Genomic DNA, 57,671 nt, shown 5'->3' with positions numbered 1-57,671 from the left:
TATATGTTGGTCTTGTGTTGCTAGTTATCGCTCGCCCTGCACAGGTTGAACACTGGCTGAATCTTCATATCAACTCGTGGCCCACTATGGTTCTATTCCTAGGCGTACTGCTGACATTGGTAACGATCCTGCTGAATTACAATTATTTGTTTTCCCGCAAAACGGTTTTTAAAATTGGTGAATCCCTTTACTGGCAGGACCAGCAGGGGACCCAGTGGACTGTTCCACTAAAGGATGTAGAAGTGTTGGCTATTCAACACAGCAAGAAAAGCAAGGAGGTAGTACTTGACATGCGCAGCCCGCAAATCAGTACGCGAGTTTTACTCTGTGAGCATTGGCCACTTTATACCTTCACGAAACGAGGATACCAGGCCACGATGCGAAAAGTACAAGAGGCGTTTCAGCACTATCCCGTATTGCAAGAAAAAGCTACTACTCACGAGGTTCTTTACATCAGTCATTCCTCTCGCATGCTATAAGTGACGCTTCACAGCATATGAATTGGCCTATAACATTAATTAAACGGTCCTCGGCAAACGTTACGAGCGGGTTAATACTGCAAAGCTTAAGTATAGTCCGTAACCAGTTGCTTAATAGATTTGTCGTGTAATGTACGCAAGCTGTGCGATAAGTAGCAGCGGCCGATTTGCTCTACCTTCTGCCTTAATATAGCGCTGCTGATGACCATTCGGTATCCTTTCCTGCCCAAATCGAATCGTTCGCTCCAGCCGGGTCAGTATTGGGCTATCCCCCTCGCCTCCGGGACCTATGCCTGTGGCCGGGTCCTGGACGTGCCCCCACCCAGCGCCCATGACCGGCTGGGCTTCTATGCGGGCTTGATGCAGTGGACGGATACCGTTCCGCCCACCCATGAGCGCCTGGCGGGTACTTCCCTGTTGGAGCAGGGCCGAATATCGATACGCACTCTCACAAGGCTGGGGTATCCCATTCTTGGCCATCGCCCCTTGGCCCTGGATGGGCTCGTGCTTCCCATCACGGTAGAACAAGCGTGTTGGCAGCCCAAGGCGGTTCTGCTACAAGGCTATACCATTGTCGGCGCGAGTCAGCGACACGATCACCCCCTGCGGATGCAGCCACTCCCAGCGCAGAGCGGCTACGCTGGCGAGGACAACCCCACGACTCTTCCTGTACAGGCTACATGGGGCTATCAGATGCTCCAGTTGCTGGCGGAAAAGCATTTTGGCTAATGAAGGCCTCTTACAGTCGTAAGGGGCGATGTATTATGCTGACTTAGAGGCTTGTCACACCGCTTAAACGAAGGATTGGAATACGTGACAGCCACTCAAGAGGTAGGAGAATGTAGGTTATCCGTTTCGCGATATACCTGTTTCGCGCAAAGGGTTACTAGTAAGCCAACACGCCTACCCAAACTTAGGTGCTCGGCAGCCGGCCGACCCAGACCCACCCAATTTGTACCACGACCACCGCGCGACCATCCGCCGTCTTCCCCAGTCAGTGTGGTTTCTTCGACGCCCACGCGTCCAACTCCAGCAGGTCTTCCGGCCAGCATGTGGTGGTTTCCGCATAAGCCGTCCAGTGTAAGTCAGCAACTCCCGGTAGCCGCTGGTACTCCGCCGGGAAAGGCGGCGCATCCGTTTCGGCTACTTCCGCAAAGAGCTGCTCGTATCCCGCCTGCTTTTCAGCAATACCGGCCACGACTTGCGAGCGCCCAAAATCCGGCTCATAGAGCCACACGGCCAGGTAAAAAGCAGCATAGTGGGCGGCGAGTGCCGCCTGCCAGTGATGGCAATCGTCGACCAAGCGCGTTACCCACAGCTGCCGGATGGGCACGGGGGGCTTGGAGTCGACCGACCAGGGGAATAACCCAAGCTTGACATACTCCCGATGGGTCTGCTGCAAATACGGTACATCCAGTGTATGCGCAAGCGCGGCGCGGTGTTGATGCGCCCGTAAAAACCGGCGAAAGCCCCTGATTTTCTTTCGGCGCTTTTTCCGGTACATCACCCTGTTGGCAATTCCACTCATGCTCAAAGCTACCAGAAAGGGGGGCAAGCGCCATTGTTTGCTAGAAAGCTCTATTTGTTGCCGCAGTCTTCGGGTGTTACCGTGAATCCGTGCCGCCTTCGTGAACGAACCCGGTAAAGGTTTGGGTGTCACTGCCGGTGTTCGGACAAAACTAAATATAAGTTATGATAAACTTGACTTATCATAACTTATATTTACAGAGCAAAAAAGAGCGTTTTTTCGGTTTTCACTCCTATATAATATAGGCACTGAAACGTGCGGTCTGATTCGCCTCTACTTCATCTTGCCTGATCCGTCCCTAACACCTAGTCCATGCCCGAAAATCTGTCCCTCGTTCCGTCGTCCAATACCAATCAAACGATCAATGCACAGTTGGCCCGGGCCTCGGCCAAGGTGGCGGGCTTTCTGGAAGCCGGCCTGCAGGGCGCGGCCAACACGGAGCGGGCCTACACCTCGGACCTGAAAAGCTACGTGGGCTTTTGTGAGCGGCACGGCTTGCTCGCGGTGCCGGCTGACGTGGACACGCTGACCGAGTACGTGGCCTACCTGGCCACCGAGAAGCCCGCCCCGGAACCCGGCATTGGGGGCGGTGGGGAGAAAAAGAAGCAGAGGGGCCAGCAGCCGCTCACTCGGCCGCACTCGCTGGCCACCATCCAGCGCCATCTGGCCGCCATCCGCAAAGCCCATCAGCTCGCCGGCTACCGGCTGCCGGCCACCCTGGATGCCCTGAACGTGGTGATGGACGGCATTGCCCGCACCCTGGGCAAGCGCCAGGACCAGGCTCCGGCTTTCACGGTCGAGGAGCTCAAGCACGCGATTCGTCGCATCGACCTGGACACGTCCTCGGGCATCCGGGACCGGGCCCTGCTGCTGCTGGGCTTCGCCGGGGCCTTCCGCCGCTCCGAGCTGGTAGGCCTCAACATCGAGCAGCTGGAGTTTACGGAGCGGGCCTTGCTCGTGCACCTGGCTAAAAGCAAAACCAACCAGTACGGGGCGGTCGAGGACAAGGCCATTTTCTACGCGCCCACCCTGGATTTCTGCCCCGTGCGCTGCCTGCGGGCCTGGCTACATCTGCTGGGTCGTACTACCGGGCCGCTGTTCGTGAAGATTCCGCGCGCGGCTCCTGGGCAACTGGCTGTGCCCTCGCAGAAGCGGCTCTCGGATATTTCCATCAACAAGTTGATACAGAAGCGCCTGGGGCCGGGCTACTCGGCGCACTCGCTGCGGGTGTCCTTTGTGACGGTGGCCGTGCTCAACGGGCAGTCGCACAAGGCCATTAAGAACCAGACCAAGCAGAAGACGGATGCCATGATCGAGCGCTACACCCAGCTCAACAACGTCGTGTCCTACAATGCCGCCCAAAGCTTAGGGTTGTAAAATGCCCGGCGCAGCAAGCGGGGGGAATAAGATTGGCCGTCCTCACCCACGGATTTCAAGCGACGGGAGGATTACCCGGTGAACCAAGGCTCATCGGGAGCGTACACCTATCTAAGCTTCGTGGGGGTAGCGGCTACTCGGCCGACCCTTGTGCGGGGAATTAGGCTATTGTCTCAGGTTTCAGTAGCAGCGACGTCTACAGTGGCCAGCTACTACCAATATCCCGTACTCATTCTTACGCTCCCGGCATTACCTGATGAAATTCCCTTTCCTGCTCCCAGCCGTGCTGGCCACTTTCGCGGCTTTTCAAGCGCCGGCCCAAACGGCGCCGAAGGCGGCCCCGCCGCGCGTAGCCGCCGATCAGTTGGCCACCGCCAAAGACCCGCTCACGGTGCAGCCCATCACGCACGGCAGTGTGGTGCTGAGCTGGAACGGGAAGACCATCTACGTGGATCCCTACGGTGGGGCGCCGGCCTATGCCGGGCTGGCCGCCCCGGATGTGATCCTGATCACGGACATTCACAGCGACCACCTGGACTTGAAGACACTTTCCGGCCTCCCCGTAGACCACGCCCTGCTGATAGTACCCCAAGCGGTAGCCGATCAGCTGCCGGCCCAGTACCGTCAGCAGGTATGCGTGCTGCACAACGGCCAGCGGCTCGATACGCTGGGGCTGCGCGTTGCCGCCATTCCCATGTACAACCTCCCCGCCACTGCGGACGCGCGGCACCCCAAAGGCCGGGGCAATGGCTACGTGCTGAACTTAGGCGGTAAGAACGTCTACCTGTCCGGCGACACGGAAGCCACGGCTGAGATGCGCGCGCTCAAGGATATTGATGTGGCGTTTGTATGCATGAACCTGCCCTACACCATGGACGTGCAGCAGGCCGCGCAAGGTGTCCTGGCGTTCCAGCCGGGTATTGTCTACCCCTACCACTACCGGGGGCAGAATGGGCTGAGCGACGTAGCGCGCTTCCGGCAACTCGTGCAGCAGGCTAACCCGAACATTGAGGTACGGCTGCGCAACTGGTATCCGGCGACCCAGTGAGTAGACAAAGACTGTATTCCAGGTGGTTGATGAAGCGCTTACTCTACTAATAATTTGCCGGTACTAGCACCTACCCGAACCAAATACACCCCCGTAGGAAGCCCATCTAAGGAAAGCACTGCTTCCGGAGTATTTGGTTTTACGGGAACGTTTTGCAGTACATGCCCCAACACATCCTGCAATTGTACCACTGCTATACCGCTGGGGATTACTACTCGCGCTAGAGTGCGCGCGGGATTGGGATAGATTCCTAGCACCGCCCGCTTAGGCGCACCAACGGCCAAAGGTTGTTCCGTTAGCCTAGCGAGGTAGGCTACCTGGCTATTACCGGGTATGTCCAGGAGCGTCTGGCTACCAAAGCGGGCCATCATCCCAGCTGATCCAGCTACATAGATAGTGGCCCCGCTTATGGCTATGGCAGAGGCATCGTCGTCTGCCATACCGCCGCCCTGCTGCGTCCAGATAAAACTACCCGTACTACCCGCGTCTATCACTTTGGCTACCAAGGCGTTCATAGTTCCCACGAGCCCGTTATTTGTCAGCGTCGTATTGCCGAAGGTAGTGGTGGTGCCATCGTACCGGCCGGCTAGGTATACGCTCGAGCCGGTTGCGGCTACATCCGTAGCGGTAACCGTCCCTTGCTCAGAGGCGCCTGCCCATAAGGACCAGATGAAGCTGCCACTGCTCCCTGCATCGGTTAGTTTAGTCACAAATGCATTCCTAGTGCTCTTGGTGGTAGTTGTTAGTGTCGTCGCACCAAAATTTACGGTAGCTCCGGTAAATGATCCGACCACATATACACTATTCCCAGAGACAGCCAGCGCGTTTGAGGTAGCGCTAGTGCCGCCCGTTCGCTCAGCCCACATGAAACTACCAGCGTTGCCGGCGTCCGTTAGCTTCGCTACAAATAGATTCCCTCCGTTCGATACAGTCATATTGCCGAAGTCGGCCGGAACGCTACGAAGCCAACCCGTTACATAAAGGCTCGCTCCACTTACAGCCAAGGCTGCTACACCATCATTTGCTATCCCTCCCCCTCTTTGTACCCAAGCAAAGCTACTGGTAGTACCAGCATCAATCAGCTTGGCTACAAATGCATCACTATCTCCCGCACTAGTAAGATTCAAACTCCCAAAAGTGGCCGTATTGGCAAAGGAACCTGCTACGTAGATGTTGTTTCCACTCACCGCTATGGTGCTAACGGCATCATACTCCGTGCCTCCTAGCTGCTGAGCCCACTCGAAGGTAGCGCTAGTGCCTACCTCTGTCAGCTTGGCAATAAATCCGTCGCTACGCCCGTTCGTGTCCCCTGCATTTGTTAAGGTGATGTCCCCAAACCTGGCAGTAGACCCGACAAAATCACCGGCTATGTAAATGCTTGAACCATTTAGCGCTACTGCTCTAACTGCGGTGCTTTCGCCTACACGCTGGGCCCACAAAAAACTGTTCGTAGCTGTACTCCACTTTGCCACAAACGCATTATAAGCGCCAACACTGGTCAGACTGATAGTGCCAAAAACGGCGGTTCCACTGAAACTTCCCACTAGGTATACATTGCCATTCGCATCAGCAGCGGTGGCGTCTACATACGAATTATCGCCGGGGCCCTATTTCACGGCTACTGCTGTCTGCCAAGTTTGCGCCTGGGTCCGACCTATTCCTAGTAGTGTATATAGCAGTCCAATGATTTGCCACCTGTAAAGCCAAGAGAAAAAGTGTTTCATCTAAAGGGATAGAAAGTGAAGTTAAAAAGCGTCATCCTAGCCCTACTAAAAGTAGGCCATCATCTTTCACCTTATTCTATCATCCGTTGCTTCAACACCTCCCGGCAAGCGCAGTACAAATTCTTTTATCATTCTCACACTGTTCACCTAGCAGAAAGCTCCTTGTGTGAGAGGGCTTTTCACCATACCATAAAGCATAACCACTGTTAGGCAGGCATAGTAAGGGTTGCGCACGGGCCGCACCTTCTTTGGCTTCGTGCGTTTGAACCGAGCGGCTACCTGCTCGGTGAATGGCATCGTGTAGCGCATGCATTTGCTGGGTGAGGGGAGCGAAATAATTCGTTGGAAAGCGGTTATTTTGAGGCCGGCGTGACCGCTCCGCCCCCTTGCTAGCCCATGCTGCTCTTGTTTCGTTCCTACTCCCTCCGCCTGCTGTGTGGTCTGAGTCTTTGTGCACCCAACTCTGTTAATACGGCTCCTTCCACAACGCCGCCTGCCCCCTCTGCTCGCGCAGTTGCCCCCAACGGGGATGAACCTTTTGTGGCGACGACCGCTTGGCAGGAGTTTACGACGCTGTTGCGGACCCGCTACGCGTATTTCACGCGCCCCGGGGTGGAGGGGGAAGCGATTTTGACGGCGTTTGCCCCAGCCGCGCACGCGGCACCGACCAAAGCAGCCTTTCGCGACGTGCTGCAACTCGTGGCCCACAACTTTGCCGACCCACATTTCATCGTTGGCCCGCTTGATTCCACGGACTACAATGTCGTGCCGACCAGCTCGGATCTGGTGGCTAGCTACCGGGACGGGCAGGGGCACCTGGTGGACGTGCGACACGAGAGTGACGCCGAGCAGCAAGGCCTTCGGCCCGGCGCGCAGCTCGTGCGCGTCGATGGGCTGTCGCCGCGCGAGGCCATTGAGCGGGTGATGGGATGCCCCGTCGCTACCTTGTCCCCGGTGCAACGCGAGGCAGGCCTGAACATAGCCCTGGCGGGCGTGCGGGGGCATTCTCGCCAGCTGACCGTGCGGGTCGGGCGCCAGCGCCGCACCTATACGCTGCGTTCCCCCGGCGAGCAGGCCCAGCGCGTGCGCACGCTGCCCCCCGTGCGTGTCACGCAACGCGGGAACGTGGCCATCATTCGCTTCAACAATTCGCTGGGCAACAATGCCACCATTGCCGCCTTTCAGGCGGCGCTGCAGCAAGTCCAGTCTTCTACGGGGCTGGTCCTGGATTTTCGCAACACGCCCAGTGGCGGCAATACGACAGTGGCCCGCAGCATTCTGGGCCATTTCGTGCGGGTGGAGCAGCCCTATCAGGTGCACGTGGTGCCCAGCGAGCAACGCCTGTATGGGGTTCCGCGCAAGTTTGTGGAGTATGTGCTGCCCCTGGCGCCCTATTACGCCGGGAAGGTCATCGTACTCGGCGGCCACTGGACCGGCAGTATGGGCGAGGGCCTGCTCATTGGCTTTGCCGCCCTCGGGGTGCCGACGGCGGGCTCGGAGCTGGCCCACTTACTCGGCGCCCTCTTCAACGAGCGGCTCACGCAGTGCGACGCCCGGGTAGACCTGGGCGAAGAGCAGCTGTTGCAAGTCACGGGCGCGCCCCGTGAAGCCTTCGTGCCTGCGTACTACCGCGCTGCCAGCGAAGGACCAACGGGCCAGGATGCGTTGCTGGAGCAAAGCATTCAACTGGTGCAATAGCTGCTCGCCCGTGTGCGCTATCGAAAAGCAGACGATCACGCTACCTTTCCTTGTACGCTCCTCAATGAGTCAGTTGGCAAGTAAAGTGCGCCGTAACGTCTTATGGTCCACCGTCCTTAGAATGTAACTTTTGATCTAGTGGCTATTCCTAAGAAAAAATAACCCGCGTTGGAAGCCAGGAGTTAGCGCAGCAGACCACTGTTCGACATCATTCCTTCTGAACTGGCGTGGCGTGACGTAAGGGAGAAACGGAACACAGCGCATGTTTCGGGAAACAGGCCGATTTGGGATGGCCGTATTGCTAGGTCCGGTAGGCGAAGCATTCGGATTCGCTACTAGCTAAAATACCCACGCCTACGACTGGGGCGAAGACGCACGGAGGCCACCCTGAATTAAGGCGGAAAAGGTAGCAGCCGCTTCCCGCTCACTGCACTGCCCGCTCAACATCAGTACGGAAAGGGCCTCCCCTGCGCCAACCAGCCCAACACAGTACCGATGGAGCGCCGCAGGGGCTAGCGAACTGTGGGGAGCCAGGGTAGCACTAAACAACTGAACGTACCCAGCCAGCAACTCCTGCTGCACCACGCCCATTTCTTCGCTGCCCGACAAGGCCGCCCGTACCGCGTGCGCTTCGCCCCCCGTGTCGACAGAACAGTGAATATAGGCGGTGGCGAGCACGTCCGCCGTGTCCTTTACATTTTGCTGCACGCTCAGTAGCGGTTGCCGCAACGCCTGTAACTGCTGCTCATCCAGTAATTTATAGAGCGCCGTCAAGAGCCCCGCACGCGTGCTGAAGTGCTCGTACGTAATGGGCTTCGAAACGCCGGCCCGGGTGGCTAAGTGACCCAGGGTTAGGCGGTCAGCCCCCTCTTCGCGAATGATAACGAGTGCCGTATCAAGCAATTGACGCCGGCGTTCCGCCTTGGCTAGTCTGCCAACAGGGCGTTTAGGTGCTGCTGAGTCCGGAGAGGGGGGCATAGTCAGGGGGGCTGTTTTCAAAGTTCATCCGCAAAGGTACTATCCGAAAACCTACTATTCGTAACCTACTTTTTGTAACTTACCAATAGTAGGTTATATTTGCTTGAAATATTCACCCCCCCATTCGCCTGTACATGACACTACATCCCATTCTCCTGGTTGGCGGCTCGGGCACGGTGGGCCGCTGGGCGGCCCGCCTCCTGCACGACGCCCATCCCACGGTGCCCCTGCTGCTGGGCGGCCGTGACCTGGCCAAAGCGCAGGAAGCGGCCGCTGAGATACCCAGCGCCGAAGGCATTGTACTCGATCTTGCCGCCGAAGACTTCGGTCTGGGCCAACGCCTGGTCAGTGCCGTGGTCGTTTTCTTTACGGACGACCGACTGGCCGCGCTTGGGTTTGCCCAGGCCCGCGGCCTCCCGTACCTGAGCATTTCAGCGGGCATCTTTGAGATGGGCCCCGAGGTAGCGGCGTACATGCACCAGCCGCAGGCCGCCCCGGTGGTCCTGGGTACGGAATGGCTGGTCGGCGCTACCACTGTCCCCACGCTGGAATTCACCCAAGCATTCGGCCGGGTGCACGCGATCACGATCGGCGCGCTGCTGGATGAACAGGACGTTACGGGCCCAGCCGCCTACGCGGACTTTGCGCGCCAAACCAAGATTATGCCCGCGGCGCTGGTTCGGCGCGAGGGGGCCTTTGTCTGGCAAGTGGGCGACGAGGGCAACACCACGTTTCACGCCGTGGATGGCACCGAGCAACAAGCCGCTGCGTTCTCCTTCTACGACGTGCTCGGCCTGGCCACCGCGACCGGCGCGCCGAACGTGCAGTTCTCGCTGGCATTTGGCGTCAGTTCCACCCGCCGCCAGGGCGAGCCGATGTCCACGGAAATACTCATCGACCTGGCCGGGGAAGACCACGCGGGGCAGCCACTCCGCACCCGGCACGCGGTGGTGCATCCCCAGGGGCAAATGCCGCTCACGGGCCTCGGCGTTGCCCTGCTGCTGGAGCGGTTGCTCGGCCTGGACGGCCAGCCCGCGGTTCCGGCCGGGCTTTACTTCCCCTACCAACTGCTGGAGCCCCGTACATATCTGGCCCGCCTCCAGCAGATCGGCGGTCGGGTGCTAACGTTGGCAGTGCCGCCGGAGCCGGAATTGCCCCACGTATCCCACCGACCCCAACCCCGTGACGGTTCTAGCGCAGTGGTTCCCCTGCCGGTTTACCCCAGAACCGACCTGACGCTGGACGCCGCCATCCGGGCCGGCAACCTGCCGGCGGTGCTAGAACAGTTGCGCGCCCGCGCCGACGTCAACCGGCCCGGCCCCGATGGCCTAACGCCGCTCATGCTCGCGGCCGGCCTCGGCGAGTTTCACCTCACCCAGCTCCTGCTAACGGCGGGTGCCAACGTGCACGCAGTGGAACCCCGGATGGGCGCCACCGCGCTGCATAAGGCAGTGCAAGCGGGCAACCCGGATGTCGTCGCGCTGCTGCTCGACCACGGGGCTTTTATAGACCAGCAGACCCCCATCCTGGGCAACACGCCGCTGATGGACGCCGTGCTGCACAAGCACGCGGCGGTGGTCGAACGGCTCCTGCAGCGCGGCGCCCGAATGACGATTGTCAACCATTGGGGGCAGACGGCCCTGGACATAGCCCGGGCGGACGGACTCCCGGGAATCACCCGGTGCCTCGAGGCGCAACAGCAGGCGAACGCTGATGCTGTCGCCAGACTCAAGTTGGTGGCCGCCGTGAAAGCGGCCGACCGCCGGGAGGTGGAGCGGCTGATCGCGGCGAACCATCCGGTGGATGAGCAGGTACCGATGATCGGTAGTTTGGACGACAACTACACGCCCCTGGGCATCGCCGCACGGGAGGGGCAGATTGATATCGCCCGGTTGCTGCTGCACGCCGGGGCCGATCCCCGGCGCCTGATCGGCCTGATGGGCGGCATGGCCCTCCACGACGCCACCTATTTTGGCCACGCCGCCATCGTGCGGCTGCTCACGCAACACCCCGAGCAGCCGGGTGCGCCAGCCGCCGGGTTGCAGGTACAAGGGGCCTACAATGGCTACGCTGCCCTCCACGATGCGGTGTGGCACGGGTACCTCGACGTGGCCCAGGCCCTGGTCGAGGCCGGGGCCTACCTGGACCAGCAGAGCCACACGGGCCTGACCCCGCAGGGGCTGGCCCGGCTGTACGGGTACGACAAGCTCGTGCAACTGTTGGTGAAAGCCGAGCGCTAAGTAGCCCCTCTCAAAGCTACCCCAAAATGATTTCTCCTTTTTCAGGTGCGCGTTGCCTGCCATCCCCTACCCTTCCCCCCTACTATGAACCATTCCCCGGACACGACCATCTACCCCCATCCGTTTGCCTTCCCGGACGCCGCACTCGCGGACTTACGCGACCGGCTGGCCCGCACCCGCTGGCCCGATAGCGAGACCGTACCAGACTGGCGCCAGGGCGTCCCGCTGGCCACGATGCAGGCTTTGTGTACCTATTGGCGCGACGGCTACGACTGGCGCGCCTGCGAGGCCCGGCTGAACGCGCTCTCGCCATCCAGAACGCAGATTGACGGGCTCGCCATTCATTTCCTGCACCTGCGCTCCCCCGAACCCGACGCCGTGCCCCTGGTCCTGACGCACGGCTGGCCGGGCTCCGTCATCGAGTTCCTCAAGGTCGCGCCCATGCTGGCCGATCCCCGGGCGCATGGGGGCGATCCGAAGGATGCGTTCCACGTCGTGCTACCGACGCTGCCCAACTTTGGGTTGTCCGAGAAACTCACGACGCCGGACTGGTCCCCGGAACGGGTCGCCCGGGCGTGGGTGGAGCTGATGCGCCGGCTCGGCTACGAGGGCTTCTTTGCCCAGGGAGGTGACTGGGGTTACGCCATCACCAACGCGCTGGGCGGCATAGGGGCGCCCGCCGTGCGCGCCGTCCACTTCAATATGTTCCCGATTTTTGCGGGCATGGAAGCGGTCGATGCGCAGGAGCAGCAGGCGCTGGCGCGGCTGCAAGCATTCGCCGAACATGAAAACGGTTACATGACCGAGCAGATTCAGAGTCCGCAGACGCTCGGCTACGGGCTTACGGATTCCCCGGTCGGCCAGGCGGCCTGGATCTACGAGCTGGTGGCCAAATACACCGACGGCAACGCGGAGGAGTTGCTGGGCCGCGACGCGATCCTGGACAACATCACCCTCTACTGGCTCACGGCTACGGCGGCCGCCTCGGCGCGCATCTACTGGCAGAGTATGCGCACCTTCCGGGAACATTCGATTCAGGTGCCCGTCGGCTTCAGCCAGTTCCCCCGCGACATCCACCAGACCAGTCGGCGCTGGGTGCAGGAACGCTACCCGACCCTGGTTTACTACAACGAGCTGCCGCAAGGCGGGCATTTTCCGGCCTGGGAACAACCAGCGCTCTTTGTCGAGGAAGTGCGCGCGAGCTTTCGTCATTCCCGCTAAGGAGACGATGATCGCTAGACGTGTTCCTATTTGGCACCAAAGCAAAGGCGCCGCCGAACCGTCGGCCCAACGGGTGGCACAAGGGGTAGACGGACGGCCACGCGGTGGACCCTGAAAAGCTACTTTACCGTCTTGTCCCCTTCCCCGGCCCGGCAGTGAGCTGGCATCCTCAAACAACACGACCCTTCCCTACAACGGCTGCGTAGATAACGTGCTATGCCACACCCGTTACGAGAACACCTGGAGCAAGTAGTCACGCTGACGGACGAGGAGTTCTCCGTAGTGCTTTCCCAGTTCAGTTGCCGCCACTTTCGCAAGCACCAATTGCTGATCCGGGAAGGGGAGCGCGTGCCGCATCTCTACTTCGTGGTGCAGGGGCTGCTGAAACTCGTGCACACCGACGCAGTGGGCCGAGCGCACATTGTTTCGTTTGCCCTGGAGGACTGGTGGGAGGGTGACTTTGCCGCCTATCTGACCCAGACCCCGGCCACGCTCTCGCTGCAGTGCCTGGAAGATACGACGGTCTGGTGTCTGCCGCTGGCCGGCTACCAGCAGCTCTGCGCCCGGCTCCCCCAAATAACCTACTTTTTCATGGTCAAATTTGCCCGGGGCGGCCTGGCGGCCCAGCAGCGCATTCTCTCGCTGCTCACCCTGCCGGCTAAGGAGCGGTACGAGCGGCTGCTGCACCAGTATCCCACCTTGCCCCAGCGGGTCTCGAAAACGCAGTTAGCGGCCTACCTAGGCGTCTCGCGCGAAACCTTAAGCCGGCTGGCCGAGCAACGTCATCCCCGAAAATAGTGCGGTAGGTCACAGGCAATGCCCCGGCGCCGGTGGGACCTTTGTCCCTGTACTTTCACTCCTTCAACAATGCAAAAGCGAACAATTAATCCGTGGCAGTGGCAGCAGCACAGTGCCTACAATCAGGCCGTAGAAGTACGGCAGCCGTCCGCCACGCTCTACTGCGCCGGTCAGGCAGCCATCGATGCCGACGGCGTCCCCAGCACGGGCGATATGCGAGCCCAGTTGCAGCAAGTGCTCGGCAACGTGGAGCAGGTCGTCACCGCCGCCGGGTACCAGTGCCGTGACATCGTACACCTACGCATCTACACCACCGATACGACTGCGCTGTTTGGCCCGGCAGGCTGCTTCGACGTGTTCACCGAGTGGGTCGCCCGGCATGGGATTCAGGCCGCCGCCACGATGGTGGAAATCAACTTTCTGGCGTATGAGGGGCTGAGCGTAGAAGTGGAAGCCATTGCGGTGCGCTGAGGCCCATACAATATACCTTCAAACGTTCAACCAAGGCCGTTACTCTTGTATCATCTTTTAATTCGACGTTCATGTAATGATACAAAGCGAATCTTCGCTCTTGCTAACGGACTTCCTTTAAAAAGCACCCCTACTTGGCCTCCTGCAACCATCTTTGGGCGGCTTCGATCGTCTTATCTGGGGTATCCTTCGGCGAATACTCCACCACTACATCCGGCATGATGTTATGCAAATAGGGCTTGCGGGTTCTATCCATTCGGTAGCCGGCTGCCAGTAACAAGTACGCCCCATCCGACAGCTTGAAGTCCTGGTTCGCGGTCGTATAGCCCGCCGATGGCTGGCCAAAGACCCGGGCGTTGTCACGCCCCATCAAGGAAATGGCGACCATCTCGCCGCTACTCGCCGTCAGCGAATCAATTAGAATCGCTATCCGCTGCGGCGTTGCTGCCGCCGCCCCGGCGCTGGGTTGCGGTTCTTTTTCGCTCCAATGGTAGCGGGGTAGTCCCTTCATCAACGTACGCCGTGGGGTAACATCGTACGCGTAGATTCCCTCGCCCAGCAGGGTTTGGAGCCCCGCGATCATGGGGTTCATATTACCACCTGTATTCTGGCGCAGATCGACCACCCACCCCGTGAGTGGGTATTGAGTTTGCAGCGCCGCCAACTGGCGTTGGATGCTCTGAGCGAAGGTCTGTCCGACCGAGGCCTCCATGGACGTGAATTCTGGTATTTTTATGTACCCGACGCCGTCGCCCAAGTACCGGCTTTCGGCTGGCTGGCCCGCGTAGCTCGGAGAAGTTAAGGTCGCTGCTTCTATTCTCGGATAGAAATGAGAATGCTTGTCGCCCGCGTTGCGCAGCGTGCTCATGATATGGTCGATGACGGGCTGACATTCTGCGACGGTTGCCATACCTTGTGACTTTTCCTTGACCTGCTTTCGCAGCTGCGCCCAATCGATTGAATCTGCATAAAGCGCGTTCTTCTTAATGATCTGTTGAAGGTCAGTCAGATACTGCACCACCTCCTTGGAGGGCTTCGCGTCGGGCTTGCTGGTTTGGGCAAACAGGCTGCTGGCCGCCAACAAGAGCGGGAAAAGCACGAGTCTTAACGAGGGCTTGATACGAAAGGACATAGTAGGGAGGTGTTAGCGAATAGGTTAGCAGATGGGTACAGGCATGCAGCCAAGGGAAGAGGGGTTGCCCGAACCCAAGCTTTTCTGCTGGCCGCGTTCCGGAGCCAGAGCAGAACGCCTACTCCCCTAGGGGGCACGAAAGAACATTAAACAGACAAGCGGCAAGAGAAAAGTAGGGCGAGAGAGCTAGAGCGGTAGCACCCTCCCCTTTGCACAGAAACGGATTAGGAGCGAGAGTGCTACCGCACGTACATAACGCATACATACATCATGTACAAGTTTTTAGTAGTACTTGCCTCAACGTTTATGTACGGGTAGAGCCCGATAATAGGCCCGTAGTACCACACTGCCCCCCCCTAGCGGAACGCCGCAGCACTCGCTGGTACACATCAGTTGATCAGTAGTTGGTTCCTCGCAGAAAGCCCACGTGCTTTTCTTCCGCCCGCCTGCTAAGGCAATCGAACGATGGTGGCCATCATGCCACCATCGTTCGTGTATTTTTCACCAGCTCCTTGCGTGGGACGCCCTACCACGAACACTGGTAGTATCACAACACAATCGTGCGTTCGTCCTATCCTATGTTTAAGCTTCCGCTCAAACATAGGACGTCATACGACAATTTATAGGTTGTGAAGGTTCAAGGCGCGCAGCAGCTTGCGTCAAGCGGCTTTCGCTAGCCAAGCGCAACGCTTCGGCGCGAAAGGCCGCATCGTAGCAGCGGCGTTTGGCTGGTTGAGGGCTGTCTTTCATGACATTCGAAAGATAAGGCCCTATTCTGTCTAGATTTACCCAACCACCTCAAGCTCGGGCAACTCCATTAATTCACACAACGGTAATCTAGCTATAAACCAGAAGAAACAGTACGTTTTGTATTTGCGGCCTCAATTCAACGACCTAGAACGCACCTATGAAACACACATCTACTTTTCTTTTGGCCGCCTTACTTGGCAGCGGACAAGCCGTAGCCCAGGGCAACGCTGCAAAAAAAGGCAGCACCGATATCAGTCAGTTTACATCCGTTGAGCCCTCCACGCAGCAGCAGATACTGCGCATCCCGGCCACGCATACTTTCCAAATGCTGGTACAAGCGGGCTCTCCCTACTCGCAAGCCGCCGATGGCGTGATCAAGGAAGCCTTTGACTTCACGGGATACGTGCCTATCTACAGCGGTAAATCCGACAACAAAGGAAACAGCGCTTTTGGCCAGGATCATAACGCCCAAGGCTACTTGTCCATCAACCACGAAGGTTCCTCGACGGCTACCTCGGGCGTGAGCATGCTGAACCTGGACTTCAATCAAGGGAAGCAACTTTGGGATGTAACGGCGAAAAATGCCGTTGACTTTGGCCCAGTGGTAGGCACCTACAACAACTGTTCGGGGGGTGTTACCCCATGGCGAACCGTGGTTACGTGCGAAGAAAATACGCCGACTGCCCCCACCGATAGCAACGGCGACGGCTACCTCGACTTTGGCTGGAACGTGGAAATAGACCCGGCTACCCACTCGGTAAAGGACCACGACGGCGACGGTACGCCCGATAAGCTCTGGCGCATGGGCCGGATTAAGCACGAAAACATCGTGGTAGCCCCCGACCAGCGCACGGTATACGAAGGCGCCGACCACGGCTCGACAAATAGCTTCGTGTACAAATACGTGAGCGACCAAGCCGGCCAATTAGCTAATGGTACGCTTTACGTACTGAAACTCAGTGGTAAAATTGGGACGGCTACTACCGGCACGTGGTTGCAAGTGCCGAACAGCACACCTGCCGAGTGCAGCAATACTACGGACTTAGCGCGGGCATTGGGAGCCACCAGCTTCAACGGCGTGGAAGACCTCGAAATCAACCCAGTAACTCACCAAATTTACTTCACGGCGAAAGGTCCCGGTACGATCTACCGCTTCACCGATTCAGGCAACGAAGGCACTACCGTTAGTGATTTCGAGATTTTCGCGGGCAACACGCCTACAAATCCCAACCAAGCCTACACCATCAACTACGGTTCCGGCGAGGTGTCGGAATTGTGGCGTACCGGCAACGACAACCTGACGTTCGACTCGAAGGGCAACCTGTATGTGCTGCAGGATGGCGGCCGCAACCACGTGTGGCTGATTCGGGCGTCGCACACCCCGGCTACTCCCGCCGTTGAACTGTTTGCCGTTACCCCCGCCGGCTGCGAGCCCACAGGCATGACCTTGTCACCCGATGAGCAGTTTATGTTTATCTCTATGCAGCGCCCTAGCGCTAACAACACGGAGGTGATGGTTGACGCTGCTGGTCAAGAGGTCGTGTTCAACAAGTCCACGGCCCTGGTTATTGCGCGCAAAGAGGTGCTTGGCAAAGCAACGAAAAAGAAGACTTCCCAGCAGCAGGTAGCGGTGGATGTGTATCCAAACCCGGTGAGCGGCGCGGAAATGAACGTGCAAATAACCCATCCTCGGCCAGAGGCAGCCACGATGCAAGTACGGAACCGGGTAGGAAAGCTCGTATTGGAACAGGCCGTGGAGCTTAAGAAGGGCGTAAACACCCTGACGCTACCCGTTAGTGCGCTCCAGAGCGAACAGTATTATCTGGTGATTAAGACGGCTACTACTACCACTACTCGCCCCTTCATCAAGCAGTGAGGGTAGCCCGTATTTTCGTTTCGCTTTTACTCGGTGTTGCCCTGCAAGTCTTGCAGGGCAACACGTGTTTGGCGCAGTGCGCTACCCCTACCGCTTTTACGCTTCCGGATGCGCTGAGCCGTCCGGGCTGCGTTCGGGAACTGAATGTGCGTGGCCAGAGCCTGGAGCTCCTGCCGGCCAGTGTAGGCCAACTTCCTCATTTGCAACGCTTGTACGCGCACGAAAACCACTTGCGTCAGCTGCCCGAAGCCCTCACCCAACTCGACAGTCTGCGGGTATTGTTCTTGAATAAAAATAGTCTTCTGACGTTGCCGACGACCATTGGTCAGCTGCACCGGCTGCAACAACTGCAAATAGACCAGAACAACCTCACGGAGCTGCCACCCAGCATTGGCGGCTTGGACAGCCTGCGTTTTCTCGTGGGTGGCTACAACAACTTCACCTCCCTACCCGACCAGTTGGGCGAGCTGGCGGCGTTGGAATACGTGGACGTGTCCAACAACCAGCTGCTTTTCTTGCCGGAGTCGATGCGCAAGCTGGGCAGTCTTCGCTACGTGTATCTGAACGACAACAAGCTCCAGCGCCTGCCCAGCCAGTTGGGGGCGCTGGGGAAGCTAGAGGAGCTGAACGTATCGAACAACCAGCTGGAACAGCTCCCAGCGAGCCTAGGAGGCTGCCAAGCCTTGAAAGTGCTGATTGTTTCCGGTAACCAGCTCACCGCTCTCCCTAAACACTTGGGCCGGCTCCAGAACCTGGAAATCCTGATTGCCAATGACAACCAGCTGACGGCCCTACCCCGCTCGGTGCGCAAGCTCAAAAAGCTGAAAACGGTCATTGTCAAGAACAACGCCTTCACCCCGGAAGCCCGCCGGCAGGCCGTAGCCGCGCTGCCGGGTGCTACCCTCTACTTTCAATGAGTATTCGTTTTTCTTGGTTTCGGGCGGTTGCCCGTCCGCTGCTGCTGCTGGTAGCGGCAGGGTTGTTCTCGTTTGCCGTCTTGCACAAAAGTCCGACTGAGCAGGTGAAGGAACACTACACCACCCATCTGCGTCAGCTACATACTGCCCTGACCGCTTTTCAGCAAATGGCCCCACAGGCAGATGCAGTAACGTTGCGCGCCCAGTTTGCCGCTTGCCGGCAGGAGTACAAACAGCTGGAGTTTGCCATCGAATACTATTACCCCCATGCCGCCTCGCGCATCAATGGTGCGCCCCTACCCGAAACCGAACCCGGCGAACCGGGAGAGGTCATTCCCCCCTCGGGGTTTCAGGTGTTGGAAGAGTACATATACGCAGCCCCCGACACCCGCGCCAACCGCGAGTTGGTATACCAGGAAATCGATAATCTGCTCTACCAGGTGCGCCACTTAGAGCAGCAGGCTTCCTACCTGGCCTTTACCGATGCGGAGGTGTTTGATGCCGTGCGGCTCAACCTCTACCGGCTGGCGGCCAAGGGCGTATCCGGCTTCGACTCTCCCGTAGCGCACGCCTCGCTACCCGAAGCCGCCGCGACTTTGAAAGCCAGCCGCGACGTACTGGCCATGTTCGACGTGCCGGCCGCGCTAACCACACAACTGGCCCATTGTGAAGCCGCCGTTGCCGCTCCTGCGCAGGATTTCAACCGCTTCGACCGCGCCCGGTTCTTCGTGCGCTATTTCAACCCGGCGCTGGCAACGCTTCGGCAAGTACAAGCGCAGCTGCACATCCCATTTGTGGCAGCGAAGCGCGCAGTGCGGGCAGATGCGGCCGGCTACTTTGTGGCCGATGCATTCGACGCTTCCTTTTTCGCCCCCGCAGACGCGGCCACGCCCACGCCGGCCGTCCTAAAATTAGGCGCAGCCCTGTTCAAGGAACCGCTGCTTTCGGGCAGTGCGGGCCGCTCGTGTGTCAGTTGCCACGAGCCCGAGCGAGCCTACACCGACGGCCTGAAAGTGAACCGCTCGTTGCTGGCAGATGCGGGGTTGGAGCGCAACACGCCCACGCTGCTCAACGCAGCCTTGCAGCCCGATCAGTTCTACGACAGCCGGGTGCATTTCCTGGAAGATCAAGTGCACGCTGTTATATCCAACAAGGCCGAGATGGGTGGTCACCTAAGCGAGGCCCCTACCTTGCTACGCAAGAAAGGCGCGTATGCAAAGCTGTTCGCGCAGGCGTTTGCCACTGAAAAACAACCCGTGTCGGAGCGCAACATCCGGCGTGCCGTAGCGGCCTACGTCCGGTCGCTGGTCCGCCTGAACAGCCGCTTCGACCAGTACATGCGGGGCGACACCACTGCGCTCAACGCTTCGGAGGTGCTCGGCTTCAACCTCTTTATGGGCAAAGCGCAGTGCGGCACCTGCCACTACATGCCGCTGTTCAACGGGGCCGTGCCGCCCCTCTACGAAAAAACGGAAAGCGAAGTACTGGGTGTACCAGCCACTGCCGATGCCCAGTCTCCGATGTTGGATGCCGACCCCGGCAAGTTTCTGCTCTATGGCATTGTGCACCAGAAGCACGCGTTCAAAACGCCTACCGTTCGCAATGCGGCCCTCACCGCGCCCTACATGCACAACGGCGTGTATCAGACCCTGGAGCAGGTAATCGACTTCTACGACCAAGGTGGCGGCGCGGGCCTGGGCCTATCCGTGCCTACCCAAACCCTAGCCGAAGACCGGTTGAATCTCAGCCCAGCGGAGCGGCAAGCCCTAGTTGATTTTATCAACTCCTTGTCTGATGCGCAGCAAGTTGTGTATGAGTAAGCAGCCAATCGGGTCAGCCCGCAGTACTAACAGCTGGATGGTCCCCCCATACTGCCTAAACGGGGACGAACAGCAATGGCTAGTGGACTGGCTCGGCGAGCTGGCCGACCGGCACTGCTACCTGCTCGGTAATCTGTCGGCGGCCAACGAGTAGCAGCAGTAGGGCCAGCGCCGAGGTGCCCGCCATAATCCCGACCATGGGCACGGCGGTGTGGTTACTGAGCACGCTCACGCCCACGGAGGCCAACGCGCCGGTCATTCGAGTGGCCCCCAGCAGGGCCGAGGCGCTCCCGGCGTTGCGCGTGAACGGCGCCGCTGATAGCCCATTGCGATGCGCGGCTAGGTCAGCCCCAATGCTATTTACAGCGCTAGCTTACGCCGATGGGGCTAGCGCCGCGGGCAGTGATGCTGTTTCGTCAGGCAGCCATCCGTCCAGCAAGCGTTGGCACAGTGGCACCAGCGGAGCAAATACCAGTACGCCCGCTACGTTGAACAACACGTGCGCGTGCGCAATTTGGCGTGCGACATCGGCGTGCCCCGCCACCCGCAGTACCAGGGCCGTAAACGGCGCAATGAGCAACAGCCCCGCCCCAATGGAGAGCAGATTGAAGCCCAGGTGAAACAGGCCGGTTTTTAGCGCCGCCCGCCCCCGGCCAATGGTAGCCAGCAGGGTATCAGAGCAAGTGCCTAGCTCGGCTCCAAGCATGACGGCAATACCCGCGGGCAAGGAAAGTAGGCCCTTGCCGGCTAGCTTAATGACCATGCCCAACGTAGCCGATGAGGACTGAATCACGAGTGTTACCAGCGCCCCTGCGCCCGCCCCGCGCACAGGATGCTCCAACTTCAGCAGCCATGCCTGCACCCCGTCATACTCCTTGAGCGGGGCGGCTGCTTCGCCAATCAGAAATAAGCTAAAAAACAGCAAGCCGAAACAGAACAGGGCCCGGCCTATGGTGCGGCCCTGACGTTTCTTGCTCAGCGACAATAGCAGTAAACCGGGCAGCATGACTACCACCGCATACTGGCCCAAATCAAAGGCGAATAGTTGGCTGGAAATGGTTGTGCCAATGTTCGCCCCGAGCACAACGCCTAACGAATTGCGGAACGGAAGGGCCCCGGCACTCACCAGGGCAATGGCTAAGATGATGACCACGGAGGAGGAGTCGAGTAGGGTAGTCACCACTGTGCCGGTTAGAATGGCTATGGGCACCGTCTTGGTAAAGCGGTCGAGGTAGTGCTTGACCCGCTCACCAGCCACGTGCCGTAGGGCTAGCGCTAAGCGGCTCACGGCGTATAAGAAAAGGACGAGCCCGCTGACGGCCAGTAGGCTAATGGATAGAACAGACGACGGCATAGGGGGCAACTACCGGAGGTGAGGGGAATTGTGTATCCAACGGGGTGCGGCGGGTGAGCGCCGTACTGTCCACATCAAGAAATTGTTACGTCTGGAAAGCAGCCCTGGGAAACCACGCAACGCAGGGACGCCTCAAAATCTATCTATCATACACTAATTGCCCTTTATCTGGATTGCGCTGCACCACTTTCCGCTTTCATGCGATCTACGGTGCGCAAGAAAGCAGTTGAGCTACGCTTATCGAATCGGCGGCGGAGACCCCCTTCGAATGGCGTTGCGTGTGTTTTCTGACAACAGATCGTTTTTTGAGCGCTTGCTCTTTGGCTTGGGTTGCTTTTGTTTCTGACGGCTTTGTTTCGTCTGAAACGACGTGCGCTTGCTTGCTACTTTAGGCCAGTAAGTAGCGTATTAGGATGACAGAAATAGCTGTGTCGAACCGGGCTCTAGTAGTAGTGAAAGTTGATTCGTTGTCTACTGCAAGTCCTGCTTATTTTGTTTTAGGCACATCGTAAACCACGAGGAATAGCCTTCGAATAATTGTATGAGTTGTTTCTACCTCCTGTCAACAGTGCTTCACTGTTTACTTATAATATACTTTTTAACATAATTTGTTAACAAATAAGCAATTTACAGGCAACGCCCTTTTGTGCTGAAACTGGGAAGTTTACCGACTGTAACGGTAAGGAAGTGTACGAGCCCCCGGGTTAACTGCGGTGGTGATGGCCGCATCCTGACCTTCTTCTTCGGCCATGCTTGCTACCCTTCCTCATACTTCCCTGCTGCAGTGGCAACGTCGCACGGCCCTTCACCTGTTTGTGGGCTACAGCGCGTACTACCTGTGCCGCTCCAACCTGGCTATTGTTGCCCCGCTGCTCATTCGGGAGTTTGGTGGGCAGGGGCTCAACAAAGAAGTACTGGGCCAAATTGCTTCGGTAGGCGTCCTGTTTTATGCGGGGGGTAAGGTAGTAAACGGTGTGCTGGGCGACTTTTTAGGCGGCAAGAAGGTCTTCTTACTAGGTATGATTGGGGCCGTGGTGGCTACGGTGGTATTTGGTCTGGGGCAGGGCCTAGCCGTATTCTTTGGGGCGTGGGCTGTCAATCGGTTGGTGCAGTCCATGGGATGGGCCGGGTTGGTGAAGACTACAGCCAATTGGTTTTCTTACCATTCCTACGGTCGTATTATGGCTCTGTTGAGCTTAAGCTACTTAGTAGGCGACATCGTAGCGAAGCTACTGTTGGGTCAGCTGCTGGCAGCCGGGTTGAGTTGGCGTGGACTATTTATGGTGGCCGCTGCTATTTTGGCAGCGGTGGCGCTCATCAATTGGTATCGCCTGCCTAGTAGCCCAGAAAGCGTAGGCGTACCCGCGCCACCAGCCAGCCCCGTGAATGTATTCACGGCTTCTGGTGCTACCCCTACTGAACCGGCTTCCCTGGCTGCTTTGCTGCGGCCTTATTTTCGGAGCAAGTCTTTTCTGCTCATGCTGGTGCTGTCCTTCGGTCTGACGGCCCTGCGCGAATCCTTGAGCTTCTGGTTGCCGCTGTACTTGGTAGAGGCGGCACACTTTTCGGAGGGCGCTGCCTCGCAGTACAGTGCGCTGTATTCGCTTTGCGGTATGCTCTCCATTCTAGGAGCCGGCTACGCTTCTGACCGCTGGCTCCGGGGCCAACGGGGGCCTCTTATTGGTGGGGCCTGCGTGTTGCTCCTACCCGTGTTGCTGGCCATGGCCCAGCCTACTACTAACAGCTTGCTACCCTTGATTCTGCTCTCATTGGCAGGACTATTACTACTAGGTCCTTACTCTTTCTTGGCTGGCGCTATGTCGCTGGATGTAGGCGGACGCCAAGGCGCGGCAACGGCGTCGGGTTTGGTAGATGCAGTGGGGTACGTAGGAGGCACAGGAGCCTTGTGGCTTACGGGTGCACTGGCCGAGTATTATGGCTGGAGCTACACCTTCTTGGCGCTGGCAGTAGTGGCAGCGGCTTCCGCTGGAGCAGCCCTAGTTTTTTACCGCACACAGGAGCGCCACGCGGCATAGTTAGTCAGTGAAACAATGTTGCCTTATAAGAAACTATTGCACACAATTAGTTAACAATTTAGTGACTAATTGGTGACTTTTTTCCGACTGACGAGGTTGAACTTTGCCTTCAAGAAATAGGACTAGGCTGAGCCGTTAGCACGAGCTTCATCCTTTCATTTACCTCATTTTCAGCTCGTAACGAGGCCATTTTTCTTGCTGCGCCTTTGCTTGCGTGGCCTCGGTATTTCCCTACCTGCATTCATTAGGCTACCTGGCAGACCTACTTACTGCCCGTCTCTTCCCTACCTGCTATGATGGCTACTGAAAACCCGGCGGCAACGGTAGAACACCTGTTTGCCCTGTACTATCGATTTGGTGACGATGACTACATCGGTGAGCCGGTGTCGCAGCTGGAGCATATGTGGCAAGCCGCCCTGCTGGCCGAAGCCGAGGGCTATGATGACGAGGTAGTGCTGGCTGCATTTTTCCACGACCTAGGCCACCTATGCGCCCAGCAGGAGCAGCACACCGAGTCCATGAATGGCTTCGGGGTTGTGAACCACGAAAAGCTAGGTGCCGACTATCTGCGGGGCTGTGGCTTTGCCGAGCGTGTGGCCCGGCTGGTAGAAAGCCACGTGCTGGCCAAGCGCTACCTCACCTACCGCTACCCCGAATATCTGCGGCAGCTTTCCCCCGCCAGCCAGGCTACGCTGGGCTTCCAGGGCGGCCCCATGACGGCTGCTGAGGCCGCTACCTTCGAACAGGACGCCGACGCGGATATCATCATCCGAATGCGGCAGTGGGACGACCAGGCCAAGCAGGAACACTTACCTGTGGGCGACCTGAATCACTTGAAAGATATGGCCTTACGCCACTTGCGCTACCAGTCCGAAACGCTGCCCTCGTCGGCGCTTTAGGCTGCTTTCTACCCGACTCCTCACCTCCAAAACTCTCTTATGAAAACTCTTTACCAGCAGATCCTCGTGGTCCTGCTCTTGCTGTTGGTGCCTACCCTGCTACGGGCGCAGGGCACCATTGGCGGCACCGTGACCGATGAGCACAAGGAGCCCCTGCCCGGCGTGAGTGTACTGCTGAAGGGCACTACCCGCGGCACCACCACCGGCAGCGACGGCCGTTTCACCCTCGACGCTGCTCCCGGCGACGTGCTCCAGTTTCGCTTCGTGGGCTCGGTGCCACAAGACGTGACCGTGGGCACCAAGCAGAACATTACCGTGACGCTCCCTACCGATACCAAAGCACTGGACGAAGTGGTGGTAACGGCCTTGGGCGTGAAGAAGGAAACCCGCAAGATTGGCTATGCGGTGCAGGAAGTGAACGGCGAGGACCTCGTGCGAGCCCGCGACCCCAACCCGATTTCTGGTCTGGTGGGTAAGGTAGCAGGCTTATCAGTAGGCCCGTCGGCCGAGCTGCTGCGGGCGCCCAACGTAGCCATTCGGGGCAATACGGTGTCGCTGTACGTGGTCGATGGCTTTCCCATCAACACCGATACCTGGAACATCAGCCCCGACGATATCGAAACCTATACCGTGCTGAAAGGCCCCGCGGCGGCGGCCCTGTATGGCAACCGCGCACAGAACGGTGCTATTCTGATTACCACCAAGAAAGGCAACAAAAACAAGAAAGGCTTTACAGTAGAGCTGAACAGTAGCAACGTTATTCAGTCGGGCTTTTTAGCGTTTCCGCGCCTGCAATACTCCTACGGGCCGGGTGGAGGCACGCGCTACGAGTTTGTGAATGGCAAGGGCGGCGCCCCTGGCGGCGTGGATGGCGACTACGACGTGTGGGGCCCCTACTTTGCGGGGCAGCTGATTCCGCAGTATGATTCGCCCATCGTGAACGGGGTGCGGCAGGGTACGCCTTGGGTAGCGCGGGGCAAAGACAACCTCAAGAACTTCCTGCGCACGGGCTTTCAGACCAACAACAGCGTGGCCCTGAGCGCCACCGGCGATACGTACACCACGCGCTTTTCGGTGTCGCAGCAAACGCAGAACAGCTACATCCCCAACAACGGGCTCAACATCGTCAACTTCAACTTGTACGGTGGTTTTAACCCCAGCCCGCGCATCAAGCTGGAGGCCAACGTCAACTTCAACCGCCAGTTTACCGACAACTTCCCCGACATAGACTACGGCCCCAACAGTCTGCTCTACAACGTGGGCATCTGGACCGGGGCCGACTGGGACGTGAACGCGCCCGACATCCGAGGCATTTGGCAGCCGGGGCAGGTAGGCGTGCAATCGGTGTTTGCTGAGTACCAGCGCTACCACAATCCCTGGCTGATGGTGAAGAAATGGACGCGCGGACACTATAAAAACGATACCTACGCCTACCTCACCGGCAACTTCAAAATTGACGACCATCTGAGCGCCACGCTGCGCACCCAAATCAGTACCTACAATTTGCTGCGCACCGAAAAGATGCCGTTTTCGGCGCACCCCTACGGCCGCGAGGGCAACCAGGGCGACTACCGCGAAGACCGTCGCAACCTGTTCGACAACAACACGGAGGGCTTCCTGAACTTCAACTACGACCTAGGAAACCAGAAGTTCTTCAATATCAGCGGCCTGCTGGGTGGCAACGTTCGCAATTTCACCTACAACTCCAACTGGGCGTCGACCGACTACCTCAACGTGCCGGAAGTGTACGCGTTCAGCAACTCGCTGAACCCGGTGCAGGGCACGAGCTTCAACTCGCAGATGCGGGTGCTGAGTGCCTACTACTCGCTCGATGCCTCGCTGGGCCGCTACGCTACCCTCTCGACCACGGGCCGCGTCGATAAGTCGTCGGCTTTCCAGACGCCTACCACCTACTACTACCCCAGCGTGTCGGTGGCCACGGTGCTTTCTGACTACATCGGTGGGCTGCCAAATGCCATTTCCTTCCTGAAGCTGCGCGGCTCCTTTGCCAACGTGCGGGCCGATGCCACGTCGCCTACCATTGGGCCGGCGCCGTTCAACTCAATTACGGCCCTGGGTGGTAGTGCTGGCAACTCACTTTTTACCAATCCTCTGGGCTATGGCAACGTGTACACTTCGCCCTACAATGGCCCCGACTACTCCCTGACCTCGCCCTACTCGACCAGCAAGCCTTACAATAACCAAACGGCGGGATACGGCACCGACAACCTGCTGGCCCAGAACCTGAAGACCACAACCCGCGTGAACTTCGAGCAGGGCTTTGACATCAAATTTTTGGGCAACCGCCTAGGCTTGAGCGCCACGGCGTTTCAGTACATCGACGGGCCGCGGGTGCTACCTAACCCCGTATCGACAGCCACGGGCTTTACGACGCAGTACGTAAACGCTCTGAAAACCAAGAAAACAGGCTACGAAGTGAGCGTGACTGGGACGCCCGTGCAAACCACCAACTTCGGGTGGGACGTGCTAGCCAACTGGTCGACCTTCCGGGAAACCTACCTAGAGCTGCCGGCCGGCCAGGACTTCTACAACACCTTTTACCAGGTAGGCGACCGTACCGACATCCTGCGCACCAGTGCGTTTGTGCGCTCGCCCGATGGGCAGATTGTGAACGACGCGGGAGGCAAGCCGCTGGCTAACCCCGTGGCGCAGCAACTGGGTTACATGAACAACAAGTTTAACTGGAGCCTCTACAACAAGCTGCATTACAAGTCGTTAAGCTTGGCCTTCCAGTTTGACGGCGCGGTGGGCGGCGTGACTACCGACTATATGTTCCGCCAAACGATGCGCGGCGGCCGCAACGCCCTCACCGCCGAAGGCGCCCTCGGCGACGCCCGCTACCAGGACTGGCAGCAGTATGGCGTACAAGGCTACACGGGCAGCTACGTAGGCGAAGGCGTGGTCATAGCCAACGAAGCGCGCATCAACTACGACTCGCGCACGGGGGCCATCCTCAACGGCGAAGCCCTGCAATTTTCACCTAATACTACCAAGGTCTTCGTGCAGGACTACGTGAGCCGCTACTATGGCGTGGATGAGGCGAGCCTGATGAGCAAGACGTTCGGCAAGCTGCGCGAAGTCACCGTCAGCTACGACCTGCCGCGCACGCTGCTCGGTGATTCGTTTATTCAGCGAGTTTCGGTATCGCTTATCGGTCGCAATCTGCTGTATTTCTATGGCGACAAGCGCTTCAAGGACATCGACCTCGACCAGTACAACTACGCCACCGGCTCCACGGGCTTGCAGTCGCCTACCGTGCGCAGCTACGGCCTGAACTTGAACGCTACCTTCTAACTTCCCCGGCTCTGCTACAATGAAAAAGATCTTCCAAACTGCGGCGCTGCTGGGGCTGCTAACCCTCGGTGCCACGAGCTGCGACAAAACGCTCGACGAGCTGACTATCAACGAGAACAAGCCCAACGCCGTGCCTGCGGCGCTACTGCTCACGGGCGTGCTCAACAACGTGTATGAAGCCCCCAACAGCCAGTACGAGGTGTGGGGCCAGTACTACCTGCACAACTACGACTACTACGGCAACAACCGCTACGATTTTGGTAGCGGCACCGCCTACTACACGACCCTCAAAAACGTGGACCTGATGGAGCAGCAGGCCCTGGCGGTGGGTTCGCCGGCCGTGAACCCCTACGCCGCACTGGGTAACTTCTTCCGGGCCTACCTCTTCACCCGCATGAGCCTGCAAATGGGCGACGTGCCCCAGAGCCAGGCCCTGCTGGGCAGCGAAAACCTGACACCCGCCTACGACCCGCAGAAAGCCGTGTTTGTACAGGCTTTCAAGTGGCTGGAAACCGCTAACACCGACCTCGGGGCGCTCATTGCGGGCGGCACCACCACGGTGAGCGGCGACATCTACCACGGCGGCGACCTGCGCAAGTGGCAGCGCACCGTGAACACCCTGCGCGTGCGCTTGCTAATAGAGCTGAGCAAGAAAAACGGCGACGCTGACCTTAACATTGCCGGGCAGTTTGCGGCCATTGTGGGCGACCCCGCCAAGTACCCGCTCATGGCCAGCAACGCCGACAACTTGCAGTACACCTACGTGGAGGCCACCAACAACTTCTATCCCAACAACAACCGCAACTTTGGTCAGGATGGCTCGCGCAAGAACATGGCCGCCACCTACGTAGGCCTGCTCACGCAACTGCACGACCCGCGCGTGTACGCCACCTGCGAGCCCGCCCGCTACTACGTCGATAACCTCAAGCAGAGCCCAACCGATTTTGCGTCGTTCGTGGGTGCTGACCCTGGCCTTGATATGGGTGTGATGTACAACAACGCCGGCCAGGGGCGCTATTCTTTCCTGAACCGCTACCGCTACTTCCGCACCCTCACCGGCGAGCCTAGTATCCAATTGGGCTACCCCGAGCTGTGCTTCAACCTCGCCGAAGGTATCAATCGGGGTTGGGCCAGTGGCAACGCCGAGAGCTACTACACAGCGGGCATTCAGGCATCCATGGCCTCCTACGACCTACCTACTAGCGGCACCTACACGGCCTATTTCTATCGCCCCGGCGCCACTGACGTGAAAGTGCTTAGCAACTACGACACCTACGTGGTGCCCGTGAACTACGCCACCTACTACGCCCAGCCCAGCGTGCAGTATGCAGCCGGGGCCGACGGCCTCACCAAGATTTTGCAACAGAAGTACCTGGCTTTGTTCCGCCACTCGGGCCTGGAAGGCTACTACACCTACCGGCGTACCGGCGTACCGGCCTTCTCTACCGGCCCTGGCACCGGCAACAGCGGCCGCATTGCGCTGCGCTTTCGCTACCCTACCTCCGAGCAAACGGCCAATACCGACAACTACCAGGCAGCACTAACCAGCCAGTACGGTGGCAACGACGACATCAACGGCGCGATGTACCTGCTGAAATAATTACTACCTAGCTAGCCCGTCATGCGTCGACTTTGTTCAGCATGGCGGGCTTTTTTTCTTCACGACACCTCACTCCTGCCTACCATGCACCGCACTCGTTTCTTTCTCCCGCTGCTACTGAGCCTCAGCCTAACCGCTGCCAACGCCCAAACGCCCAAGCACCGCACCGAAAACGTGGTGTTGGTGACCCTGGACGGCATGCGCTGGCAGGAAGTGTTTGGCGGGGCTGATACCAGCCTGTTTCGCCAAAGCAAGCACTACTATGCTGACCAAACTGCTCTGCGCAAGGAGTTTGGGCAAGGTACAGCCGTGCAGCGACGCCAAGCGCTGATGCCTTTTCTGTGGGGAACCGTTGCCAAGCAGGGCCAGCTCCACGGCAACCGCGACGCTGGCAGCCTGGTGAATGTGACCAACAACCAGTGGTTTTCCTACCCCGGCTACAACGAAATCCTGACCGGTGCCGCCGACAACGCCCGCATTCACAGCAACGACCCGTTGCCCAACCCCAATGTGTCGGTGCTGGAGTGGTTGAACCAGCAGCCGGCCTTTCGCGGCCAGGTAGCAGCCTTTGGGTCTTGGGACGTGTACCCGGCCATCCTCAATGCCAAGCGCAGCGGCCTACCCGTGAATGCCGGCATGGACCCTGTGCCCGGCCCCGGCCTCTCGCCCCAGGAGCAGCTGCTGAACGAGATGCTGCCGACCACGCCTAGCCCATTCGGTACCGAGCGCCTCGACTCGTTCACCGACCAATACGCTCAGGCCTACCTGAAGCGCAAAAAGCCGCGGGTGCTCTACATCGGTTTTGGCGATACCGACGAGTTTGCCCATGCCGGCGAGTACGGCGCCTACCTGCACGCCGCCCACTACACCGATGAGTTCCTGCGCCAATTGTGGGACTACCTGCAAAGCGACCCGCAGTATAAAGGCAAAACTACCCTGCTTATTACCACCGACCACGGCCGCGGGGCCGCCGCCGCCGAGAAGTGGCGCAGCCACGGCGCCGACATCCCCGGTGCCGACCAGATCTGGATGGCTGCTCTTGGCCCCGACACACCAGCCTCGGGCGAAGCCCGCACCGGGCAGCTTTACCAAAACCAAGTAGCGGCTACCTTGGCCCAGCTACTGGGCCTGAACTACGCCCCTACCCCCGCCACGGGCAAGCCCGTGGGAAGCGTTGCGGGGAGTGGTTCTCGGAAGTAACGCTGTAAGCACCGCTTGCTAATACCATGAAAAAGAGTCTTCTATTTGTGTGTGCTGTGCTGCTCACACACGTTGCAACTGCCCAGCAGCGCAGCCCCAAAGTAGTGTTCATCATTGCCGATGGCATTCCGGCCGACGTTATCGAAAAGGCCTCGGTGCCGAACATTCGCAAGGTTATAGCCGCCGGCACCTACCTGCGCGCCCACGTGGGCGGGGACCAAGGCACCTACACCGAGACGCCTACCATTTCCGCGCCCGGCTACAACAACCTGCTCACGGGCACCTGGGGCTACAAGCACAATGTATGGGGCAACAGCATTAAAGCGCCTAATTACCAGTATAAAACCATTTTTCGTCTGCTGAAAGACCAGCAGCCCACCAAGAAAACCGCCATCTTCTCTACCTGGCTCGACAACCGCACCAAGCTGGTAGGCGAAGGCCTACCAGCCACCGGCAACCTGCGTGTTGACTACCGCGCCGACGGCTACGAGCTGGATACCATCGCCTACCCCCACGACAAGCAGAGCCAGTACATTCACGCCATAGACGAGCGGGTAGTGGGGGAAGCTGTTAAAACCTTGACTGCCAAGGGTCCCGATTTGTCGTGGGTATACTTAGAATACACGGATGATATGGGCCACCGCCACGGCGACAGTGAGCAACAGCAACAAGCCATTGCCTACCTCGATGCGCAGGTAGGGCGCCTGTGGGACGCCGTGCAGACCCGCCAGAAAAAGTACAAGGAAGACTGGCTGCTGGTGCTCACTACCGACCACGGCCGCGACCCACAAACCGGCCGCAACCACGGCGGGCAGTCGGCGCGGGAGCGGGCCACTTGGGTGGTCGTTAGCACGAAGAACGTCAATGCTTATGCCCAGCAGCCGGAGCCCGTCGCCATCGTAGATATTCTGCCTACCATCAGCCGGTTTATGCAGTTGTCCCTACCCCAAACCACGCAACGAGAGCTGGACGGCGTGCCGCTTCTCGGCCCCGTTTCGCTGGCCCAGCCACAAGTGCAAATAGCGGGCGATAGTCTGCGCATTACGTGGAAAGCATTGGGGCCGAAAACGGAAAAGGTGAAGGTGTGGCTGACTGCCACTAACGACTTCCAAACGGGCGGCCAAGACCATTACACCTTGCTCGGTACTGTGCCACTGGCTCGGCAGTCGTTGAGTGTCAGCCGCAAGCAGTATCCAGCGGAATTCTATAAAATTGTGCTGGAAGGTGAGCACAACACCGTAAACCGCTGGCTGACCAACGAGAAACCGGGGCCAAAGGCACAGGGCAAGTAATTAATCCCTACCCCTTCTGCTGTTTTCACATATTGAAGTCTATATTTGGCCATCTAGGTCCACCTTTACAGCAAGTTATACGGATGAGACTTTGGTTACTTCATTCACTACACTATCAGCTCCATTATGCCACGTTATCAGACTAATTGGCGAATGAAACTTCTTCCTGCGGCCCTTGTGCTTCTGTTGGCCGGCGGCTGCAAGGATGATGATCCGGCACCTACCACCGGCGGACTTGTCATTTCCTTTTCAGGCGCAGGCCGCTACGCGCTTTACACGGAAACCTTATTAAGAACCGGCCCGGCACTGTATGAAGGTACAAGCGGGACCGGTACTAATAAGTTAACATTCGATGATCTTAATCCCGGAACGTACATTTTCCAACGTGGCCCCGCTGGCAACAATTTTAACGAAGCGGTACAGGTAACAGCGGGTAAGCAGCGGGAGTACACGTTTTAGGAACTGTATATGGCGTAGAGAGCAACGATTCACGCTATCTGATCAGGAAATATCCTCCCGCCGGACAGTTGTAATTTGTTTAGGTAATACCTCTTGCTCCAAATACTGCTGAAACGCCACCAGTGACGCAAACAACCCGTCATTCGGGCAAGCAGCCAATTGGGCATGGGTATGCGTCCCATTGGTGAGGCCGAAGCTCCCGGCGCACCCAGCGCGCTGGCCCGATTCTAGGTCCGAAGGCGTGTCGCCAACGTTGTACACGTGCTGCGGGTCCGTGATGCCGAACGTGTGCATTGCTTGTTGAATCATCAGCGGGGCGGGACGGCCTTCGGCTACCTCGTCGCTGGCAATCGATAAGTCGATGATAGATTGGCCGTTGCCCTGGTAATGGGCATCAAGACCAATATCCCAGTGCAGACGGCGCAGGATGAGGTTTGTCACCTCGCGGTAAAAACCCGTGGTGAGGGCAATGCGGATACCTTGTTGACGCAGAAACGCCAGCAATTCTAAACAGCCTTCGGTTGGCACTACCTCGGCGGTGCGGTAGTGCGCCTCCAGCAGCTCCCGGAATACCTGGTAGGAGTGGTCTACTCGTTGCGTGTGTAAGGCAGCATCGGCATGTGCGCCTAGTTGCTCCTGCCACAGTAGCTCGAACACAAACCGCTTGGCTTGGCCCTGCACGGCCAAGATACGCTCGGCGGAGGCTTGCAAGCCGGTGGCCGTGGCGGCTTGTGCAAAGCAGGCTTCTACCTCGTGTTGGTCGCGGACGGTGGTACCAGCCATATCCAGCACGACAAGTTGTACAGTTTTCATAGAACAACAGTATTGTTTACAAATATGAAACAAATATACCGTTCTGTAGGGGTAGGAGGTTCTGGTAATATCAAGCGTATATTATATTTTGAATTCCGAACTTGTCCGCATGAAGCATGACAAACTGAGTTTGATTGGAGTCCGGATTCTGGAACTGCGCAAAGCGAAAAAGATGAGTCTGCGCGAACTGGCTAAGCGTAGCAATCTGTCGGCCGGCCTGCTGTCCAAAATCGAAAACTTCCGAACGGTACCTTCTCTTTCCGTGCTCATCGAAATTGCTAACTCGCTGGAAGTTGACGTATCGCTACTGGTAAAAAATATCAACGGCGAAACCGCCGCGCCCTACCTGCTCGTGCGGGCCGGGGAAGGACGGCCCGAAACCCGCGACGATTCCAAAGGATTGCTCTACCGCTACCTGCTTTCTCAGGACTTGGCCAACTATAGCTTGCGCGTTAACGAAGTCATTATCAATCCAAATACATATCGCAAGCCGCTATCTACTAATGCGCTAGAGCTTATATATGTACTGGAGGGCACCGTACAGTACGGGTTTAAAGAAGGTGAAGTAGCCGTGTCGCCCGGCGACACGTTGTACTTCGACGGCCTACTGGCTCATTCCGTTCGCAATACCTCTGACCAGCCGGCCCGGCTATTCAAAGTGTACCTGCTGCGCCACACGGATTGATCTAGTGCCCCATTCGCTGTTATGAAATATAACAAACTCATAACGGTTTATATGTTTCATATTAGTTAACTAATCTTACGTTTGTGCCTGCTCTCTTATGAGCGCAAGCACTATGGAAAAGTCGTATGATCTGATTGTGGTAGGCGCAGGGGTACTAGGCGCATTTCACGCCTATTTTGCCCTGCAACGCGGTCTGAGGGTATTGCTATTGGAAAAGGATAACCGTCCTATGGCCGCAACGGTGCGCAACTTCGGCCAGATTATCCCTTCAGGTATGGCCGAGGGGGAATGGTTCGACTACGCCCGCGTGAGCCAGGACACGTACAAAGCCATTCAGGCAGAATACGACATTTCCATTCGACCCTCAGGCGCGCTTTACCTGGCCTCTACCCCGTTGGAAATGCAGGTGCTGGAAGAAAAGCACGCCCGCTACCGAGAAATAGGCTACCCTTCGCAGTTGCTCACACCAGCGCAATGCCAACAGCGCCTACCTGCTGTGCAGGCTAGTTACTGTGTAGGCGGCTTGCTGTTCGAGCAGGAAGTCACTGCCGAGCCCGACCAGATGATCCACCGCCTGCTGGCCTACCTAGTAGCCCGGTGGCAACTCGACTACCGCCCCGGTACGCCCGTGCAAGACGTAACGGCGGGCAGCGCCGCCGCGGAGGTAGTAGATGCGCGTGGTCAGCGCTACCAAGCAACCCAGGTGCTGGTCTGTAACGGTCGGGATTTTCAGTGGCTGTTTCCGGACCTGTTTGCCCAAAGCGACCTGCAACTATGCAAGCTGCAAATGCTAGCTACCTACCCGCTCCCGCAGGTGCAATTGCCCGGCTCAGTGCTCACAGGGTTATCCATTCGGCGCTACCATGCTTTCCATTCCTGCCCATCGTTCGCAGCGCTTCAAGCGGAGGAGATAGATGCTGACCTGCGCCAATGGGGCATTCATATCCTATTCAAACAAGCTGTGGACGGCTCCATCATCATCGGCGACACGCACGAGTATGCACCTGTGGCGGATGGTAGTAGGCTGGATTTTAATAATACTGATTCGCTCAATCAACTGATGCTCAGCGAAGCCCAACGTATCATCACCCTACCCGATTGGCGCATTCAGCGCGTCTGGAACGGCTACTACGCCCAGAGCAAGTCGGCCGAAATTTTTCAGGCTTCCCCCGATCCGCGCATTCATATTGCAACGGGCATTGGTGGCAAAGGCATGACAACTGCATGTGGGTTTGCCCAACATCATGTGGCACAATTAGTCAACTAGTGCTAAACTAGGTGGGGTGAATTTGGTGAGCTAACCATCGTGTTTTCTATAGTGGTGGCTTTGTTCGCGCCAGTCGTCTTAGTGCTGTATTCGCCCTTTCCTAACGATGGAGCGTTCAATTATCAATGCGCGTTTATGCTAGAAGTATCGGTGAAACTGCTTACGTGTAGTACTCTTCCACCCACAGCCTATAGACAGTAGGCCATTAGGCAACAGCGTATGGTTCGACCTTCATATCGCCGTTGTACGCCTCCCTTATACATAAAAAAGAACGCTTGCACGGTAACGAGCTAAGCAGCAGCGTCCTTAGTATGTAACTTTTGTGAAAGAAGAGACCTAATGGGGTGTTCGTATCTTCACGGGCGAACGAAACGGCCTGTTACCCCCTCGCTCCTATGCACCCGCTCCGCGCCTACCTGCACCGCTTCGTGCCCGAGTTAACCGACGCCGACTGGCAGCCGCTGGCCCAGGCGCTGCGCGTACACCACCTCGCCCGCGGCGAGCATTTCCTGCAGGCCGGCGAGCACCAGCCCATGCTAGCCTTGCTGCTCCGCGGCACCTGCCGCCTCTACTACCCCCGCCCCAACGGGGAGGAGCGCACCACGTACTTCTTCTTCGAAAACCACCTGCTCGGCGACTATGCGGGCTGCCTGACCGGGCAACCGAGTCAGCTCAGCATTCAGGCGCTGGTCGACACCGAACTCGTCGTCTTCGACTACGCCGTCTTGCGCCAGCTCTACGACGAGCGCCCCGTGTATGAGCGCTTCGGCCGCTTGCTGGCCGAGTATCATCTGCTGGGTACGGATGCACGCCTGGTCGAGCACCTGCTGCTCTCCCCCGAGGAGCGCTACCGAGCGCTGCTGGTCAGCGGCAAGACCAAGATCCTGGAGCGCATCCCCCAGCACCTGGTGGCCAACTACCTGGGCATCACCGCGGTTTCCATGAGTCGGATTCGGGCGCGAGTGGCGCGCGGGCACTAACGGGCGCGGCCGTTTTTCTTAGCGATTGTTATCGTCGGCGGGGGGTGGAGAGATGGACCTTTGGGTATTCTTTTTCTCCTCTACTTCCCCACTGCCCCGTGAAAAACCTCCTCAAACTCGAAGAACTGGCCGAACTGCTGCTGGCTGTACTGGTCTTTGCCCACCTGCCGTATGCTTGGTGGGTGCTGCCCGCCACCTTTCTGCTGCCCGACCTGAGCCTGCTCGGCTACCTGGCCGGGCCGCGCATCGGCGCCGTGTGCTATAACCTGGCCCACCACAAAGCCCTGGCGGTGGTAGTGGGAGTCAGCGGCTGGTGGCTGGGCTCCTCCCTATTGCTGCTCGCGGGCACCGTGCTGCTACTGCATAGCGCCTTCGACCGGCTGTTGGGCTACGGCCTCAAATATGCCACCGGCTTTCACGACACGCACCTCGGCCCGGTGGGAGTTCGTCCGACTGAGATGCAACTCATCAGCTGAGCACGCTTTATTGTCGTCCGGCAACGCGTGCGTCGGGTTGAGCGAAAAGCCGGATCAGCTGTTGAACCAAGGCCAAACGGGTACTCTTTTACCAACCGACGTTCAAGTAATGATACACGCCCGATTTCCTCCACTGCTCACTGGCTCGCTCGGACGAGAAGCCCTCCTGGACTGGCCCCACAGTACCGGGCCAGTCCAGGGGGCGTTGCTGGGAAGGGTTACGCGTCGGCCGACTCGGCGGCGGTGGCCAGCGACCGGTCCTTCCAGTGGGCCATCTCGTCCTCCAGGTGCTGGATTTTGGCCTCGGCCATGTCATACGCGTCTGCTCCGAGCAGCAGGTGCAGCGGCGGGTTAGGCGCGGCCGCCAGCTGAATCAGGGCGGCGGCCCCTTTGGCCGGGTCCCCAAGTTGGGAGTTGGCTTGCCGCACCTGGTCGTGGTAGGCCTCATTATCGCGCACGAGCTGGTAATCTACTAGTTGGTCGGAAGCCAGTTTCAAAGAGCCAGACTGCAGGAAGTTGGTGCGGAAGTAGCCCGGCGCTACCACCGTCACCTTCACCCCGAACGGGGCGACCTCCGCGGCCAGTGCTTCGGACAAGCCTTCGACGGCGAACTTGGTGGCGCAGTATACGCCCCAGCCGGGGAAGCCGCCCTGGATACCGGCAATGGAGGAGAAGTTGATGAGGTGGCCGCGTTGCTGCTGCCGCAAATAGGGCATGGCCTGGCGGATGACGTTGAGCGTGCCGAACACGTTGACGTCAAAGTTTTCGCGCGCCTCGACGTCGCTTACTTCCTCCAGGCTACCTAGTTGGCCATAGCCGGCATTGTTGACCACTACATCCAGGCGACCGAACTGTTGTACTGCCGCCGCAATGGCGTGGCGCACGCTGGCTTCCGTGCTCAGGTCGACGGCCAGCGGCAGGAAGCTAGCCGCGTCTGTGGCCACCACGGCCTGCAGCTGGGCTACGTCGCGGGAAGTAGCGGCCACCTGGTGGCCCTGCTGTAACAGCTGCTTCACCAGTTCCAAGCCGAAGCCTTTGGAGGCGCCGGTAATAAACCATACTTGTTGAGCTTTTACGTGATGTTCCATGCGTGATAAGGGGACTGGGGGTTGCGTGTATAACGACCACAAAGGTCGGATCCCCCTCCGGCTAGCACTTATGAAAATCAAGCCGATGCTTATGCAATTCAAACCCAGCGCACAGCAGAAGGAGCAACGCCCGTTTGCTTCTTGAAGAAGTAGGTGAAGTTGGCCGGTTCGTCGAAGCCCAGGCTGTAGCCGATTTCGGCAATGTTCCAGTCGGTGTGGCGCAGCAGGGCTTGGGCTTCGCCGGCCAGGCGCTCGGCGATGTGCGCGGTGGTGGTTTTACCGGTGGTGTCGCGTACGCAGCGGTTCAGGTGGTTGACGTGCACGGCCAGGTGGCGGGCAAAGTCGCTGGCTGAGCGCAGGGCAAAGCGGTGACGAGGCGACTCAATGGGAAACTGGCGCTCCAAGAGCTCCAGAAACACGGCCGCCAGGCGGGATTTGGCATCGGGGTGCTGGTAGCGGGCGTCAGTAGGCCGCAGCTTGAGGGCGTAGTGAATCAGCTCCGACGCGTAATTGCGCAACAGCGCGTATTTGAGGGGGTAATCCGAGTGGAGTTCCGTCAGCATCTTGCCGTAGAGCGCACTCACCTCTTCGTCCTGCGCGGGCGTGAGCGGGTACGCGGGGGTGCTGCCGGGCTGAAACAGCGGCAGCTCGGTGAGCGTCGGGTTGCCCCAGCCCTGGAAGAATTCTTCGCGGAAAATGCAGAAAAAGCCGGTCGTCTCGTCCGATAGGGGTTGCCAGGTGTAGGGCACCTGGGGGTTGAAAAACAGCAGTGTCGGCCCCGTTATGGCCAGGCTCTTGTCGGCGTAATGGTACAAGTTGCGGCCCCGGATGAGCGTGATCTTATAAAAATCTCGCCGGCTGTAGGGCACCGGCTCGGCACTGGGGGCCAGCACGTCCTCGAGCCGAAACACGTTCACCTGTCCTCTTTCTACGGGCCTGGCAACGGGCAACTCCTTGAAGTGGTGCTGGTAGAATTCGGGGAGGCTCTCAGGTTTTCGCATGCGGCCAAGTTACCGAATTCAACCTCTTTTCCGACCAAGGCAAACATACTATACCCCTCCCCCTAGGGCTTTTAGAAAGCCTGACGCTTGGGACTAGCCCTTTACTTTAGCTTGTAGCGTTTCAAGAGGTGCGTGGCTGTTGCAGAACTCACCACCCGTTCAAACTGGCTGTCCTTTGCGTGGCGCTTTCGTGTGATTGCGCCGGGCGCGCAGCCAGTAGCGTGACCCAGTGGATGATGCGGACGAGGGCAGGGGCACTGCCACCGCCATTGCCACTTGCTGCTGGGGCTGAGCGCGGAGCAGCTTTTTCAGCTTATAGGCAACGGCGGCCAAGAGCATGGACTTGTGGGCGCCGGCTTGCCCACATACATGGATGCGGCGCAGGCCGTAGTGGTGAAGTAAGCTGCCAAATACGGGTGCGACCGTACGTTGTCGGACGTGGCGCATGTGGTGGCCTTGGTGGCTGTGCTGGCGCAGCCATGCCCGGCGATAGGCCGCATCAAAGGCCGAGCGCACCAGTTGCTTGTAGTCGGCATAGGGCACACAGCTCGCTTTCAGCGGGCAGTGTTGACAAGCCTGATAGTCCGCGCGATAGTGCTTGACCCAACCGCCGTCGGCTTGGGTGCTGTACTTGCGAAACGGCAACGGCTTATCGGCCCGGCAGCAGTAGGCGTCGGCACCGGCCTGATACGTAAACCCCTCGGCTTCGGGTTTGTAGCGCCCAAAAACGGGGATCCAGGGCGTGATGCCCTGGTGTTCAAGCAAAGCATAGTTGAAGCCATTGGAGTAGGCCGTATCGGCCGCCAGATCGCGCAGCACTAGCTCATGGGTGCGCAGGCGGTGCTGTAGCCGCTGCACCAGACCGGGTAAGTGCAGGCTGTCGCGGGAGTCCGCTAAGTCGGCTTGCACATGCGTGATGACGCCTTTTGCCGTATCCACGGCCAGGCTACAGAGGTAGTTCAAGGCGCGCGCTTTGCCGGGCTTGACGGAGATGCGTGCCTCCGGATCGGTCGGACTGTAGTGCGTCTTGTTGCTCAGCAAGCGCGCCTTGGGATGGTGCGCACCCAAGGCGCCGCTGGGCTCCTGCTGCCGCTTGGCTTTGCGCGCGGCCTCGTAGCGGAGTTGATGCGCGGGCGCCGAGACAACAGCCGCGGCCGGCGGGGCGGGAGCCGGTTCGTGGCCCACGACCGTCAAGGTCGGCACCAACGCGGGCACGGCCTTCTTTTCACGCACGCTATCCAAGGACGCATTCGCTTTCACGGGCGCCGAGTCCACGACTTGCGTGTCGCCCGCGACCAAGCCCTGCGCCACGCACAAGCGGAACACGCGGTCAAAGAGCTGTTCAAACAGTGCAGCTGGATAGAGTTGGCGGGTGCGGCTGACGGTAGAGTGCCAGGGCAACGCTTCGTCTAGTTCATAGCCCAGGAACAAGAGAATGTCCAGTCGCAGGGCACAGTGCTCGAGCAAGCGTCGGTCACTAGTGATGTTTTCCAGGTAGCCGACGAGCAGCAACTTGAAAAAGACGACCGGATCGAGCGAGGGCTGGCCGGTGTGGCTGTAGAGGTCCTGTGTGGCTTCGTAGAGGAATGCTAGATCCAGCAGCTCGTCGAGCCGCCGGTAGAGATTATGCGCGGGCACCCGCTCGGAGAGGCGGAAGCGGGTGACCACTTGATCGGCAAACTGCTTCTTGCCTTGCATCCTCTTTCTACGAGAGCACGCAACAACAGGCTACCACTTCTGCAACAGCCACCTCCGTTTAGAAAATGTCCAAGCTGACTGTAGATATTTCAATTCTGTCTGAACCATAGCACCAGTGGCCGTTGCGCAGTCCTTACTCCGAACGTGCTAAGGGCAAAAAAGGGTAATCAGCTAGCGAAAAGGAGTGAACGGAGACTTTTATAAGGCTGGCTGAATTGAGTGACTAGCGTATAGCAGCGGGTGACTTACACAACAGCCACATCGGTTATATGTGGAGTTTCGGAATAACGACGGTTTAACCCCTACTGTCCCTACCTGTGGATTGTGAAGATTTAGGCTCCAATTAAAGCATTTGGTGAACTCGTCCCACGTTACAGGTGTAAGCTAGCCGCCAAATACTGGGTTGATTCCTGGTGTTTAGAGCTTGCGCCATTATCTTTCCGTTATGACTCGCAAACGCTTGCTGGCCCTTCTTTGGACCCTCACGTTCCTCTCGGTGGCGTTGGGCTCGGTGACGGCCTATGTTGGACCGTTGTACTGGCTGAGCGCTTTTCTGTTGTGGGCCACTGGATTCTGCACACTAGTGGCCCAATCTCCTAGGCTGAGTTGGAATAGAGCGGCGACGCCCGCGTGGCTACTCTACTCACTGGGGGTCGGATCACTGGGGGGCGGAGCAGTTGGAATCGCCTTATGCTACTTCGCCGCATCCCCAACACTTTTTGCCGGGTGGTTTGTGGGCCTAACCAGTGTTCTGATGCTGCTCGCTGCCCCCCTGTCGCAGACCGGGCGGTGGGCATTGTTCGCCGCCACGGCCTGCTTCTTCGTGCTGCCGTGGGTTGTGCTACGTCACACCAGCATGTTGCCCTCCATTGCAGCCGGCAACGAGGCCCACCTGAAGTTGCTGTTGTGGTGTGGTGCCGACCCCAACGAACGCCCTCAAGACGAAACCCCGTTGATTGCCGCGGTACAATTAGGTCGGGCCGACCTGGTGGAAACCCTGCTGCGGCATGGCGCTGACCCAAACGGCCGCAGCAGCGCCTTCATGAATTCAACGCCCGTCTTGTTCTACGCTGCCCAGCTACCGGCAGATAAGCAACGCGTGTTGGGGCTATTGTTGCAGTTCGGGGCAGACTCTACCCTCACCAATGGCAGTGGGCAACGAGTTCGATTGCCTAGGTAGTGGCGCTCCATGCCCCCTGCCACTCCTTAGCATCGCTCAGCATTACAGTCTGACTACTTTCTATAGCTTCACAACTTTTTGTGCGGTTTGGCTAGCAGCGCCCGCAACGGTTAGCCAGTAGATACCTGCCGGTAAGTGACTCAGGTCGAGCGCGAAGGTGGGTCCGTTTGTGGTTTTGCGCAGTACTTCCTGCCCTTGCACATTTCGGAGTACTACCTTACCGGGCTGCTGAGCGGCGGGTAGCTGCACCTGAAGCATGCCGCTGGTAGGGTTGGGATATATTGCCAGCGACGATGCAGCGCGTCCTTCCTGAACGGGCATGGCGGCCGTGCGGGCCGATGTAACAACCGAAGTGCCGTACACCTCCAGCTCGTACAGCGAGAAGCCGTACTGGGTAGCCCTATTGATACAATATACTTTCATGTACCGCCCGCGCGCGTTTAGGCCCGTGTGGTCGTCGGGAGCGGCAGCGGATTTTCCCCACACGTCCTTGATAGTCGTCCAGGTTACATTGTCAGTGGAGACCTGTACTTGGTAATCTTTGGCGTAGGCGGCTTCCCAGGCCAAGCGCACCCGGTTGATGGAATACGTGGCACCCAAATCGACGTAGAGGTACTGGTTGTTGGCATAGGAACTCGCCCAACGGGTATTGCCATCGGCATCCACGGCCTTGTCGCCCGTATTCGTGCTGTTCTCGGAAGATGAAACCGAAACGGGTCGCCGGTACGCGATGTTGGGCGCCGTGGGCGTACTGCCGCCGCTGCCCCAGCCCGGCATTTCGTCGCGCACGAGCACATTGCTGGCCCAGAACGCGTTCTGAATAGTGGTAGTCGAGTTTTTCTCAAACACCAATTCCGACCAGCCCATAAAAAAGCTCCACTTCGGTTGAGACGCTAGCAGGCTCGGGGAGGGTAACACCTCGCACTCACCGATGGCAATAGGCTTGCCCCCAGCCGCATTCAGCATGGCGTTGTACTTGGCCGTGGTATAGCCTTGTCCATCGGTGTAGTACATATCCAAGCTCAGTACGTCCCAATAACTGCTGCCGGGGTTATAGTTCGCCAAGTCCGAAGCCAGGGAACCGAAATCCTGCACGTTCCACACCCAGATGAGGTTGGTAAGGCCCTTGGTGTTACGCAAGTAGTCGTGGGTGATTTGGTAAAGGCGAGCCGTGCCGTTGGGGCCGGGCCGCCCGGCCCACCAGAATACGCCTTGGTTCATCTCGTGCAACGGCCGGAATAGGACCTCCACGCCGTTGTTCTTCAGGTCTTGCAGGTAGGGCACAATGGCATCCAGGCGAGCCTTCCAGTTGCGGTTGAGTTGGGTGCCGTCGGTAATCAACTCCTGCCACTGCGCGTTGGTGAGGCTACTTTTGATGCCGCCCTCCCACTGGCAGGGCTCGGCCTGGGTAGGCGGGCAGGCGTGAAACATCAGGTTGACGAGCGCCCCTTGCGCCCACTGCGCTTTGGCCTCGTTGGTCATGGCCCACCGGTTGTTGATTTCGCTTTGCTCGAACAGAAAGTCGCTGCTCCACAGCGCCGGATACTGGCCCGTGATGGCCTGCACGCGGTTGGTGTAGGTGGAAGGGGTAGCAATGGGCTGGCGGTTGTGCATGCCGGAGGCCGTACGCGTGCCACTAATGCTATACAGAAAGTTCAGGCTTTTGTAGGCCGTTTGAGCCACAGCGGCCGTGCTACCAGCCAGCAATGCGCCAACCAGCGCCAACGAGTAGAGAGTTTTCATACGGGTAGGATTTGGGGTAGGAAGCGTGATAAGGGTAGAACTTATTTATTCTTTGTTGCTATCTATCAGCTAGATGCCACATGAAGGATGCGGTATTCTACTTCGTCGCTTTCACAAGCAGTACCACTTCTTGTTGCGGGTCCAGCGTTACATCGGGTAGGGTCAGCTGCTCACGTTTCAGCTCAAACCGGGTGAGTTGGCTGTATTGCCGAGTGGTAGGCGCAAAGGACTGCACCGCGAGCTTTTTGCCACGGACGTCGAAGCGAACCGGCACCCTGGCCCTGTTTGGACCGTTGTAGAGCAGGTACACGAAGTAGGTGTCGCCGCAGCGCATACCGAAGCTCTGTACTGTACCCGAGGTTACCGCAAACGGCTCAAACTCCCCGTGGCCGGCGGCCAGCATCTGGTCGCTGATGGTGCGCACGGCCCGGAAGTAGGGTGTCATCTGCTGATCGTCGAACAGCTCCCACCACCACGTCATGGGCAAGATGGGGGTCGGGCTGAACAGGCCGTACCACAGGCCGCGTTTGTAGTCGTAGTTGAAGCCTTCCTTATAGGTAGGGTCCGCATCTTCCCACCGGTAGCCAAACTCGCCTACCACGTAGGGCTTGCCATAGGTTTGAATGTAGCTGGGGTAGATGGCCGGAATTTTCTCGGTGTGCTTGTAGATGTGCTTCTGGTTGAAGTCGATATAGGCGATGGAGTTCATACCCAGAATGTCGCGGTGCGAAATGCTGGTGGTGACCAGGTGCTGGTAAGGGTCGATGTCTTTGAGGTAGCGACTCATCTCACCGTGCCAGAGCGCCACGGCGTCGTGCGGAATCAGCAGGCTATCCTGCTGGGTGAACACGGCGTTGTCGATTTCGTTGAAAAACTCCCACGCGCCAATGTTGGTGCTGTAGCCCCAGCGCGCCACCACGTAGCGCAGCTTATCCTTGTACTTGTCGCGGGCGGCGGGTAGGGTGAAGAACTCGGTGGGCGTGCGGGCCGGACCGCCGTTGAGCTGATTGTAGGGACTATTGCGCCAGCCTCCTTTCTCCATTAAGTGGCCGTGCCAGTCGAAGGTCAGCATGAAGTACAGACCCAGCGAGTCGGTGAGGTGCACCAGTTCGTCCATACGCTTAATGGCGCCGGGGTTAAAGTAGTCAGTGGTGTTGGTGTAGCGCTTCGTGGCGCTGACTTTCTGCCACTCCAGCGGCAGATTCCAGTAGCACATCCAAGTGCGAAAGAAGTTTGCGCCGTTCTTCGCCAGGGTAGGCAGCAGGTAGTCGTACGTCCACTTCTGATTCTCAAACGAGCGCGCCTCCCACCCCACGTTCTCCCCTACCCCCCGAAATAAGTCCCCGTTGTCGAAGCGGAAGGTATACAGGTCGTTTGCGTGCAAAAAACCTGGTTTCGTACTCGCCACCACTGTGAAGCGGTCAACGGGTTTCTCCTCCGTTTTATCTTTTCGCGTGAGCCGAAACAGGCCCGTATAGGGGCCTGCTTCGCGGGGCGCAAACCGGGCTTTCCAGGCCGAAGCGGCGCCAGTGTTCTGCTCGAAATAGCACGGCACGACTACTGGCATTCCGCTCGGTGAGGTCAGTACTAAATCCAGTGTCACTTCTTGCTGCCGGTAGGGGTTCTGAAACTGCTGACTCAGCACAATATCCCACTCGGTCTTCTCATACTGCTGGATGGTAGGCGTGCGCAGCACGGCCTGCCCGATGACTTTTTGGGCATAGCCCATCCGTGCTGACAGCAGCCACAGCAGCGTCAGCAACACGAAGTTGCGGTGTATCATGGTGTTTGGTTTGCGCGCCCTACCCTTGGTTGGTAGCCACGTTGGGAGCTATTTCCACTGCGGCATTTCGTCGCGCGTGAGCACGCGCGGCGCATTGTAAATGCGTTTGATAGCTTCTACGGAGTTCTTTTCCTGCACCAGCTCGGCCCAGTCCATAAAGAATACCCAGCGGGGTTGTTTCGCCAGCAGTTCGGGGGTTGGCAGCACGGCGCACTCGCCAATGGCTATGGGTTTGTTGCCCACAATGGGTAGGATGTAATCGTACCACGACTGGTCGTAGCCCTTGTCGTACACGTCGAAGGCAAACACGTCCCAGTACTGCGGGCCGGGATTGTACTGGGCAAAGTCGCGGCTCATGTCCTGCATATCCCACACCCAAATCAGGTTGGTCAGGCCCTTGGTTTTCTGCAAATAGTCGTGGGTGATTTGGTAGAGGCGGGCCGTGCCGTTGGGACCGGGCCGCCCGCCCCACCAAAATTTCCCCTGGTTCATCTCGTGCAGCGGCCGGAACAGCACCTCCACTTGCTTGTCCTTCAGGTACTGCAAGTACACGGCAATGTCGTCCATACGCGACTTCCAGGTCTTGTTCAACGGGGTGCCGTCGGTTAGCAACTCCTGCCACTGCGCGTCGGTAAGCAGTTGGTTGAGTAGGCCGGGGTCCCAGCCGCAGGGTTCGCCGGAGCCGGGTGGGCAGGCGTGCCACATGATGTTCACCACCGCGCCCGCCTTGTACTGCCGCTCGGCCTCCTGCACCATTTTCCAGCGGTTGTCGATGTTTTCCTGCTGAAATAGAAAATCACCGCTCCACAGCGCCGGGTATTTGCCGGTGGTCCGGTGGATGTAGTCGGTCCACTTGGTAGGCTCGGCGTTAGGTTCCTTGTTATGCTGCCCAGCTAGGGTTTGCTTGCCCGAAATGCGCTGAAGGTAGGGCAGCACTTTCTTGGATTGGGCGAAGGCACTGGTCGTACTCAGCAGATAGAGGAGAAAGAATGTTTTAAGGAGATGCGAGTGCATGCGGACGGAAGTTGGTGGGAGAAGACGAAGCGGATGGAACGTTAGCAGCTAGTTACTTCTCTTTCTGCAACATATACCATGTCGTCTTGGCACCGCCTAGTTCTTGCTTGTTGCCGTCGCCACCCCAATCAATATCGTAGGGCTGCACGTTGAAGGGCAATTTCAGCGTCGATTTATCTGCATTGAACTCGATGGTAATGGTTTTGGTCTGACCAGCGGCCTGCCCGCCGGGGCTGAATGTGATGGTATTAGCGGCGAAATCGCGCACAAACGTGCCTTGGTTTTTGGGTAGGCGGCGGAACTTGTAGTTGTAGTCGGTGCCCTTGTAGTTGAAGTCAGCAAAAGCGCCATCCGGGCCGGGACTGTGGGTGTAGGTGCCCGTAATTTTACCGTCGTCCGTTACGCCGGTCGTCGTGAATGCCAGCGTATTATCGTTTTCCTTGGTGGCATCGGCAATGTTGTTGGCTACGTTTTTGGTGCCATTCCAGCCCCAGCTTTCGCCCTCCCCAATGAAGTACTGAAACTGCATGTTAGTCACCTTCCACGTACCGTCCATATCCGACTGGTAGTCTTTTACTTGCACCGTCCATTCCCGCGTCTGGCCCGATTCGGAGGTGACCGAATACATCTTGGTACGGTTGCCGGTGGAAAAATCCACTGCTTCGCCCGAAGCCGGCGATACGTGGGCTTTGTACGATGTTTCGATGCGGGGCACTACGTTGGTCAGGTCGGTGCCCCGCACCACGTACACCGTGACGGTGCCGGTTTCAGGGGTGCGAACGATATCGGCTACCCCAATCTGCCCTTTGTCGAGAGAGAAACCGGTGATGGCGCGCTCGTTGCTCTCAATGTCTTCGAAGGGGTCGTCGGTGCAACCGCTCAGGCAGCTTAGGCCCAGCAGCATACCAGCCCCTATAGTTGTGATTCGCAGGTTCATAACGAGGGTGGGTTAGAGGTTGGGGTTGAGGTCGGTTTCGCGGGTAGGCGTGGCAAAGAAGTAGGCGTTGTCGGGCTGAATGGTCTTGCCGTATTTCTGCACCAGCACTTCTTCCATTTTGTGGGTGCGGCGCAAGTCAAACAAGCGGTTGCCCTCGAAGGCCAGCTCCCACGCCCGCTCCTGAAGAATGGCGTCGCGGAAGGCCGTCACGCTCAGGCCGGGTTGCAGGTTGGCGAGGCCCGCGCGGGTCCGGATGCGGTTTACGGCCGCGTAACCTTCCGCCGTGGGGCCGCAGGCTTCGGCGTACAGCAGCAGCACGTCGGAGTAGCGCAGCACGGGGGTATTAGCGCTGGTTTGTTCGCCTACCTGCTTAGGGTCGAGGTACTTGCGGGTGAAGGGCCGGCTGTAGCCCGTAATGCTGAGCACCGTTTCCTTGTTACCCACGTACACGCGGCTCGGAATCAGCTCGGTTTTGCGCTTGTCGTCCGCTGCAAAGCTGTTGTAGAGGGCCGGCTCCGTCACGAAGTGATTGTAGCCGGAACGTACGCTGGTGCTGTCGGCGAGCTTGAACACGGCCCCGTCGATGTAGGGAATGAACATCAGCGGCAGCTTGGAGTAGTTGCCTTCCGAGAGGCCCGAACGGTCGGTGGCCACATCAAAAATGTGCTCGGGCCCGTTCTTTTTGTCCACGTCGAAAATGGCTTTGAGGCTAGGGTCGAGGCCGTAGCTGCCGCTGTTGGTCAGCACGTTGCCGGCGTAGGTTTTGGCCTCGGCGTAGAGCGCATCGGCATTGGGCACGAAGTCGTAGCCGGGCGAGTTAGTGGCTTTGCCCGAGGCCAGCGTCAGGTCTACCTTGGCCAGCAGGCCCCAGGCGGCTACCTTGTTGGCGCGGCCGTCGCGGCGCACAGCATCAGTTAGCTCAATGCTTTTCTTGAGGTCGTCGGTAATCAGGGCATAGATTTCCTGCATGGTAGCCCGTGCCGAGCTGGTCTGGTCCAGCGACGTGACGGGCGTGGTGTGCACGGGGGCGGTTCCAAACAGCCGCACGATGTTGAAGTAGTGCAGCGCCCGCAGGAAGTGCGCCTCCCCTACCAGCTGGTTGCGGCTGGCGTCGCTCATCTCCGTAATGCCTGGCACGTTGGCAATGACGGCGTTGGCGCGGTTCACACCGATGTAGGCGTAGCGCCAGGCGGTGGTCAGCTCCGGGTTATCGGGGCGTACGGCCAGGCGGTCGAACTCGAAGTTGCTGGCGCCGGCGTCGGGCTTCAGGGTAATATTTTCGGTTGGCAACTCCGTAATCAGAATGAAGTTGCGGGAGTAGTACTCAATCTCCGGCAAGATGGCGTAGGCGTAGACCAAGGCCGCGTTGGCGTCGGCCTCCGTTTTGTAGAAGTTGGTGGTGGAGTTGAAGCCGTAGGGCTCTTCCTGGAGCGAGCAGCCGGCCAGCAGCGCGACGGCCGCGGCCAGGCCCAGTTGAGTGATGCGTTTCATGGGGTGGGAGTTTGCGCGCTTAGATTCCAATATTTACCCCCACCGACAGAGCACGGGGCCGGGGGTAGGACCCGTATTGCAGGCCGTTGTAGGGCACCTCCGGGTCGAAGCCTTTGTGGAAGCCCGTGAAGGTGTAGAGGTTGCTGCCCGAGAAGTAGATCCGCAGCGTTTCCAAGCCTTTTATCATGTTTGACTTGAAGTTGTAGCCCAGCGTCACGTTCTGAATGCGCATAAACGAGCCGCTGGTCACAAACCAATCGGAGCCGTAGTAGGCGCGGGTCGCATTCACGCTGGGGTAGTCGTTGGTCGGGTTGTCGGGCGTCCAGCGCTGGAGCTGGCCACTGGGCGAGAACTTGCGCATATCGAACACGTCGTTGCCCGACACGCCGTAGAGTTGGGCCGACAAGTCGAAGCCCTTGTGGCGCAAGCTGGTGTTGAGGCTGTAGAGAAACTTGGGGTTGGGGTTGCCGATGATGGTGCGGTCCTGATCGTTCACGGCGCCGTCGCCGTTCAGGTCCACGTACTTAATCTCGCCGGGCCGGGCCATGTCGCCGGTCAGGCCCGAAGCCCTACCCTCCTCCACAGTTTGGATGATGCCGTTGGTCTTGTAGCCGTAGAACACGTTGATGGGCTCGCCCACGATGAAGGCATTCACTGGCGCCCGCAGCATTTCAATGCTGCTACCATTCCACACAAAGTCATCTTCGCCCATGCTAATCAGCTTGTTGCGGTTCAGAGTGAAATTGCCGCCCACGCTCCACTGCACCGGGCCGTTCAGGATTTCGGCGTTCAGGCCCAGCTCCACGCCTTTGTTCTCTATCACGCCGTCGTTCACCCACAGGCGGTCGTAGCCCGAGGAAGGCGTGATGTAGGTCTGGCGCAACAGGTCGCGGGTGCGCTTGTAGTACACGTCGGCGCTGAGCGTGATGCGCTGGTTCAGGAAGCCCAGGTCCAGGCCGGCATCAAGCTGCGAGGTGGTTTCCCATTTCAAATCGGGGTTGGGCACGCCCTCCCAGATTTTGTTGAACCCATCATAGCCAAAAATGCCGGGGCCGAAGCCGGTCTGGAAGTTGCCGCCCGTATAGTAGCGGCCCGCGCCCAGGCGGTCGAGCGTTTGGTAGGGGCTGATGCCCTGGTTGCCGGTCAAACCGTAGCTCACGCGCACCTTCGCTTCCGAAATGGTAGGCACGGCGCGCAAAAAGGCTTCCTCATTGAGTTTCCAGGCCACGGCGGCCGAAGGGAAGAATGCCCACTTGTTGTTCGCCCCAAACTTGGAGGAACCATCGGCGCGGCTGGTGAACGTGAACAGGTAGCGGTCGAGCAGCGAGTAGTTGACGCGGCCGATATAGGAGTTCAGCAGCGACTTGGTGAGGCCGTTGGTGGTGTACTGCGTGAGGGCCGTATTCAGGTTCTCATTTTCCAGCGCATCATTGATGAATCCTCTACCCTCCAGCCGCGACGTGCGGATATTAAATGTCTGCGTGGTGTAGCCAGCCACAACATTTAAATTATGAATCTTGTTGAAATTTTTATTAACCGTGAAATAATTTTCACTCAGTAATTCATTGCTCGAATAATTATCAATTACGCCAAATCCATTATATAAATAACCGGTATTGGTAATGTTGCGCGGTTCATACACATCGCCAATTGAATTACCGTATTTATCGCTCAGCTGCGTCCGGAAATTCAGCCATTTGGTAATATCATAACTCACGAACAGCGTACCGAGCACGTCGATGGTTTTGTTCTTATTCAGCACCTCATTGGCGTAGGCAACCGGGTTGCCGAAGTCGCGCGGGCCGATGCGGAAGTAGGTACCGTCGGGGTTGTAGATGGGGAATACCGGCGAGCGGTCGGCGGAGAGGCTACCCCCATTGCGCTGCGTATGGGTTAGAATCAGATTGACGCCGGCCGTTAGCTTGTCGGTCAGCTTCTGCTCCAGGTTCAGGCGGCCGTTGTAGCGGTCGTAGTAATTCTTGATAGCCAAGCCCTCCTCCCGGTAATAGTTACCCGACATAGAGAACTTGGTGCGCTCGGTGCCGCCGGTAGCGGTTAGGGTGTAGCTCTGCGAGAAGGGGTTGCGGTACACCTCATCGGGCCAGTAGGTGCGGTAGGGCCAAGCGGGTTTGTTGGAGTCTTCGCCCCGTAGCTCGGCCACCGAGGGGTAGTAGGTGCCCAAATAGTTTTCGCCCACAAACAGTGGTGCCAGCCCGGCATTCCGGCGCGACTCGTTATCAATAACGGCCACGTCCACTGGGTCCGACCATACGTCCAGCTTGCTGGGTAGGGTCGAAAGGGTATTCAGCGTGCTCAGCGTGATGCTGGTTTTGCCGGCCTTGCCGCGCTTGGTGGTAATTAGAATAACGCCATTGGCGCCCCGAGAGCCGTAAATAGCCGCCGAGGAAGCATCTTTCAGCACCTCAATGCTCGCAATATCTTCCGGGTTGATTTGCTTGAGATTTCGGGCATCCCCCCACGGAAAACCATCCACCACTAGCAGCGGACTGTTGGATCCGTTGATGGAACTAGAGCCACGAATGCGAACTGTGGCATCGGCACCTGGCTCGCCGGAAGGCATTACTACCTGTACACCTGCAATCTTACCCTGTAATAATTGTTCGACAGATGCAGCAGGCTGCTTGTTCAGCTCGCTGCCTTTTAGCGAGGACACGGAGCCAGTCACGTCGCTCTTGGCCACTGTGCCATAGCCGACCACCACTACCTCATCCAGGCTCTTGTTATCGACTTTCAGGTTGGCATCCAGCACCGATTTCCCGCCGACGGGCAGCTCCAGCGGCAGGTAGCCGATGTAGGAAAAGGTGAGCACCGCATCGGTTGAAGGCACGGCGATGGAGTAGGCGCCGTCGGATTGGGAGGCGGTGCCGTTTTGGGTGCCTTTCACCAGCACCGTCACGCCGGGTAGGCCTTCGCCGGTTGTCGCGTCTTTCACTACGCCGCGCACCGTCAGCGTTTGTGCCCAGGTAAGTGCTGGCAACAGCAACAACCAGAACAGAGAAAAAAGGTACCGCTGTCTCATATACGTTGTGTCAAGTGTAAAAGAAAAGTTGAGTGGGAGTTGGGTCAGGCGAGCAATAGTTTTTTTTAAAAAAACTATTGTATTCGAGTGCGGCAGCAATACACCTTGCTACATCTACCTATAGGTACCGCATAGGTATTATTTTACTGCTATTCGATGCTTATTATTGATAGGGAAATAGCAATAATTAATTAACGAATAGGTAATACAAACATACTATTTACCCTTCTCTGATAATGATACTTTTTTATCAATTACTTGCCATTAAAGCGCTATTCACAAGTTGCTGGGCTACTTATTGAGCCGATAAAAGACGTCGCTCGACGAGCGTTGTGCGCTGGTAGCTACCGTATTTCCACTCGCTTTTAGAACGCGGCGGTAGCTGCCCCCGAGACGCCGGCTTGGGCGTAGCGCATTGATTCATTTTTGCACCGACGGCTCACTTCCAGGCAGGCGCGGGCGTTGTGGTAAGGGCATTTCCAGAAGCCTACCTTGTCGTGGTCGGCCATGGGGCGGTAGTCGTCCCACACCCCCCAGCGCCACTCGCCCAAGTCGAAGTCCAGCAGGTGCTGGCGGGCAAACTGCCAGGCTTTGTAGGAGTGCTCCAGCAGCGTAGCCTCGTGGGTGAGCTGGTAGGCGTTCAGAAACCCTACCATGGCCTCCGCACTCACCCACCATTCGCGGTGGGTGTCGAGGTGGCCGGTTTCGCAGTTTAGCTCGTGCGGGAAGCTGCCGTCGGGGAGTAAGGCAGCGGCTGTGGCATTGGTTAGCGCCAGGCACGCCGTTTTCACTTGCTGTAGCAATTGCTCGTCGCCGAGCACTTCGGCGGCTTCCAGCAGCAGCCAGGCCGCTTCAATGTCGTGGCCGTAGGAAATCAGGTCGACAGTCGGCGTCCAGTCGCGGGCGAAAAACAGGCGCAAGTGGCCCGTTTCGGCATCCATGATATGGGTGAGGAAGGTAGTGAGCAGTCCGTGCAGGCGCTCGGCCAGGTGGGCATCAGGCCAGCAGCGGTACAGATTGGCGTAAGCCTCCAGAATATGCAGGTGCGTATTCATGGTTTTGGGCGCATTGTGGTCCTTCTCGCTCAAGCGCAAATCCTCCAGTAGTTCCCCCGTGCGACTAAAGGCTTCGAAGTAGCCACCGTACTGCTCATCGTAACTGTGCTGCTCAATCCACTGGAACAACGATTGGCTAACTTCCAGGGCATGAGGGTTTTGCGTGGCCTGATAATATTCGCTGCATCCGTAGAGGGCGAAGGCGAGGGCGTAAATCTGCTTGCGCGTGTTCAGGGGCTGGCCCTGGGCATCAAGCAGCCAGTAAATACCGCCATATTCAGCATCGATGAAATGATCGAGCAGGTAGCGGAAGGAGCGGGTAGCCGCCTCCCGGTAGTCGGGACGGGAGGTATGGCGGTAGGCGGCCGAAAACGTCCACAGGATGCGGGCGTTCAGAATGCCCCCCTTATCGGCCGCGGGGTCTACCTCCCCGGCGCCGGTCATCTGCCCAATAAACCCACCGTGCTGGTGGTCCACGGCTTTTTCCAGCCAAAACTGCGCGATGCGGGCTAGCTCGGCCTCCATTTTCCGCTGGTAGGCAAGCAGCAGCTCTAGGGAAGTAGAGGGTAGGGGCTGGCTCATGCTCCTACCCCGTTATAGGAAGTCACGCTCGTTAGCTGCGTCTGCTCCAGGTATTCTACATTTCTGTCAATCAGCTCGTTGATCTGTCGAACGGAGGCTGCTGAGGTAAATTCATCGGCAGGAGTGTTCAGCGCATAGTCCACTAGCTTATCCAGGGTAGAGGTAGCCACGTGGGTGCGCGTGTCGGAGGAGGCGTAGTAGATAAATACGGTGCCGTCGTCGTCCAGAATCCAGCCGTTGCCGAACACCACATTCGATACGTCCCCTACCCGCTCTTCGCCCTCGGGCGCCAGGAAGTAGCCGCCGGGCTTGTGCGTTACCTGGTCGGGTTGGGCTAAGTCGGTCATAAACAGGTACAACACGTAGCGCAGACCGGCGGCCGTGTTGCGTACGCCGTGGGCCAGGTGCAGCCAGCCTTTGTCGGTTTTGAGCGGGGCCGGGCCCTGGCCGTTTTTCGCCTCGTACACCGTATGATACCGCTTGCGGTCCACGATGCTTTCGTGCGGCACCACGGCGTTTTTCATCGAATCAGCGAGGCCGAAGCCGATGCCGCCCCCCGCGCCCGCCTCGATAAAGCTGTCCTGCGGACGGGTGTAGAGCGCATATTTGCCCTGCACAAACTCGGGGTGCAGCACTACGTTGCGCTGCTGGGGGGAGGGCGTTTGCAGGTCGGGCAGCCGCTCCCAGGTCACCAGGTCGCGGGTGCGGGCAATGCCGCACTGCGCCACCGCCGCCGACTCGTCGCCGGGACGGGCCGCGGGGTCCTTGCGCTCGGCACAAAACAAGCCATATATCCAGCCGTCCTCGTGCTGCACCACGCGCATATCGTACACGTTGGTGGCCGGTTCGTCGGTATCGGGCATTGTGATGGGCCGCTCCCAGAAGGTGAAATTGTCGATGCCATTGGGACTTTCGGCCACCGCAAAAAACGATTTGCGGTCCAGCCCTTCTACCCTGGCTACCAGCAAGTATTTCCCATTCAGCTTGATGGCGCCCACGTTGAAAGCCGCATTCACGCCTAGGCGCTCCATGAGGTAGGGATTGGTAGCGGGGTTGAAATCGTAGCGCCAGCAGAGCGGGGCATGCTGCCCTGTGAGCACCGGATAGCGGTAGCGGTCAATAATGCCATTGCCAAGGCCTTGCTTTTCGTTGGGGCGGGTCAGCAGCGTGTGGTGGAGGTTTTCCAGGTCGTGGCGGCGTTGATGGAAGTGGTTTTCCATGGCAGAAAACAAAAGTTAAGCGAGAAAATAACGGGTGGAAGTAGGCTGGGTGGGGGCAATAGCACGCTCTTTCCCATAGGGTTGGCACCGAGCCTATGTAGGGAGCCAGCAACTCAAAATCAAACGGCACTACCCCTACCCTACAGGCGTTTAACTCAAATGTAGCGCTGGCTACCACGGGCAGGGTAATGCTTTTTTAGCCTTCTCTGGTACTGAAACGACAGCCGATGCGCCTGGCCTAATATTCGGCCAAGCGGTTCCACCAGGTCTTTTTCAGAATCAGCACCACCACGGCTAAAATGGCAACCGTAATCAGCAGGGGCACGTGCTGGGAAAGCAGCAGGTACATGGGCAAAATGGTGAGGCAGAGCTGCGCGATGATGCCCAACACCACGTTGAACATGTTCAGGCGGAAGTTGCAGTTGGGTTGAAACGCGGGGTCTTCGGCCACCACCAGGTCGTTGATGGGGCCCCAAAAGCCCCAGGGGCGCACGTTGCGGTAGAAGGTTTTCAGCACCGTTTCGTCGGTGGGGGGCGCCAGGTAGGTACCCACGATGGAGCCCGTGAGCGACAACGCAAATAGCACCGGGAAGTAATAAAGAAACTCGACCCCCTCGAAAAAGCGCGTGAAGATGAGGGCCGACACGATGCCCGTGAGCATGCCCCAGAAAAAGCCCGTGGCGTTGAAGCGCCACCAGTGCCATTTCAGCACGTTGGCCGCGATGTAGCCCCCGTACAGCGCCGACACAATCCACTGCAACACGCTGTTCACATCTTTGGCAATGAAGCCCAGCAGCACCCCCACGGCCACCACGACGACACCCACCACGTAGTTCAGCGAAATAACCTCCTTGGTGGTGGCATCCGGGCGGACGTACTTGAGGTAGATATCATTGACGATGTAGGCCTGGGCCGCATTCACGGTGCCGCTAAACGTACCCATGAAGGCGCCGAGCAGCCCCGTGAGCACCAGTCCCATGAGCCCCACCGGCAGAAATTTGTTGATGGTTTCGGGAAGAATACGCTCGAAATCCAGCACGCCGGTAGGGCCTACCAGGTTCATCTGGTTGTAGTAGAGCAAGCCCAGAATGGTGAGCCCCACGATGAGCGAATAGCGAATAGGGAGCAGAATAATCGACACGAAGCCACTCATTTTGCTGGCTTCCTCGGGCGAGCGGGTAGAGAGAATTTTCTGCATGTCGTAGTTCGGCGCCGGGCCCGCTAACGATGCGAATACCCCCTTGAAGGCCATCATCATAAAGAACACCCCGAACAAGGAGTAGCCGTCCTCGTCGATTTTCTGATTCACCTGGCTGATGATGTTGGACCAATCCAGATCGAGGCGCGCGCCGAAGAAGGGGTCGTACCAACCGGCGGGCACATTCAGGGTCTTGCCTTGCAGCTCCAGGTAAGCAATGACGGCAATGGCCAGGCACGCCACCGTCATGATGGCGTACTTGATGATGTCGCCGAGCACAATGCTGTGCATGCCCCCGATAATGGAATAGAACATGGCAAACAACGTGAATACAATGCCGTACACGTGCGGTACGTACTGCGGGGCTACGGCAAACGGCACGTAGTCTTGCACCAGCGCCCAGGGCACGAATATTTCAATGAACTTGCCTAATCCCACAAAGCCATAGGCCAAAAATCCCAGGCAGCTCAGCAGGGCGAAGGCAATGACAACCTGGTGCGAGGCCCCTACCCCCGGCCCGCGGGTACCGAAGCGGGTAGCTAGCCACTCGGCGCCGGTGCTGGCATTGGAGCGGCGCAGCCAGCGCGAGAGATACATCATCAAGAACACCTGGTTGAATACCGGCCACAGCCACGGAATCCAGATGCTTTTCATGCCGTATACGAAGCACAGGCTGACCATCCACATGGTACCGCTGATGTCAAACATATCAGAGGCATCGCTCAGACCCAATTTGTACCAGGGTAGGCTTTTGCCGCCAAGCAGGTAGCTGTCTTTGTTTTCGCGGGCTTTCTTGCGGTACCACAGGCCAATAAACACCGTGGATAGCAGGTAGGCGGCAATAATAAGCAGGTCGAGTAGGTGCAGACGCATGTGGGTAGGGAAAGAGCAAAACCCGACATCCATCAACCGTAGCGGCAGTAGATGCGGAATGCTCAAATGTATGCTCCTACTTTATGCTATTTATAATACTATTTTAACCTTATCTGACACTCTGTTGACAACAGCGAATCACGAATCATGCGCAAATGCGCATTCAGGTAGTTTTTAACGCACTTATCATAATAACACTTAGGGCAGAAACGAAATACTATTTTATCAGAATCTGATAAATTTCGCTCCTTATTCCTACTGTTATGACGCACAACCTAATGCGGGAAATCACCCCGCTGACGCAAAACGACTGCTTTACCTTGTTTACGCGGGTGAAGAAAGAGTTTAATTTTCCGCTGCACTACCATGAGGAGTACGAGCTCAACCTGATCCTGAATGCGCCCGGTGCCCGCCGCATCGTGGGCGACCATATTGAGGATATCGACGACTTGGAGTTGGTTTTAGTAGGCCCCAACCTAAATCACGCCTGGTTTACGCACCAGTGTCAGAGCGAGGAAATCAAAGAAGTGACCATCCAGTTTCACAAAGATTTGCTGGACGACAAGTTTCTGCGCCGTAATCAGCTCCACTTCATTCAGAAAATGTTCGAGAATGCGCAGCGCGGCGTTCTGTTCTCGCGCGAAACCGCGGAGCGCCTGCGCGGGCGCATTCTGTCCCTGGAACACAAAACAGGCTTCGACTCGGTACTGGAGCTATTGTCTATTCTGCACGATTTGTCAGCCTCGCGCAACATGCGCATCCTCTCCGACGCCTCCTTCACCAATGAGCAGTTCCACTACAACAGCCGCCGCATTGAGAAGGTGTTCGAGTACATGAACGCCCACTACAACCGCCAGATTACGCTGGCAGAGGTAGCCAAAATTGCCAACATGCCGGAAGTATCCTTTAGTCGCTTCATGAAAAAGCGCACCGGCACTACCTTCATCGACAGCCTCAACGAAATCCGGCTGGGGCACGCCTCCCGCATGCTCATTGACACCACGCATAGCGTTGCCGAAGTGGCGTACAAGTGCGGTTTCAACAACATTTCCAACTTCAACCGAATCTTCAAAAAACGCAAGAGCTGCACACCCAAGGAGTTTCGCCAGAACTTCTCGGGTACGCGAATTTTTATTTAAAATACTATTTACCAATTATTTAGTAACAAAATAAACGATAATAAATTAATGAAGTGGCTAGCTAAGCCGGACACTGCTAAGCTGTAGTGTACAGATGAATTTCCAACTAGGCTGTGTGGACAGCTAGCGCATCCAATCGAGGGCAGCAAGCAGGTGGGCCACGGCTAAAAAGGAGGTAGCGGTTTTCTCGTACCGG

43 protein-coding genes and 1 pseudogene (1 of these 44 running past the window's edge) are annotated in these 57,671 nt (G+C 58.1%); 25 read left to right on the top strand and 19 right to left on the bottom strand.

Translation table 11 applies throughout. The features are described from left to right. Both J4D97_RS16895 and J4D97_RS24015 read left to right on the top strand, forming a co-directional pair. Positions 1 to 479, top strand: the 3' portion of a protein-coding gene (locus J4D97_RS16895; RefSeq protein WP_208308596.1) for a hypothetical protein. Its footprint begins 106 nt before the window's first position; the window shows 479 of its 585 coding nt (coding positions 107-585); its start codon lies off the left edge, out of view; its stop codon occupies positions 477 to 479. Positions 480 to 680: 201 nt separating this feature from the next. Further along, a pseudogene (locus tag J4D97_RS24015) lies at positions 681 to 983 on the top strand (Imm26 family immunity protein); the annotation flags it as partial. 490 nt (positions 984 to 1,473) lie between these two features. On the opposite strand, the gene J4D97_RS16890 reads toward J4D97_RS24015, so the two are convergent. Beyond that, the gene (locus J4D97_RS16890; RefSeq protein WP_208308595.1) at positions 1,474 to 2,034 is read right to left on the bottom strand and encodes a hypothetical protein; all 561 of its coding nucleotides are present in this window, start codon (positions 2,032 to 2,034) and stop codon (positions 1,474 to 1,476) included. 285 nt (positions 2,035 to 2,319) lie between these two features. On the opposite strand from J4D97_RS16890, the gene J4D97_RS16885 reads away from it, so the two are divergent. Both J4D97_RS16885 and J4D97_RS16880 read left to right on the top strand, forming a co-directional pair. Further along, on the top strand, positions 2,320 to 3,384 hold the full coding sequence (locus J4D97_RS16885) for a tyrosine-type recombinase/integrase (RefSeq protein ID WP_208308594.1): 1,065 nt from the start codon (positions 2,320 to 2,322) through the stop codon (positions 3,382 to 3,384). A 256-nt stretch (positions 3,385 to 3,640) separates the two neighbouring features. Continuing rightward, a complete protein-coding gene (locus tag J4D97_RS16880) occupies positions 3,641 to 4,432 on the top strand; it encodes an MBL fold metallo-hydrolase (RefSeq protein WP_208308593.1) in 792 nt (263 codons plus the stop codon). A gap of 38 nt (positions 4,433 to 4,470) precedes the next feature. Here the strand turns inward: J4D97_RS16880 and J4D97_RS23895 are convergent, their stop codons facing one another. Next, complete coding sequence (locus J4D97_RS23895; RefSeq protein ID WP_208308592.1) at positions 4,471 to 5,142, bottom strand: T9SS type A sorting domain-containing protein; 672 nt, start codon at positions 5,140 to 5,142, stop codon at positions 4,471 to 4,473. 1,410 nt (positions 5,143 to 6,552) lie between these two features. Here J4D97_RS23895 and J4D97_RS16870 point away from each other — a divergent pair. Continuing rightward, positions 6,553 to 7,854: a hypothetical protein gene (locus tag J4D97_RS16870; protein ID WP_208308591.1), complete on the top strand. Its 1,302-nt coding sequence runs from the start codon at positions 6,553 to 6,555 to the stop codon at positions 7,852 to 7,854. 354 nt (positions 7,855 to 8,208) lie between these two features. On the opposite strand, the gene J4D97_RS16865 is transcribed toward J4D97_RS16870, so the two are convergent. Next, positions 8,209 to 8,832, bottom strand: coding sequence for a TetR/AcrR family transcriptional regulator (locus tag J4D97_RS16865; RefSeq protein WP_208308590.1), 624 nt, complete (start codon positions 8,830 to 8,832; stop codon positions 8,209 to 8,211). A gap of 134 nt (positions 8,833 to 8,966) precedes the next feature. Here J4D97_RS16865 and J4D97_RS16860 point away from each other — a divergent pair, with 134 nt between their 5' ends. The 4 genes from J4D97_RS16860 to J4D97_RS16845 all read left to right on the top strand — a co-directional run bounded on the left by J4D97_RS16860 (position 8,967) and on the right by J4D97_RS16845 (position 13,562). Then, positions 8,967 to 11,072: an ankyrin repeat domain-containing protein gene (locus J4D97_RS16860; RefSeq protein WP_208308589.1), complete on the top strand. Its 2,106-nt coding sequence runs from the start codon at positions 8,967 to 8,969 to the stop codon at positions 11,070 to 11,072. A gap of 84 nt (positions 11,073 to 11,156) precedes the next feature. Continuing rightward, complete coding sequence (locus tag J4D97_RS16855; RefSeq protein ID WP_208308588.1) at positions 11,157 to 12,293, top strand: epoxide hydrolase family protein; 1,137 nt, start codon at positions 11,157 to 11,159, stop codon at positions 12,291 to 12,293. A gap of 216 nt (positions 12,294 to 12,509) precedes the next feature. Continuing rightward, on the top strand, positions 12,510 to 13,091 hold the full coding sequence (locus J4D97_RS16850; protein WP_208308587.1) for a Crp/Fnr family transcriptional regulator: 582 nt from the start codon (positions 12,510 to 12,512) through the stop codon (positions 13,089 to 13,091). Positions 13,092 to 13,160: 69 nt separating this feature from the next. After that, positions 13,161 to 13,562: a RidA family protein gene (locus tag J4D97_RS16845; RefSeq protein ID WP_208308586.1), complete on the top strand. Its 402-nt coding sequence runs from the start codon at positions 13,161 to 13,163 to the stop codon at positions 13,560 to 13,562. Positions 13,563 to 13,692: 130 nt separating this feature from the next. Here J4D97_RS16845 and J4D97_RS16840 read toward each other — a convergent pair whose 3' ends face one another. Beyond that, positions 13,693 to 14,694, bottom strand: coding sequence for a S41 family peptidase (locus tag J4D97_RS16840; protein ID WP_208308585.1), 1,002 nt, complete (start codon positions 14,692 to 14,694; stop codon positions 13,693 to 13,695). Positions 14,695 to 15,625: 931 nt separating this feature from the next. On the opposite strand from J4D97_RS16840, the gene J4D97_RS16835 reads away from it, so the two are divergent. The 3 genes from J4D97_RS16835 to J4D97_RS16825 are packed head-to-tail and all read left to right on the top strand — an operon-like array spanning position 15,626 to position 20,057. After that, positions 15,626 to 17,320: an alkaline phosphatase PhoX gene (locus tag J4D97_RS16835; RefSeq protein ID WP_208308584.1), complete on the top strand. Its 1,695-nt coding sequence runs from the start codon at positions 15,626 to 15,628 to the stop codon at positions 17,318 to 17,320. Further along, positions 17,317 to 18,237, top strand: coding sequence for a leucine-rich repeat domain-containing protein (locus tag J4D97_RS23890; protein ID WP_208308583.1), 921 nt, complete (start codon positions 17,317 to 17,319; stop codon positions 18,235 to 18,237). The genes J4D97_RS16835 and J4D97_RS23890 overlap by 4 nt, the downstream gene beginning before the upstream one ends. After that, entirely contained in the window at positions 18,234 to 20,057 is a 1,824-nt protein-coding gene (locus tag J4D97_RS16825; protein WP_208308582.1) for a cytochrome-c peroxidase, read from the top strand. Before J4D97_RS23890 ends, J4D97_RS16825 begins: the two co-directional genes overlap by 4 nt. A gap of 79 nt (positions 20,058 to 20,136) precedes the next feature. On the opposite strand, the gene J4D97_RS16820 is transcribed toward J4D97_RS16825, so the two are convergent. Continuing rightward, positions 20,137 to 20,316 (bottom strand): hypothetical protein, encoded by a 180-nt coding sequence (locus J4D97_RS16820; RefSeq protein ID WP_185284809.1) that lies wholly within the window; start codon positions 20,314 to 20,316, stop codon positions 20,137 to 20,139. Positions 20,317 to 20,430: 114 nt separating this feature from the next. Further along, a complete protein-coding gene (locus tag J4D97_RS16815) occupies positions 20,431 to 21,411 on the bottom strand; it encodes a Na/Pi cotransporter family protein (protein WP_208308581.1) in 981 nt (326 codons plus the stop codon). Positions 21,412 to 22,160: 749 nt separating this feature from the next. Here J4D97_RS16815 and J4D97_RS16810 point away from each other — a divergent pair. The 7 genes from J4D97_RS16810 (at position 22,161) to J4D97_RS16780 (ending at position 32,212) form a co-directional block, all read left to right on the top strand. Further along, positions 22,161 to 23,447 carry an MFS transporter gene (locus J4D97_RS16810; RefSeq protein WP_208308580.1) on the top strand — a complete coding sequence of 429 codons (1,287 nt, stop codon included), beginning with the start codon at positions 22,161 to 22,163 and terminating at the stop codon, positions 23,445 to 23,447. 293 nt (positions 23,448 to 23,740) lie between these two features. Continuing rightward, positions 23,741 to 24,346, top strand: coding sequence for a phosphonate degradation HD-domain oxygenase (locus tag J4D97_RS16805; protein ID WP_243900370.1), 606 nt, complete (start codon positions 23,741 to 23,743; stop codon positions 24,344 to 24,346). Between the two features lie 39 nt (positions 24,347 to 24,385). Continuing rightward, complete coding sequence (locus tag J4D97_RS16800) at positions 24,386 to 27,661, top strand: SusC/RagA family TonB-linked outer membrane protein (protein ID WP_208308579.1); 3,276 nt, start codon at positions 24,386 to 24,388, stop codon at positions 27,659 to 27,661. A gap of 19 nt (positions 27,662 to 27,680) precedes the next feature. Further along, a complete protein-coding gene (locus tag J4D97_RS16795; RefSeq protein ID WP_208308578.1) occupies positions 27,681 to 29,261 on the top strand; it encodes a SusD/RagB family nutrient-binding outer membrane lipoprotein in 1,581 nt (526 codons plus the stop codon). Between the two features lie 84 nt (positions 29,262 to 29,345). Continuing rightward, positions 29,346 to 30,461, top strand: coding sequence for a sulfatase-like hydrolase/transferase (locus J4D97_RS16790; protein WP_208308577.1), 1,116 nt, complete (start codon positions 29,346 to 29,348; stop codon positions 30,459 to 30,461). 26 nt (positions 30,462 to 30,487) lie between these two features. Continuing rightward, positions 30,488 to 31,753, top strand: a complete 1,266-nt coding sequence (locus J4D97_RS16785; RefSeq protein WP_208308576.1) for an alkaline phosphatase family protein — start codon at positions 30,488 to 30,490, stop codon at positions 31,751 to 31,753. 153 nt (positions 31,754 to 31,906) lie between these two features. Then, entirely contained in the window at positions 31,907 to 32,212 is a 306-nt protein-coding gene (locus J4D97_RS16780) for a hypothetical protein (protein ID WP_208308575.1), read from the top strand. Positions 32,213 to 32,254: 42 nt separating this feature from the next. On the opposite strand, the gene J4D97_RS16775 is transcribed toward J4D97_RS16780, so the two are convergent. Next, the gene (locus J4D97_RS16775) at positions 32,255 to 33,025 is read right to left on the bottom strand and encodes an HAD family hydrolase (protein ID WP_208308574.1); all 771 of its coding nucleotides are present in this window, start codon (positions 33,023 to 33,025) and stop codon (positions 32,255 to 32,257) included. A 109-nt stretch (positions 33,026 to 33,134) separates the two neighbouring features. Here J4D97_RS16775 and J4D97_RS16770 point away from each other — a divergent pair, with 109 nt between their 5' ends. From J4D97_RS16770 to J4D97_RS16755, 4 genes are all read left to right on the top strand, one after another. Then, on the top strand, positions 33,135 to 33,710 hold the full coding sequence (locus J4D97_RS16770) for a helix-turn-helix domain-containing protein (protein WP_208308573.1): 576 nt from the start codon (positions 33,135 to 33,137) through the stop codon (positions 33,708 to 33,710). A 97-nt stretch (positions 33,711 to 33,807) separates the two neighbouring features. Beyond that, positions 33,808 to 34,977, top strand: coding sequence for a TIGR03364 family FAD-dependent oxidoreductase (locus J4D97_RS16765; RefSeq protein WP_243900369.1), 1,170 nt, complete (start codon positions 33,808 to 33,810; stop codon positions 34,975 to 34,977). Between the two features lie 395 nt (positions 34,978 to 35,372). Next, the gene (locus tag J4D97_RS16760; protein ID WP_208308572.1) at positions 35,373 to 35,957 is read left to right on the top strand and encodes a Crp/Fnr family transcriptional regulator; all 585 of its coding nucleotides are present in this window, start codon (positions 35,373 to 35,375) and stop codon (positions 35,955 to 35,957) included. A 98-nt stretch (positions 35,958 to 36,055) separates the two neighbouring features. Further along, positions 36,056 to 36,433 (top strand): DUF4260 domain-containing protein, encoded by a 378-nt coding sequence (locus tag J4D97_RS16755; RefSeq protein ID WP_208308571.1) that lies wholly within the window; start codon positions 36,056 to 36,058, stop codon positions 36,431 to 36,433. A gap of 218 nt (positions 36,434 to 36,651) precedes the next feature. On the opposite strand, the gene J4D97_RS16750 is transcribed toward J4D97_RS16755, so the two are convergent. The 3 genes from J4D97_RS16750 to J4D97_RS16740 form a co-directional block, all read right to left on the bottom strand. Beyond that, positions 36,652 to 37,521 (bottom strand): oxidoreductase, encoded by an 870-nt coding sequence (locus J4D97_RS16750; RefSeq protein ID WP_208308570.1) that lies wholly within the window; start codon positions 37,519 to 37,521, stop codon positions 36,652 to 36,654. 98 nt (positions 37,522 to 37,619) lie between these two features. After that, positions 37,620 to 38,522: a helix-turn-helix domain-containing protein gene (locus tag J4D97_RS16745; protein WP_208308569.1), complete on the bottom strand. Its 903-nt coding sequence runs from the start codon at positions 38,520 to 38,522 to the stop codon at positions 37,620 to 37,622. Positions 38,523 to 38,681: 159 nt separating this feature from the next. Then, a complete protein-coding gene (locus tag J4D97_RS16740; protein ID WP_243900368.1) occupies positions 38,682 to 40,220 on the bottom strand; it encodes an IS1182 family transposase in 1,539 nt (512 codons plus the stop codon). Between the two features lie 754 nt (positions 40,221 to 40,974). Between J4D97_RS16740 and J4D97_RS16735 the strand changes: the two genes are divergently transcribed. Then, complete coding sequence (locus J4D97_RS16735) at positions 40,975 to 41,400, top strand: ankyrin repeat domain-containing protein (protein ID WP_208308568.1); 426 nt, start codon at positions 40,975 to 40,977, stop codon at positions 41,398 to 41,400. Between the two features lie 60 nt (positions 41,401 to 41,460). Here the strand turns inward: J4D97_RS16735 and J4D97_RS16730 are convergent, their stop codons facing one another. The 9 genes from J4D97_RS16730 to J4D97_RS16690 all read right to left on the bottom strand — a co-directional run bounded on the left by J4D97_RS16730 (position 41,461) and on the right by J4D97_RS16690 (position 56,336). Beyond that, a complete protein-coding gene (locus tag J4D97_RS16730; protein WP_208308567.1) occupies positions 41,461 to 43,143 on the bottom strand; it encodes a glycosyl hydrolase in 1,683 nt (560 codons plus the stop codon). A 97-nt stretch (positions 43,144 to 43,240) separates the two neighbouring features. Continuing rightward, entirely contained in the window at positions 43,241 to 44,926 is a 1,686-nt protein-coding gene (locus tag J4D97_RS16725) for a DUF5060 domain-containing protein (protein WP_208308566.1), read from the bottom strand. Between the two features lie 48 nt (positions 44,927 to 44,974). Further along, the gene (locus J4D97_RS16720) at positions 44,975 to 45,940 is read right to left on the bottom strand and encodes a glycosyl hydrolase (protein ID WP_208308565.1); all 966 of its coding nucleotides are present in this window, start codon (positions 45,938 to 45,940) and stop codon (positions 44,975 to 44,977) included. Positions 45,941 to 45,992: 52 nt separating this feature from the next. Further along, positions 45,993 to 46,877, bottom strand: coding sequence for a hypothetical protein (locus tag J4D97_RS16715; RefSeq protein WP_208308564.1), 885 nt, complete (start codon positions 46,875 to 46,877; stop codon positions 45,993 to 45,995). A gap of 12 nt (positions 46,878 to 46,889) precedes the next feature. Next, positions 46,890 to 48,368 carry a RagB/SusD family nutrient uptake outer membrane protein gene (locus J4D97_RS16710; RefSeq protein ID WP_208308563.1) on the bottom strand — a complete coding sequence of 493 codons (1,479 nt, stop codon included), beginning with the start codon at positions 48,366 to 48,368 and terminating at the stop codon, positions 46,890 to 46,892. A 19-nt stretch (positions 48,369 to 48,387) separates the two neighbouring features. Then, positions 48,388 to 51,366, bottom strand: a complete 2,979-nt coding sequence (locus J4D97_RS16705) for a SusC/RagA family TonB-linked outer membrane protein (RefSeq protein ID WP_208308562.1) — start codon at positions 51,364 to 51,366, stop codon at positions 48,388 to 48,390. A gap of 407 nt (positions 51,367 to 51,773) precedes the next feature. Beyond that, the gene (locus J4D97_RS16700) at positions 51,774 to 53,045 is read right to left on the bottom strand and encodes an AGE family epimerase/isomerase (RefSeq protein WP_208308561.1); all 1,272 of its coding nucleotides are present in this window, start codon (positions 53,043 to 53,045) and stop codon (positions 51,774 to 51,776) included. After that, positions 53,042 to 54,265 (bottom strand): glycoside hydrolase family 130 protein, encoded by a 1,224-nt coding sequence (locus J4D97_RS16695; RefSeq protein ID WP_208308560.1) that lies wholly within the window; start codon positions 54,263 to 54,265, stop codon positions 53,042 to 53,044. The genes J4D97_RS16700 and J4D97_RS16695 overlap by 4 nt, the downstream gene beginning before the upstream one ends. Positions 54,266 to 54,503: 238 nt before the next feature. Next, positions 54,504 to 56,336, bottom strand: coding sequence for a sodium:solute symporter family protein (locus tag J4D97_RS16690; RefSeq protein WP_208308559.1), 1,833 nt, complete (start codon positions 56,334 to 56,336; stop codon positions 54,504 to 54,506). Between the two features lie 263 nt (positions 56,337 to 56,599). Here J4D97_RS16690 and J4D97_RS16685 point away from each other — a divergent pair, with 263 nt between their 5' ends. After that, positions 56,600 to 57,475 carry a helix-turn-helix domain-containing protein gene (locus J4D97_RS16685; RefSeq protein WP_187320694.1) on the top strand — a complete coding sequence of 292 codons (876 nt, stop codon included), beginning with the start codon at positions 56,600 to 56,602 and terminating at the stop codon, positions 57,473 to 57,475. The last annotated feature ends 196 nt before the right edge of the window (positions 57,476 to 57,671 follow it).

The sequence above is a fragment of the Hymenobacter defluvii genome (genome assembly GCF_017589435.1).
GTDB classification, from domain to species: Bacteria; Bacteroidota; Bacteroidia; order Cytophagales; family Hymenobacteraceae; genus Hymenobacter; species Hymenobacter profundi.
Note: the sequence above shows the minus strand (reverse complement) of the source record. Positions and strands in the feature narration are given on the sequence as shown.

Bases quoted from the DNA above. Each gene is read 5' to 3' on its own strand.
- J4D97_RS16885 (WP_208308594.1), top strand. From the start codon at position 2,320: ATGCCCGAAAATCTGTCCCTCGTTCCGTCGTCCAATACCAATCAAACG.
- J4D97_RS16880 (WP_208308593.1), top strand. From the start codon at position 3,641: ATGAAATTCCCTTTCCTGCTCCCAGCCGTGCTGGCCACTTTCGCGGCT.
- J4D97_RS16870 (WP_208308591.1), top strand. From the start codon at position 6,553: ATGCTGCTCTTGTTTCGTTCCTACTCCCTCCGCCTGCTGTGTGGTCTG.
- J4D97_RS16865 (WP_208308590.1), bottom strand. From the start codon at position 8,832: ATGCCCCCCTCTCCGGACTCAGCAGCACCTAAACGCCCTGTTGGCAGA.
- J4D97_RS16860 (WP_208308589.1), top strand. From the start codon at position 8,967: ATGACACTACATCCCATTCTCCTGGTTGGCGGCTCGGGCACGGTGGGC.
- J4D97_RS16855 (WP_208308588.1), top strand. From the start codon at position 11,157: ATGAACCATTCCCCGGACACGACCATCTACCCCCATCCGTTTGCCTTC.
- J4D97_RS16850 (WP_208308587.1), top strand. From the start codon at position 12,510: ATGCCACACCCGTTACGAGAACACCTGGAGCAAGTAGTCACGCTGACG.
- J4D97_RS16845 (WP_208308586.1), top strand. From the start codon at position 13,161: ATGCAAAAGCGAACAATTAATCCGTGGCAGTGGCAGCAGCACAGTGCC.
- J4D97_RS16840 (WP_208308585.1), bottom strand. From the start codon at position 14,694: ATGTCCTTTCGTATCAAGCCCTCGTTAAGACTCGTGCTTTTCCCGCTC.
- J4D97_RS16825 (WP_208308582.1), top strand. From the start codon at position 18,234: ATGAGTATTCGTTTTTCTTGGTTTCGGGCGGTTGCCCGTCCGCTGCTG.
- J4D97_RS16820 (WP_185284809.1), bottom strand. From the start codon at position 20,316: ATGACCGGCGCGTTGGCCTCCGTGGGCGTGAGCGTGCTCAGTAACCAC.
- J4D97_RS16815 (WP_208308581.1), bottom strand. From the start codon at position 21,411: ATGCCGTCGTCTGTTCTATCCATTAGCCTACTGGCCGTCAGCGGGCTC.
- J4D97_RS16810 (WP_208308580.1), top strand. From the start codon at position 22,161: ATGCTTGCTACCCTTCCTCATACTTCCCTGCTGCAGTGGCAACGTCGC.
- J4D97_RS16805 (WP_243900370.1), top strand. From the start codon at position 23,741: ATGATGGCTACTGAAAACCCGGCGGCAACGGTAGAACACCTGTTTGCC.
- J4D97_RS16800 (WP_208308579.1), top strand. From the start codon at position 24,386: ATGAAAACTCTTTACCAGCAGATCCTCGTGGTCCTGCTCTTGCTGTTG.
- J4D97_RS16795 (WP_208308578.1), top strand. From the start codon at position 27,681: ATGAAAAAGATCTTCCAAACTGCGGCGCTGCTGGGGCTGCTAACCCTC.
- J4D97_RS16790 (WP_208308577.1), top strand. From the start codon at position 29,346: ATGCACCGCACTCGTTTCTTTCTCCCGCTGCTACTGAGCCTCAGCCTA.
- J4D97_RS16785 (WP_208308576.1), top strand. From the start codon at position 30,488: ATGAAAAAGAGTCTTCTATTTGTGTGTGCTGTGCTGCTCACACACGTT.
- J4D97_RS16780 (WP_208308575.1), top strand. From the start codon at position 31,907: ATGAAACTTCTTCCTGCGGCCCTTGTGCTTCTGTTGGCCGGCGGCTGC.
- J4D97_RS16775 (WP_208308574.1), bottom strand. From the start codon at position 33,025: ATGAAAACTGTACAACTTGTCGTGCTGGATATGGCTGGTACCACCGTC.
- J4D97_RS16770 (WP_208308573.1), top strand. From the start codon at position 33,135: ATGAAGCATGACAAACTGAGTTTGATTGGAGTCCGGATTCTGGAACTG.
- J4D97_RS16765 (WP_243900369.1), top strand. From the start codon at position 33,808: ATGAGCGCAAGCACTATGGAAAAGTCGTATGATCTGATTGTGGTAGGC.
- J4D97_RS16760 (WP_208308572.1), top strand. From the start codon at position 35,373: ATGCACCCGCTCCGCGCCTACCTGCACCGCTTCGTGCCCGAGTTAACC.
- J4D97_RS16750 (WP_208308570.1), bottom strand. From the start codon at position 37,521: ATGGAACATCACGTAAAAGCTCAACAAGTATGGTTTATTACCGGCGCC.
- J4D97_RS16745 (WP_208308569.1), bottom strand. From the start codon at position 38,522: ATGCGAAAACCTGAGAGCCTCCCCGAATTCTACCAGCACCACTTCAAG.
- J4D97_RS16740 (WP_243900368.1), bottom strand. From the start codon at position 40,220: ATGCAAGGCAAGAAGCAGTTTGCCGATCAAGTGGTCACCCGCTTCCGC.
- J4D97_RS16735 (WP_208308568.1), top strand. From the start codon at position 40,975: ATGCTGCTCGCTGCCCCCCTGTCGCAGACCGGGCGGTGGGCATTGTTC.
- J4D97_RS16730 (WP_208308567.1), bottom strand. From the start codon at position 43,143: ATGAAAACTCTCTACTCGTTGGCGCTGGTTGGCGCATTGCTGGCTGGT.
- J4D97_RS16725 (WP_208308566.1), bottom strand. From the start codon at position 44,926: ATGATACACCGCAACTTCGTGTTGCTGACGCTGCTGTGGCTGCTGTCA.
- J4D97_RS16720 (WP_208308565.1), bottom strand. From the start codon at position 45,940: ATGCACTCGCATCTCCTTAAAACATTCTTTCTCCTCTATCTGCTGAGT.
- J4D97_RS16715 (WP_208308564.1), bottom strand. From the start codon at position 46,877: ATGAACCTGCGAATCACAACTATAGGGGCTGGTATGCTGCTGGGCCTA.
- J4D97_RS16710 (WP_208308563.1), bottom strand. From the start codon at position 48,368: ATGAAACGCATCACTCAACTGGGCCTGGCCGCGGCCGTCGCGCTGCTG.
- J4D97_RS16700 (WP_208308561.1), bottom strand. From the start codon at position 53,045: ATGAGCCAGCCCCTACCCTCTACTTCCCTAGAGCTGCTGCTTGCCTAC.
- J4D97_RS16695 (WP_208308560.1), bottom strand. From the start codon at position 54,265: ATGGAAAACCACTTCCATCAACGCCGCCACGACCTGGAAAACCTCCAC.
- J4D97_RS16690 (WP_208308559.1), bottom strand. From the start codon at position 56,336: ATGCGTCTGCACCTACTCGACCTGCTTATTATTGCCGCCTACCTGCTA.
- J4D97_RS16685 (WP_187320694.1), top strand. From the start codon at position 56,600: ATGACGCACAACCTAATGCGGGAAATCACCCCGCTGACGCAAAACGAC.